This is a genomic window from Flavobacterium noncentrifugens (assembly GCF_900100375.1).
Lineage (GTDB): Bacteria > Bacteroidota > Bacteroidia > Flavobacteriales > Flavobacteriaceae > Flavobacterium > Flavobacterium noncentrifugens.
In genome coordinates this window covers 1-57,671 of record NZ_FNEZ01000005.1, presented here as the reverse complement: position 1 = coordinate 57,671, position 57,671 = coordinate 1, and the positions used below count along the sequence as shown (strand labels likewise).

The following is a 57,671-nucleotide window of genomic DNA, read 5'->3' as shown; positions in this document are numbered from 1 at the left end:
AAAAAGTAGTCAACACCGAATTTGAAGAATGCTACAAATATCTCGTCCATAATGTTGAAAAAGGCATTGCCCAGGGTTATTACCGCGAAGGCATTCATGTGGAACAATACAGCCGGATGTATTATATGCTGACGTTCGCTATCAATGAAAACATCAAGTCTGAAAAAGAAGCCCGTGATCTTGAACTTGCCGCTTTAGAATACCACACCCGCGCCATGTCTACCCCGAAAGGCTTATCTGAACTCGAAAAACAACTTTCAAATCCTAATATATAACCATCAATCAATGAAAAGAGTAACATTAATCACCCTGTTGTTATTGGCTTTCGCAGCCAAAGCACAGGAAGTCAAAACGCTGACACTCAAGGACGCGCTGACTTATGCACTGGAAAATAAATCCGATGCAAAGAAAGCCAAGCTTGATATCGAAAACAGCGAATACCAGATCACCGAAGTGCGTTCACGTGCTTTGCCGCAGATTTCCGCAAACGGAAACACGACTTACAATCCGATCCTACAGCTCAATGCGCTTCCGGGCGACTTTTTTGGCGCTCCGGGAACAACGATTTTAGCGCCGTTGGGACAAAAATGGACGTCATCTGCTGGTGTTTCGCTGACGCAGACGATTTTTGACCAGGCCGTTTTTATCGGATTGAAAGCAGCTAAAACGACGCGTGAGTTTTACCAGGTCAACGCGCAATTGACTGAAGAGCAAGTAATCGAGCGTGTGGCAAACAATTACTATCAGGTGTATGTAAAACGCCAGAATTTGAACGTACTTGACAGCAATTATGTGAATACCGAAAAAGTGCGCAACATCATCAAAGGGCAATTCGACAATGGCCTGGCGAAAAAAATCGACCTTGACCGGATTGTAGTGAAATTGTCGAACATCAACACGATGCGCCAACAAGCTTTGAATGATGTACAGTTGCAGGAAAATGCCTTGAAATTTTACATGGGAATGCCAATTGAAACGAAGATCGTAATCCCGCAAACAGAATTTGAAGTCACGCCGACAGCATTGGCTGAAAAGCCGAATACGTCTTTAAGGACCGAATATAAATTGCTGGAAACCCAGGAAAAACTGCTGACATATCAAAAAAAATCGATTGTAGCCGAATATTATCCGACACTTTCGATCAGCGGCAGCTACAATTATCTTGGACAAGGCCCGGAATTGCCATTGTTTGCAAAGCCGGAAGACGGCGTGTACTGGTCTGATTTCGCTACGATCGGATTGAGCTTGAAAATCCCGATTTTTACCGGATTCTCTACGAAATCACGTGTGCAGCAAGCCGACATCAAGATAAGATCGCTTAAGGAAGACATGACTGACACCAAATTGTCATTGGACTTGGCTTATGAAAATTCAAGAACGCAAATCGACAACAGCATCATTACGATCAAAAACCAGAAAGAAAATGTGCAGCTGGCCGAAGAAGTTTTAAGCAACACCCGAAACAATTACACACAAGGATTGGCTCCGCTGACCGATGTGCTTGATTCGGAAAATGCTTTAACTGAAGCACAAAACAATTATACTTCTGCCCTACTCGATTACAGATTGGCAGAGATCCAACTGGTAAAATCACAAGGCGCACTTAAAACACTCTTAAACTAAAACAACATGAAAAGAAATATCATCATCGCAGTCGTTATTTTAGCCGCTTTGGGCCTGATTGCTTACATCTTAACAAACAATAAAAAAGAAAACGAGGCAAAAACAGCCGTTGTAGCTGAGAAAAATGCTTCGGTTTCTGTGAAAATAGACACCGTAAAAACAGAACAGGTTTCACTGGATTTCGTATCAAACGGAAATTTTGAACCTACACAGGAATTGACTTTTTCAGCAGAAAAATCAGGGAAAGTGGTACAAGTCCTTGTAAAAGAAGGTGATTATGTAAAAGTGGGACAAGCGCTTGCCATCGTAAGAAGCGACGTCATTAATGTGAATGCGCAAACTGCAAATTCTTCTTACCAGAATGCTGCGGCAGATTATAGCCGATATGAAAATGCCTTTAAAACCGGCGGTGTTACAAAACAACAATTGGATCAGGCAAAACTCGCCATGGTAAATGCTAAAGCGCAATTGACCCAAGCGAATATCAATGTTGGCGATACCCGAATTAAAGCGCCAATCAGCGGATTCATCAATAAAAAGTACATCGAGCCAGGTTCGATTTTAACTGGCGCACCAGCAACTGAATTGTTTGATATCGTAAATGTTTCCAAACTAAAATTGAAAGTTACTGTAAACGAAAGCCAGGTCGCAAGTTTGAAATTAGGCAACACGATTAAAGTCACCGCAAGTGTTTATCCGGATAAAAGCTTTTCAGGAAAAATTACTTTTATCGCTTCCAAAGCAGATGAAACTTTGAATTTCCCGGTTGAAATCGAAATTGCAAACAACGCTTCAAACGACTTAAAAGCGGGTATGTACGGAACGGCCGAATTTGCTTCCAAACAACAAAACCAATCGCTTAAAATCGTTGCCAGAAATGCATTCGTAGGAAGTGTGAGCAGCAACCAGATTTTCGTACTTGAAAACGGAACAGCAAAACTTAAAAAAGTAACTGCCGGAAGAATCTTAGGTGATAAAGTTGAAATCCTTGACGGATTGGCAGATGGCGAAATTGTAATCGTAACAGGCCAGATCAACTTACAGGACGGAAGCAAAGTGGACGTTATTAAATAGGTTTACCAAAACCTTAAACTAAAAATATATGAAATTAGCAGAAATATCCATAAAACGTCCTTCGTTGGTAATCGTATTGTTTACGATCCTGACCCTTGGCGGACTGTATAGTTACAGCAATCTGGGTTACGAATTGATTCCGAAATTTGAAACAAACGTAATTACCATTGCAACGACCTATCCCGGCGCATCGCCAAGTGAGGTCGAAAATACAGTAACTAAAAAAATTGAAGATGCGATCGCCTCTTTGGAAAACATCAAAAAAATCGATTCGAAGTCCTACGAAAGTTTGTCCACGGTTTCGATTACATTGACTTCTACAGCCGATGTAAACATTTCGATGAATGATGCGCAGCGTAAAATCAACGCCATCATCAGCGATTTGCCAGACGATGCCGAAACGCCTTCACTAACCAAATTCTCGCTGAGCGATTTGCCAATTATGACCATTGGCGCCAACGGAAAAATGGACGAAATTGAATTTTACGATTTGATCGATAAAAAACTCGCCCCGATCCTTTCTCGGGTTTCCGGTGTGGCGCAGGTAAACATTATCGGCGGGCAGGAACGTGAAATCCAGGTGAATCTTGATGCGGTAAAAATGCAGGCTTACGGACTTTCGATTCCGCAAGTGCAGCAAAATATCCTGTCTTCGAATCTGGACTTCCCAACAGGAAACATCCAAACGCGGGAACAGAAAATCCTGATCCGTTTGGCGGGAAAATATAAAAATGTAGCAGAATTAAGAAACCTGATCGTGTCTTCCAAAAACGGAATCCAGGTGCGTTTGGGAGATATTGCCGATGTTCAGGATACACAGAAAATCACTGAAAAAGTAGCACGTGTCGATGAAAAAAGTGCGATCATCTTACAAATTATCAAGCAATCCGATGCGAACGCAGTTGCCGTAAGTGAAGAATTGGTAAAAACGATTGCCAAACTGAAATCTGATTACAAAGCCAATGGTTTGGAACTTGACATTGCGAAAGACAGTACAATTTTCACACTTGAAGCAGCAGATTCTGTAGTGCACGATTTATTGATCGCCGTACTTTTGGTGGCATTCGTGATGTTATTTTTCCTGCACAGTATCAGGAACTCCTTAATTGTAATGGTGTCGATCCCGTCGTCATTAATTGCAACGTTTATCGGAATTTATTTAATGGGCTATACCTTAAACTTAATGAGTTTATTGGGATTGTCGCTCGTTGTCGGGATTCTTGTGGATGATGCGATTGTGGTATTGGAAAATATTTACAGACACATGGAAATGGGCAAAAACCGTGTTCGCGCCGCTTATGACGGAACTGCAGAAATTGGCGGAACGGTCGTTTCGATTACGTTGGTAATTGTCGTTGTGTTTTTACCTATTGCCATGAGTACCGGATTGGTCTCTAACATTATCACGCAATTTTGCGTCACGGTAATCATCTCAACATTATTGTCGTTAGTCGCTTCATTTACCATTATTCCGTGGTTGTCTTCACGATACGGAAAACTGGAACACATTGAAGGCAAAAACCTTTTCGGAAGAATTATCCTTGGATTTGAAAGTTACCTGACCCGTTTCATCAACTGGATTTCCGGATTGTTGACCTGGTGTTTGGATCATTACATCAGAACGATTATAGTAGTAGTGGTTATATTTTTCGCATCCACTATCGGATTGGTCGGCGGCGGATTCATCGGTGGGGAATTCTTCGCAGCTTCTGACAGTGGGGAATTTTTGGTACAGATCGAAATGCCGAAAGACGCTTCATTGGAACAAACCAATTTCATGACGCAGAAAGCCGAAGAATTCCTAAAGAAAGAAGCTTACGTCCACAGCCAGATTACAACAGTCGGGCAAACCAGTGAAGGACTTGGCGCTTCTCAGGCAACTGCTTATAAATCTGAGATCGACGTAAAAATGGTCGAATTGGACAAACGCGACGAACCTGCAAATGTTTACGCTGCAAAAACCAAAAGAAAACTCGAAAAAATATTAGTCGGTGCCAAAGTAAAAACCGTTCCGGTTGGTATTTTGGGAACTGCCGAAGATGCGACATTAGGCCTTATCGTAACCGGCCCGAATGTAGAAAGCGCCATGGCGTTCGCGAAAGCAGCCGAAAAAGAACTGCGCACGATTCCCGGAGCAACAGAAATCGAATTGTCGGTTGAAGATGGAAATCCAGAAGTAAACGTAAAAGTAGACCGCGATAAAATGGCAGCGCTCGGCCTGAGCCTGCAAACCGTTGGGGTAACGATGCAAACTGCTTTTAGCGGAAATACCGACGGAAGATTCAGGGCCGGCGAATACGAATACGACATCAACATCAAATACAACGCGTTTGATAGAAAAAGTATCGCTGATGTAAGCAACCTGATCTTCATTAACGATGCAGGCCAGCAAATTAAACTGAACCAATTTGCAACGGTTACTGAAGGTTCCGGGCCAAGCGAACTCGAAAGAAGGGACAAATCGGCATCGGTCACTGTAAAAGGACAAAATGTGGGTGTTGCTTCGGGAACCATTGTCACGCAATGGCAGGAAAAGCTCGATAAATTAAAAAAACCGGTTGGTGTTAATTACATCTGGGGCGGCGATCAGGAAAACCAAAGTGAAGGTTTCGGAACGTTAGGAGTGGCTTTATTGGCAGCGATTATCCTGGTTTACCTTGTAATGGTTTCGCTGTATGATAGTTTCGTGCACCCGTTTGTGGTATTGTTTGCGATTCCGCTTTCATTTATCGGAGCGATGCTGGCTTTGGCTTTGACCAACAATACGCTGAATATCTTTACGATTCTCGGAATCATCATGCTCATCGGACTGGTTTGTAAAAATGCGATCATGCTTGTCGATTATACGAACCAAAGGCGCAAGGCCGGAGAAACGATCAGGACGGCATTGATCCAGGCCAATCACGCGAGGCTGCGTCCGATTTTGATGACGACCATCGCGATGGTTTTTGGTATGTTCCCAATTGCCTTGGCTTCCGGAGCCGGAGCAGAATGGAAAAACGGCTTGGCATGGGTCATCATCGGCGGATTGATTTCTTCTTTATTCCTGACCTTAATCGTAGTTCCGGTAATTTATGAGATCATGGAAAAAATCATCAGCAAATTCTCTAAAGGGGAAAAAGTGGATTATGAAGCAGAAATGGTCGCCGATTATGAGCACCGTGAATTAAGTGAAGACGGTTTTAATCCGAAACACGAAGTTTAAATAATAAAATATCTTGTAAAAAGCCCTTCTGTTTTAAATGGAAGGGCTTTTTTAATGTTATGGAAATTTAAGAACTGCTGCTTAAAAAGTTTTTTGCCACAATTTTTTACCGATAGATTTTTGAAAATTAGTGCAATTGCTTTGCCGGTTTGCTAATTGCTCGGATCGGATCTAACTTTTAAAACTCAAAGCATAAAAAAAGCCTCCAATTTTAAGGAAGCTTTTCTAATTTTATCAAATTGGTTCGAATTAATTTCTGTTCGCCAATGATTCCTGTTTCCAGTTTTTCACCGATTCCACAGCATTTGAAGAATAATTCACTTCTGTCAAATCAGCGTTGCTCCAAAACAACCATTTTCCGGTTTTGATGCCTTTGTTGTATTCGCCAACCGATTTTTTATTCCCGACAGCATCATACGCCACCCATTGTCCTTCAAGCTTGCCGTCTTTAAAAAATCCGGTTTGCTGCACTTGTCCGTTATCGAAATAATAAGTCGCTTTTACTAGTTCGCCAAAAGCTTCCAATTTAGGTTGTTGTATATTTTGTGCTGCAATCATTCCAGTAACCAGCAGTGTTCCAATGATCATAAACTTTTTCATAGTGTAGGTTTTTAATTGTTGGTAATAATTCCATAACAAATGTATACAACTATTTACATTAAACAAACTTTTACATAACAATTTGGTAACATTGCATGAAAACTTAACATTGGAACTATATTTATAGTTGACTGAAGATCAGCATTTGGGCGTTGCCTTCAGCCAGGCTGTCCGCTGACACGAGCGTTAGCGAACTGGCGATGCATCCTTAACGCAGACGATGAATTTAGCAGGAAAGGTTCAGTTGCTTTGTAAATATATAATTTATTAGTTCGTCTAGATACATTGCATCTAAATGAAAATGAGAACCATTAAGACATTAAGATTCATTAAGGTTGTCTCCATGGCTCTTCATCGCTTAATGGTTAAATCACAACAAGCATTTATTCCACCCACTTCCGCGTTAGCGATTGCAACGCAAATCCTTTTGAGGTTTTTCACTGAAAAAAGATTACTTCACTTAATGTTTATTTTCGTAGGTGTCAGTGAATTTCATTTGCAGCGGAAAGCGCGGCCGAAGATTTGAAATTAAAAGGAATTTGAGATTAAGAGGAAAATGTCCGGTGGACATTTGGTTTAACCAGCGGGCTTTAGGTAAAAAATTTTATAAGCGAATATTAAACTTTCTCTATACTCGAGATCTTCATCGTGATGCTGCGTTAGCGATAGAGGCAGGCACCGTGTGCAGCCGATAGCGCGGGCCGCAGGCAACGCCACAAAAATTAAAAAAACTAAACTTTTATTGACATTTATGAATTAAATTTGCGCTTCTAAAAACAAGGTAATGTACAGAAGTCACAATTGCGGCATTTGAAATTAAAAGGAGGAAGCCCAGTGGGCTTCAGGTACTTTTCTAGTGAAACAAAAAATAACGAATACCAATAAATTAATATGTACAGAAGTCACAATTGCGGCGAATTAACATCCGCAAACATCAATACAGAAGTTACGCTGGCCGGCTGGGTCCAGAAATCACGCGATAAAGGTTTTATGAACTGGGTCGATTTGCGCGACCGCTACGGCATTACGCAATTGGTTTTTGATGAAGGCCGTACCGACAAAGCTGTTTTTGAAAAAGCGAAAACCCTTGGGCGCGAATTCGTAATTCAGGTAAAAGGAACCGTGATTGAACGCGAAGCCAAGAATAGAAACATGGCGACCGGCGATATTGAGATTTTGGTTTCTGAACTGAATATTCTGAACGCAGCTTTAACGCCGCCTTTTACGATTGAAGACGAAACCGACGGCGGCGAAGACATTCGCATGAAATACCGCTACCTTGATATCCGGAGAAATCCAGTGAAAAACAACTTGCTTTTCCGTCATAAAGTGGCGATGGAAGTCAGAAAATATTTATCCGATCTGGATTTTTGCGAAGTCGAAACCCCTTATTTAATCAAGTCGACTCCGGAAGGCGCGCGCGATTTCGTCGTTCCGTCACGAATGAATGAAGGACAATTTTATGCGTTGCCACAATCTCCGCAGACTTTCAAACAACTATTGATGGTTGGCGGAATGGACAAATATTTCCAGATCGTGAAATGTTTCCGCGATGAGGATTTACGTGCCGACAGGCAACCAGAATTTACGCAGATCGATTGTGAAATGGCTTTTGTGGAACAGGAAGATATTTTAAATGTTTTTGAAGGTTTGACGCGTCATTTGCTGAAAGAAATCAAAGGCATTGAAGTCGATAAATTTCCAAGAATGACCTATGACCATGCAATGAAAACCTACGGAAATGACAAACCGGACATTCGTTTCGGGATGGAATTTGGCGAACTGAACGCAGTCGCGCAACACAAGGAATTTTCGGTTTTCAACTCAGCAGAATTGGTTGTTGCGATCGCAGCACCGAAATGCGGGGAATATACAAGGAAGGAAATCGACGCACTTATCGAATGGGTAAAACGCCCACAAATCGGCGCAAGCGGAATGGTTTACGTGAAATGCAACGAAGACGGTACATTCAAATCATCGGTAGATAAATTTTACGATCAGAACGATTTGGCAAAATGGGCTGAAGTCACCGGCGCGAAAGCTGGCGATATGATCTTTGTATTGTCTGGCCCAGCTGATAAAACGAGAACGCAGTTGAGCGCTTTGAGAATGGAATTGGCGACACGTTTAGGACTTAGAAACCCGGCGGAATTTGCACCTTTATGGGTTGTGGATTTCCCATTATTGGAATTGGATGAAGAATCTGGCAGATGGCACGCAATGCACCATCCGTTCACATCTCCGAAACCGGAAGATATGAAACTGCTCGAAACCGATCCCGGAAAAGTACGTGCCAACGCTTATGATATGGTGCTAAACGGAAATGAAATTGGCGGCGGATCAATCAGAATCCATGACAAAGCGACGCAGCAATTGATGTTTAAATATTTAGGATTTACCGAAGAAGAAGCAAAAAACCAGTTCGGATTTTTAATGGACGCATTCCAGTTTGGCGCGCCGCCGCACGGTGGGTTGGCATTTGGATTGGACCGATTGGTTGCGATTTTAGGCGGACAGGAAACGATCCGTGATTTTATTGCATTCCCTAAGAACAATTCGGGTCGCGATGTAATGATCGACGCGCCTTCAGTAATTGATGAAAAACAATTGGAAGAATTGCATATAAAATTAAGAAACTAGTGAAATCTATGATCAAATTGATAGCTGGATTGCTTTTAATGGTTTCCGGCACTGTAGCTGCGCAGGAAAAACCATCATTTGGAGTGAATGCCGGCGCGACTTATTCAAACATCAGGGGAAATGAATATGCAGATGAATTTAAATATGGTGCTGACTTTTTGGTTGGTGTTTCAGCTGAAATTCCTTTGAGCAATAAATGGTCGGTAATTGGGAACATCAATTACGAACGCAAATCTTTTCATAGGGATTTTGCAGTAATTTATCTGGATTTCCGTGATTTTAATGATCCTTCATTCCCGACTGGGAACGTTAAGATTAAAGAAACGTTCTCTTATTTAGCAGTTCCGGTAAACATCAAATATTACATCGGAAAACAAAAACGATTTTTCATCAACGGCGGCATTTACACTGCTTTTTTTCTTGGCAGCCAGTTAAAACATGATGGCGTAAAACAACCTGCTAATGATAAAGATATAACAGCGGTTGATTTTGGGGCAAATCTTGGCACCGGTGTTGTTGTTAAATTAAATCAAACAAATAGACTAAATATCGAATTACGCGATAATCTCGGATTATCAGACAATATCAGCTTTTCCAATATCGAAACCAGAACAAACAGCCTGAACCTGATTTTGAACTGGCAATTCACGTTATAAATCTCCGAAACAACTGGTAATCAATATTTTTTAGAAATTATTTAACAAAATTTAATTTCGTATTGTAAATAATATTACATTTGTCGCATTATAAATTAATTATTACAATTACAATGCGTACAGGTACAGTTAAATTTTTCAATGAGTCTAAAGGTTACGGATTCATTACAGACGAAGAAACAGGAAAAGACATTTTCGTTCATGCATCAGGAATCAGAGCGGAAGAACTTCGCGAAGGTGACAGAGTATCTTACGAAGAAGAAGAAGGAAGAAAAGGTAAAGTAGCAGCTCAGGTTGCAGTACTTGAAGACTAAAAATATATAGATTATTTTTGTTACCTATTGAATGTTTAAAAAACGTTCCGATTCATTTCGGGACGTTTTTTTTTGCACAAAAAATAGATTTCCATTTCAATCGTTGATAATTATTTAACAAAATTGGCTGTTTGTTAAAATCGGCTGTCGATTCTATTGCTATTTATAATCAATAAAAATTAGTAATTTACAACGTTGTAGCTGCTATGAAAACGTTTTTTTTAATTGCTATTTAATTATTGAAACTTATCTTTGTAGTTGAGTTTAAAGTAAATTTTCCTTAAATTATGCAATCAACACAAACCGATTATTTCCCGATTGTGATGCAGCTGCTTTTAGCGGTTGGATTTGTCGTTGGAACCATCATAGTATCCAGCTTTTTAGGCCCAAAAAGAAAATCTGCGAATAAAGACAAAAACTTCGAGTGCGGAATTGAATCGGTCGGGAATGCGCGTATGCCGTTTTCGGTAAAATATTTCCTTGTCGCAATTCTTTTTGTATTGTTTGACGTGGAAGTGATTTTTATGTATCCATGGGCAGTCAATTTCCGCGAAATGGGCGTTGAAGGTTTGCTTAAAATGGGAATTTTTATGATTTTGCTCTTGGTCGGATTCTTCTATGTGATGAAGAAAAAAGGCCTCGAGTGGGAGTAATGCAATTTAAGATTTACGAATTAAGATTTACGCATGCTGTAAAATCTTAATTCGTAAATCAAAAATCTTAAATCAAAATGAGCGATTCAAAAATAATAACAAACGCACCGGCTCCCGAAGGAATTCAGGGTGAAGGTTTTTTTGCCGGCAAATTAAGCGATGTTGTCGGAATGGCGCGTGCCAATTCGCTTTGGCCTTTGCCTTTTGCAACTTCCTGTTGCGGAATTGAATTTATGGCCACTATGGCTTCGCATTACGATGTCGCACGTTTCGGATCTGAACGGATGAGTTTCTCTCCGCGTCAGGCTGATATGTTGCTCGTTATGGGAACCATCGCTAAAAAAATGGCCCCGATCTTGCGCCAGGTTTACGAACAAATGGCCGAGCCAAGATGGGTAATTTCCGTTGGTGCCTGCGCTTGTTCAGGTGGGATTTTCGATACGTATTCTGTGCTTCAGGGCATCGATAAGATCATTCCGGTAGACGTTTACGTTCCGGGTTGCCCGCCAAGACCAGAGCAAATCCTCGACGGCATCATGCGTTTGCAGGATCTCGTAAGATCTGAATCAGTCAGAAGAAGAAGTTCGCCCGAATACACAGAATTATTGGCTTCTTATAATATCAAGTAATCAAATGGCTTTAGAAACCACTACCATACAACGCTCCCTGAACGATCATTTCGAATCGGCAGTAAGCGATTTTCAGCAAATTCACGACATACTGACTTTTGAAGTCGATTCAGAACAAATTGCGAAAGTGATGACGTTTTTAAGGGATGATGCGACTTTACGCTTCAATTTTCTTACTGATTTGTGCGGCATGCATTTCCCGGATGCCGATCCAAGCCGACAATTTTCGGTGGTGTATCACATGCACAACTGGGTTGATAATGTTAGAATCAGAATCAAATGTTTCTTACCTGCTGAAAATCCAACAATTGATACGGTTTCAAACATTTTCCTAAGCGCCAATTGGCAGGAACGCGAGACTTACGATTTCTACGGAATCATTTTCAAAGGCCATCCGCAATTGAAAAGAATTTTAAATATGGATGAAATGACATCGTTTCCGATGCGTAAGGAATTCCCGCTTGAAGACGGCGGAAGAACCGACAAAGACGACCGTTTCTTCGGACGAACAACAGACAATCGCTAATAATTCCTGAAATAAAAACCATGTCAGACTTATTATTACCACCGGAATTACGATACGCAGATATCATCGAAAAACGCAAAAATGAAGACGGAAGTGAGCTTTCGATCCTGAATTTAGGCCCAACACACCCGGCGACACACGGCATTTTCCAGAACATTCTACTGATGGACGGAGAACGCATCGTCGAAGGCGAAGGAACTGTGGGATACATTCACCGTGCTTTCGAAAAAATTGCAGAAAACAGGCCTTTTTACCAAATCACGCCATTGACCGACAGGATGAATTACTGCTCGTCGCCGATCAACAACATGGGCTGGTGGATGACTTTGGAAAAAGCACTCAATATAGAAGTCCCGAAAAGGGCGCAATACTTAAGGGTTATCGTCATGGAATTGGCGCGAATCGCCGACCACATCATCTGCAACTCGGTACTTGGAGTAGACACCGGCGCTTTAACCGGATTTTTGTACGTATTCCAATACCGCGAAAAAATCTACGAAATCTACGAGGAAATCTGTGGCGCTCGTTTGACGACGAACATGGGAAGAATCGGTGGATTTGAAAGAGATTGGAGTCCATTGGCATTCGAAAAACTGAACATTTTACTTGAAGAATTTCCACCAATCTGGCAGGAATTTGAAAATCTGCTCGCAAGAAACAGGATTTTCATGGACCGTACGATTGATGTAGGACCAATTTCAGCCGAAAAAGCGATCAGCTACGGATTTACAGGACCAAACCTGCGCGCCGCCGGAGTCGATTATGACATCCGCGTGATGCAGCCGTATTCTTCTTATGAGGATTTCGAATTTGATATTCCTGTTGGAAAATCAGGCGATACGTACGACCGTTTTTGCGTGCGCAACGCAGAAGTTTGGGAAAGTTTAAAAATCATCAAACAAGCTTTGGCAAAACTGCCTGAAGGTCCGTATCACGCGGATGTTCCTGATTATTATTTGCCGCCAAAAGACGAAGTCTACCACAACATGGAAGCTTTGATTTACCACTTTAAGATCGTAATGGGCGAAGTTCCGGTTCCGGTCACAGAGGTTTATCATCCAGTTGAAGGCGGAAACGGCGAACTCGGATTTTATTTGGTTACCAACGGAAGCCGTACGCCATACAGACTGCATTTCAGAAGGCCGTGTTTCATTTATTACCAGGCTTTCAACGAAATGGTCAAAGGGCAAATGTTGTCCGATGCCATCGCAACTTTATCAAGCCTCAACGTGATTGCAGGCGAATTAGACGCATAAATTATGGAACGTAAACAATACAAACAGGAAATAAACATCACGCCGCAATTGATGGAGCGCATCAACGAATTGCTGTCGCATTATCCTGCAGACAAAAAGAAATCGGCGTTGTTGCCGGTTTTGCACGATGTTCAGGATGCGCACGACAACTGGCTCAGCATCGAATTGATGGACAAAGTCGCTGAGATTTTAGAGATCAAACCGATCGAAGTCTACGAAGTGGTGTCGTTTTATACGATGTACAACCAACGCCCGATCGGGAAATACATGTTCGAATTCTGCCAGACTTCTTGTTGCGCGACGCGCGGCGTTGAAGATTTGATGGATTACACCTGCAACAAACTCGGTGTCAAACTCGGTGAAACCACTACTGACGGATTATTCGAAATTCGCGGTGTCGAATGTTTAGGCGCCTGCGGTTATGCGCCGATGATGCAATTGGGCGATACGTATCAGGAACACCTGACCAAAGAAAAAATCGACCAGATCATCGAAGACTGCAAAGACGGAAAAATTAACTTACACTACCAAACGAATGGGTAAGCAAATATTATTTGACAAAATCAAGGTTCCGGGCATCAAAACCTATGAAGTCTATCGTCGTGAAGGCGGGTATGCTTCTGTGGAGAAAGCCCTGAAAACCATGACGCCCGACGAAGTCGTGACCGAAGTCAAAAACTCACAGCTCAAAGGCCGTGGTGGCGCGGGTTTTCCAATGGGAATGAAATGGAGTTTCATCGATAAAAAATCAGGCAATCCAAGATATTTGGTTTGCAATGCCGACGAATCGGAACCGGGAACTTTCAAAGACCGTTTTTTAATGGAATACATTCCGCATCTTTTGATCGAAGGAATGATTACGGGAAGTTATGCTTTGGAAGCCAACCGTTCTTACATTTACATTCGGGGCGAATACATGTGGATTTACAAAATCCTTGAAAATGCCATCAAAGAAGCGTATGCTGCCGGATGGTTGGGTAAAAATATATTGGGAACGGGTTACGATTTGGATTTATACGTTCACGTTGGCGCCGGCGCTTACATTTGCGGCGAAGAAACCGCACTGATCGAATCGCTTGAAGGCAAACGCGGCAATCCGAGGATCAAGCCGCCGTTTCCCGCCATTTCAGGTTTGTGGGCAAATCCTACTGTGGTTAATAATGTCGAATCGATTTCGAATGTGCCTTGGATTGTAAACAATTCAGGTGCGGAATACGCGAAAATCGGAACCGAAAAATCTACCGGAACCAAATTGATTTCGGCTTCAGGCCACATTAAAAAACCCGGTGTTTACGAAATTGAACTCGGAATCACAGTATACGATTTTATCAATTCCGACGAATATTGCGGCGGCATGCTCGATGAGCATCCGATAAAAGCATTGGTTCCCGGAGGTTCATCCGTGCCCATCCTTCCCGCACATTTAATCTATAAAACCGCAAATGGTGACGACCGATTGATGTCCTACGAATCCATGTCCGATGGTGGATTTGCAACCGGTTCAATGATCGGTTCAGGCGGATTCATCGTGTACAACGATACGACTTGTATCGTTCGCAACACCTGGAATTTTGCGCGTTTTTACCACCACGAAAGCTGTGGCCAATGCTCGCCTTGTCGCGAAGGAACAGGCTGGTTGGAAAAAGTATTGCACAGAATTGAAACCGGCCACGGCCGTGAAGAAGATATCGATTTGCTTTGGGACATCCAGAGAAAAATCGAAGGAAATACGATTTGCCCACTCGGTGATGCCGCTGCCTGGCCCGTTGCCGCTGCGATCAGGCATTTCAGGGACGAATTTGAATACCACGTTCGTTTCCCGGAAAAAATCAAAAATAGGGATCATTATGTCGCTGAGCCGTTTGAGAAAGTAAAACATTTGGTTTCTGGCCAACTGACATAAATCAAAAAATAAAACCATTAAGAAATTAAGGTTCATTAAGCTTAATGCGACTTCATCCCTTAATGGTTCAAATAAAATGTTACAATAGATTCGTAACATTCAAACACAAATAAGTTATGAAAGTAACCATAGACGGTCAAAGTATAGAAGTAGAACCAGGAACCACGATCCTGCAGGCTGCGCGTATGATTGGCGGCGAATCCGTTCCGCCGGCGATGTGCTACTACTCCAAATTAAAAGGCAGCGGCGGAAAATGCCGTGCATGCCTTGTTGAAGTGGCCAAAGGAAGTGAAGCCGATCCGCGCCCGATGCCAAAATTAATGGCTTCGTGCGTAACTGGTGTCATGGACGGCATGGAAGTCAACAGCATCAAATCGGAACGCGTGACCGAAGCGAGAAAATCGGTAACCGAATTCCTATTAATCAACCACCCGCTTGATTGCCCGGTTTGTGACCAGGCCGGAGAATGCGATTTGCAGAATTTAAGTTTCAAACACGGGAAATCGCAAACGCGCTTTATCGAAGAAAAAAGAACGTTTGAACCCGAAGATATTGGCCCGAACATTCAATTGCACATGAACCGTTGCATTTTGTGCTACCGTTGCGTCATGGTTGCAGACCAATTGACCGACAACCGCGTGCATGGCGTGATGGATCGCGGCGACCATTCGAACATTTCAACCTGCCTTTCAAAAGCAATCGACAATGAGTTTTCAGGAAATATGATCGATGTGTGCCCAGTTGGCGCTTTGACAGATAAAACTTTCCGTTTTAAACAACGTGTTTGGTTCAACAAACCTTACAATGCACATAGAAATTGCACGAAATGTTGCGGAAAAACAACCGTTTGGATGTTCGGAAACGAGATCCAGCGTGTCACCGGAAGAAAAGACGAATTCCACGAAGTCGAAGAATTCATCTGCAACGAATGCCGTTTTGACCACAAAGATCCAACGCATTGGACTATTGAAGGCCCAAGAAAATTCGAGAAAGATTCGGTGATCAACCAGAACAATTATACACAAAAACTCGATACGGTTGTGATTGAAACAGAGACCGGGATCTTAAAAGGACGCGAGCAGGATCGTAAAAAAATCAGTATGCCATCTGTGCCTTTAAAACGAGAGGAAAAAGAAATTTTTAACGAAGGAAACGTTTAACAATGGACCATTCAATAATCATAGAAAAAGGCATTTTCATCTTTATCATTTTTGCGATCACGATGGTCATGGCAATGTATTCGACCTTGGCAGAACGTAAAGTTGCGGCCTGGCTTCAAGACAGGATTGGACCAAACAGGGCCGGAGCTGGCGGAATTTTACAGCCGCTTGCCGATGGTTTGAAATTGTTTTCAAAAGAAGAATTTTTACCCGATACGCCAAATAAATTTCTATTTGTCGTAGGTCCGGCGATTTCGATGAGCGTTGCTTTGATGACTTCGGCGGTGATTCCGTGGGGCGACAAACTGCATTTGTTTGGAAAAGACATTATTTTACAGGCGACTGATATTGACGTTTCGATCCTTTATGTGTTTGGCGTTTTGTCTGTGGGCGTTTACGGAATTATGATTGGAGGCTGGGCTTCGAATAATAAATTCTCATTGATGAGCGCGATGCGTGCGGCTTCACAGATGATTTCGTATGAAGTGGCAATGGGACTTGCATTAATTGCATTATTGATGATGAGCGGCACTTTGAGCCTGCGCGAAATTTCGTTACAGCAACACGGCATGCATTGGAATGTGTTTTACCAGCCGGTTGGGTTTATCATCTTTTTGATCTGCTCATTTGCCGAAACCAACAGGACGCCGTTTGATCTGGCCGAATGTGAAGCAGAGCTTATTGGCGGTTACCATACCGAATATTCATCGATGCGAATGGGATTCTATTTGTTTGCTGAATATGCGAGTATGTTTATTTCGTCTACAATTATTGCGGTGCTTTATTTCGGAGGGTACAATTATCCGGGTATGGCCTGGGCTATTGAAAACTGGGGTGTGAATCCTGCGAATGTATTGGGAATTGTCGTGCTGTTCATCAAAATCTGTTTTTTCATCTTTTTCTATATGTGGGTTCGATGGACGATTCCGAGATTTCGTTACGACCAGTTGATGCGATTGGGCTGGAAAATGTTGATTCCGCTTGCGATTGCAAATATTATCGTAACGGGAATTGTGATTTTGTGGGCAGACGGAAAGTTTTAATTCGGTTGCAATGTTTCAGAGTCGGGAGTTGAAAGAATGATAAAGTTCCGGTTTAGCCCCGATTGCAGCGGAAATCCTTTTTTATGACGTAAGGAAATAAAAAAGATTGCAATGGAAAGCGGGACGAATGTTGAATAATAGCAGGAACATCTGCTTCAAAAAATAAAAATAAATTTGCGTTTCGAATTATTCTGAAATCGCAAATCAAAATCAAATTACCATGTCAATACAAGCGATGTCGTTGTCGGGCAGGAAAAAAGAGGTTTCGAACAAAAAGATGACTTTTGTGGAAAGCCTGTACCTGTGGACGATTTTAAAGGGAATGATGATTACGATCAGCCATTTGTTTACGAGAAAAGTGACGATAAAATATCCGGAAGAAGTGCGCGAAAGAAGCGTTGTGTATCGTGGCCAGCATTCGCTGAAGCGCGACGAACAGGGACGTGAGAACTGTACCGCCTGCGGATTGTGTGCGTTGTCATGTCCGGCCGAAGCGATCACGATGACTGCTGCCGAGCGTTTGCCAAGCGAAAAACATTTGTACCGCGAGGAGAAATATGCGAAAGTCTATGAAATCAACATGCTGCGCTGCATTTTCTGCGGATTGTGTGAGGAAGCGTGTCCGAAAGACGCGGTTTACCTGACCGAATCTAAAGTTTTGGTGCCATCGATGTATGACCGCGAGGATTTTATCTTCGGGAAAGACAAACTGGTAATGCCTTTGACCCAGGCTATGAAAAATGCTCAATTAAATAACGCCAACTAATGTCAGTAGTTTTAATTATATTTTGTGTGTTGTCGGCTGTGACTTTGGGATCGGCCTTTTTGACGATTTTTACGAAAAACCCGATTCACAGTGCGATTTATCTGGTAATCTGTTTCTTTTCGATTGCGGGACATTATTTGTTGTTTAATGCGCAGTTCCTGGCGATTGTACACGTCATTGTGTATTCGGGCGCAATTATGATTTTGTTTTTATTTACAGTCATGCTGATGAATCTGAACAAAGAAGACGAAGTGCACAAACCGCGCATCCAGCGTTGGGCGGCAGCGATTTTCTTTGTGTTGATGTGTGTGGTTTTGATGCTGATTTTCCGCCAGTCGAAACCAATCGTTGGGCCTTATGATACAACCGGCGAAGATTACCAATCGATTAAAGTACTCGGAAAAGTATTGCTGAACGAATATATGGTGCCGTTTGAATTTGCTTCGGTATTGTTGCTCACCGCGATGATCGGAACGGTATTGTTGTCTAAAAAAGAAAAAAAATAATATGGATAATGTTTTAAACCAGATTGGGATTGAAAATTATATTTTCCTGTCGGTGATCCTTTTCAGCATTGGCGTTTTCGGGGTTTTGTACAGACGCAACGCGATCATCGTGTTCATGTCGATTGAAATCATGCTGAATGCCGTAAACTTGTTGTTCGTTGCTTTTTCAACGTACCATCAGGACGCGTCGGGACAGGTTTTCGTATTTTTCTCGATGGCCGTGGCTGCTGCCGAAGTGGCGGTTGGGCTTGCGATCTTGGTATCGATTTTCAGAAACTTAGGTTCGATCGATATCGATAATTTAAAAAACTTAAAAGGATAATCTTCAATGGATACCAATTTAGCTTTAGTCTTATTACTTGCTCCTTTTTTAGGATTTTTAATCAATGTGTTCTTTGGGAAAAGTCTTGGGAAATCGGTTTCCGGATTTATCGGAACCGGCGCTGTGGTGGTTTCTTTCGCCGTGACTTTAATGTTCTTTCTTCAGATCAACCAAAACGGAAAACCAATCCAGATTTCATTATTCGACTGGATTTCAATCAATAATTTCAAAATAGATTTCGGATTTTTATTAGACCAATTGTCGTTGCTATGGCTGATGTTCGTAACCGGAATCGGCTCGCTGATCCATTTGTATTCGATCAGTTACATGCATGACGACGAGAACATGCATAAGTTTTTCGCGTATTTAAATTTGTTTGTGTTTTTCATGATCACTTTGGTTATGGGAAGCAACTTACTCGTGATGTTCATCGGCTGGGAAGGCGTCGGGCTTTGCTCCTATTTACTGATCGGATTCTGGTACAAAAACCAGGATTACAATGACGCAGCGAAGAAAGCTTTTATCATGAACCGCATTGGGGATTTAGGTTTATTAATTGGAATTTTCATCATCGCAACTTTATTTTCAACATTGGATTTCGTTTCGTTAAAAGAAACGATTTTAGGCGGAACCAACAGTGCAAACACCTATTGGATTGCATTCGCTGCCTTGGCTTTGTTTATTGGCGCTTGCGGAAAATCAGCGCAAATTCCGCTTTACACCTGGCTTCCAGATGCGATGGCCGGCCCAACTCCTGTTTCGGCGTTGATCCACGCCGCGACAATGGTTACTGCCGGGATTTTCATGATTACAAGACTGAACTTTTTATTCGATTTGGCACCTTCCATCCAACATGTAATTGCCATAATTGGTGGAGCAACGGCACTTCTTGCTGCAACGATCGGATTGGTTCAAAACGATATTAAAAAGGTACTCGCCTATTCTACGGTTTCCCAACTCGGATTAATGTTTCTGGCTTTAGGGCTTGGCGCGTATGAAATTGCGATTTTCCATGTGATTACGCATGCATTCTTTAAAGCTTGTTTGTTCTTAGGATCCGGTTCAGTGATTCATGCATTGCACGGCGAGCAGGACATGCGAAAAATGGGCGGGCTCAGAAAAGCGATGCCGGTTACTTTTATTACGATGTTGATTTCAAGTCTGGCGATTTCTGGCGTGTTTCCATTGTCTGGATTCTGGTCGAAAGATGAGATTTTGATGACGGCTTTCCACCACAATTTACCGTTATACATTGTTGGTTCGATCGCTTCAATCATGACTGCCTTTTATATGTTCCGATTGATGTATCTGACATTCTTTAAAGATTTTCGCGGCACTGAAGAACAAAAACACCATTTGCACGAAAGCCCGGCCTTGATTACTTTTCCATTGATCGTTCTTGCGATTTTAGCCACGATCGGCGGATTGATCAGCTTGCCAGGAAACAGTTGGCTAAACCAATACCTCGCGCCGTTGTTTGCTGAAAAAGCGGGCGAAGCGCACCATTTGGGAACTACAGAATATACTTTAATGGCGATTGCATTAATTGGTGCTTTTATCGGAATTGGTTGGGCGTATGTGAAATACATCAAACAAAGCCAACTTCCGGAAGAAGACGCGCAAATCAGCGGTTTCTCAAAAGTGCTGTACAACAAATATTATGTTGACGAAATTTACGAAGCGATTTTCGTGAAACCAATCAACGCCTTATCCAGATTTTTCAGGGATTATATCGAAACGGCGCTTTCAAACTTTGTTTTCGGATTTGGAAAAGCAGCCACCGAAATGAGCTACCAAGGCAAAAAATTACAGAGCGGAAACGTTGGTTTTTACCTGTTTGCTTTTGTCATGGGACTTTGCGCAATGATCACCTATTTATTTTTAGCACAATAATTTTCACATAATGGATGTATCTTACTTATTGATTTTACTTTTAGTCGGCGCTTTCGCAACGTACTTTTCCGGTGACAAACTGGCCTCAAAAGTCGCTTTGGTCTTCGCGTTGGCTTCATTGGGAATGTCAGTTTATATCTTGAATTTATTCAACGCCGGGCAGAATATCGATTTCCTGTCGGCCTGGATCACACAACCAAAAGTAGCATTTGCACTTAAAGGCGACGGACTTTCACTTGCGATGGTGTTGCTGACTTCGGCTTTAATTCCGATCATCATTTATTCTTCATTCGGAAATGAATACAAAAATGCTAAAAGTTTTTATGCGCTGATTTTATTCATGGCGTTTGCAATGACAGGAACATTCCTTGCCGCAGACGGACTTTTATATTATATTTTCTGGGAACTCGCTTTGATCCCAATTTACTTCATCACACTCATCTGGGGCAATGGCGACGCCGAAGACCGTAAAAAAGCAGTAGTGAAATTCTTTATTTACACGTTTGCAGGATCGTTATTCATGCTCGTGGCTTTCATTTATATGTACCAACGTTCGAAAAGCTTCCTGATCGAAGATTTGTATGCGATGCGACTGACCGTAAAAGAACAAACCTGGATTTTCGGTGCTTTCTTTTTGGCGTATGCGATTAAAATCCCATTGATTCCGTTTCACACTTGGCAGGCAAAAGTGTACCAAAAAGCACCAGCTGTCGGAACGATGCTGCTTTCGGGGATTATGCTCAAAATGGGATTGTACAGCGTCATTCGCTGGCAGCTTCCTATCGGGCGTTTTGCTGCAATCGAACACAAAAATATTTTTATCGGACTCGGAATTGCAGGCGTAATCTACGGATCGATCGTTGCGCTTCGCCAGAACGACCTTAAAAAATTACTCGCTTATTCTTCTTTGGCACACGTTGGACTCATTGCAGCCGGAGCTTACACATTAACACTCGACGGTTTGCGCGGCGCGGTTTTACAAATGATCGCCCACGGATTTGTCGTAGTCGGATTGTTCTTAATTGCCGATATCATTTACCGCCGTTACCAAACCAGAACGATAGGCGAAATGGGCGGCATCAGGCAACAAGCTCCAAAATTCACCTCGTTGTTTATGATCTTGGTTTTGGCATCGGTCGCTTTGCCTTCGACATTTAACTTTGTGGGAGAATTTACGGTACTGTTCAGCTTGTCGCAAATCAATATGGGTTACGCGATTTTGGGCGGAACGACCATTATCCTTGGCGCTTATTACATGCTTAAAATGTTCCAGCAGGTCATGTTGGGTGAAACCAATAAAAAGGCTTTCGCCGATGTTACTTTCAACGAAGGGTTTTCATTGGTGGCCATCGTTGCCGTATTGTTTTTCTTCGGGTTGTATCCGAAACCAATCGTTGACCTGATTACGCCGAGCATCGAGCACATCCTTACATTTATCAACCGAACTAACTAGTCAAACAAAGATGATTACATTAATAGCTATTACGGGATTAGGTATTTTATGCCTTTTATTTGAAATCCTAAATCTTAGGAAAGCAATCGTTCCGTTTACAGTTTTGGGCTTGCTTGGTATTTTGGGATTGACCGCTTCACAGTTTGGTTTGGAAGAAAGTTATTACAACAATATGGTTGTCGTAAATAAATTTTCGGTGTCGTTTTCGTGTTTGTTTATCTTACTCACTGCATTTTTAGTAGCGTTGAGCCATAATTTTTACGCACGTCACGAAACGCAGATCTCCGATTTTATCGCGATCAAAATATTTTTATTGGCCGGAGCCGTTGCCATGGTTTCGTTCGGAAACTTAGCGATGTTCTTTTTAGGGATTGAAATCTTGTCTATTTCATTGTACATTCTAGCCGCCAGCAACCGTTTGAGCCTGCGAAGCAATGAAGCCGGAATGAAATATTTCCTGATGGGTTCGTTTGCCTCAGGTATAATCTTGTTCGGGATTTGCCTGATTTACGGCGCCATGGGAACTTTTGATGTAGCCGAAATCAGCGAATTGTCACGTTCTGCCGAATTGCCGGTTTGGTTTCCAATTGGAATCGTACTGGTAACCATCGGAATGTTCTTTAAAATCGCAGCCGTGCCATTCCATTTCTGGGCGCCCGACGTTTATGAAGGTTCGCCTGCATTGACAACGGCAACAATGAGCACACTTGCAAAAGTAACCGCCATGGCGACTTTATACAAATTGTTATTTGCAATGAATGCAGATGTTTCATACCAATTCCAAATTGTAATTGTTGTGGTTTCGATCGCGTCGATGACTGTTGGAAACATCATGGCTTTGAGGCAAACGAACGTCAAAAGAATGCTGGCTTTTTCAGGGATTTCACACGCCGGATTTATGCTGATGACGTTATTGTCACTGAGCACTTCTGCCGGAAGTTTGCTATATTACGCTTCTGCGTATGCCTTGGCCGGAATCGCCGCTTTTGCAGTCATTTTATATGTGTGCAGAGACCGTGACAATGAAGACATCGCAAACTTTCATGGACTTGGAAAAACGAATCCGTTGCTGGCAGCAATATTAACCGGCTCTTTATTATCAATGGCCGGAATTCCCATTTTCTCAGGATTTTTCGCAAAGCTGACTTTGTTCAGTCAGACGATTGAAGCCGGATATTTAGTTTTGGTAATTGTCGCAGTCGTGAATTCGATCATCAGTGTCGGCTACTATTTTAAACTGATTTTAGCGATGTATTCGAAAGAGCCAAACGAGCAGCGCACCGGAACGCCAGTGATTTATTATGCAGTTGCTGTCATTGCGATTGTACTGAATATTGTACTCGGATTGTTCCCGTCTTTGGTGATGGATTTGCTCGCTTAGAAATATATTCTTATTTGAAACCATCGGAAATCCCGGTGGTTTTTTTATTGGAGAATGTTCCGGTGAGGATGTTGCCCTAGCCCTGATGGAGCCGGTATCCTTTGTGAGGCACGAACAAAGATAAAGGCGAGAGCAGGATTAAGCTCCTGAAAATTTATCAACAGAATTTCCGAATTAACTTTTGTTCTGATTTTGCTGCTGTCGATTTCCTTAAATTTACGGCATGTATGCACTGGTCGACTGTAATAATTTTTATGCTTCATGCGAGCGGCTTTTTCGGCCGGAACTCGTAAACAAACCTATTGTGGTACTTTCAAACAATGACGGCTGCATCATTTCAAGAAGTGACGAAGCCAAGGAACTCGGTGTCAAAATGGCTGCGCCGGAGTTTAAAGTGCGCCAGGAATTAAAGGAAAAAGGCATTACGGTTTTTTCGTCGAATTATGCGCTCTATGGCGATTTGAGCGATCGCGTGATGCAAATCCTGCGACAGTTTACTCAGAATATTGAAGTCTACAGCATTGACGAAGCATTTATGGATTTTCAGGGCGTCACTATTCCAGATGATGATTTTCATGCGTATGGAATCGCAATCAAAAACCGCATTAGAAAATGGGTTAGCATTCCGGTTTGCGTAGGCGTCGCGCCAACGAAAGCTTTGTCGAAAGTGGCGAATAAAATTGCCCGGAAATTTCCTGAACAAACCATCGGCGTATATGTGATTGATTCGGATGAAAAACGGATTAAGGCTTTAAAGTGGACGAAAATTGGTGACATTTGGGGCATTGGTCACCGCATGAAAAAAAAGCTCGAAGCACGCGGACTCAAAACGGCTTTCGATTTTACCCAGCTGCAGCATGAAGCATTTATCAAAAGCCACATGGGCGTGACCGGATTGCGGCTGATCAAGGAATTGCAGGGCGAGCCAGTTTTGGAACTTGAAGAACTTACCGATAAAAAAAGCATTGCGACAACGAGAAGTTTTCCGAAAAGGCTGACCGAATTTGATCCGATTAGGGAACGTGTTGCAACATTTGCATCGGTTTGTGCCGAAAAACTGCGCATGCAAAAATTGTGCTGCCATACCATTACGGTTTTGTTGGGTACGATGGAAACGCAGGAAAAACACGAACGCAGGTATTTTCAGCAATCGGTCACTTTGCCGTTTGCAACCCATTCGACTTTGACGATTTCGGAAGCTTCGATTAAGTTGCTTGAAAAATTGTATGCAGAAAATAAAGGACTGCGTTTTCACAAAGCCGGTGTCATTGTGACGCAATTGATTCCGGAAAACCAGAAACAATTCAATTTGTTTGAAGATGAAAATCCGAAACATCTCGCACTGATGAAAGCGATCGATCATGTAAACCAGAAAATCGGTGGGCGAAAAATTCGTTTGGGTTCGCAGGATGAAAAAACCTGGAACATGACGCAGAATTTGCTTTCTCCAAGATATACGACCCAATTTGACCAAATCCTGACGATCCAATGTTAGATAAAACACCTAAAAAAACGCTCGAGTTTTTCAGGCCTGAAAACGAAAGCGGCCTGCTGATTCCGTATTTTGATCAGGGTGTTTCTGCCGGGTTTCCATCGCCTGCCTTGGATTTTATGGAGGAAAAAATCGACCTGAATAAAGCACTGAGTGAAAATCCGCTGGCTACGTTTTTTATTAAAGTCGAAGGCCATTCGATGATCGATGCCGGAATTAACGATAAGGACGTTTTGGTCGTGGATCGCAGCCTGGAACCAGAAAACAACAAAATCGCCATCTGTTTCATTGAAGGCGGATTTACGGTAAAGCGCATCAACGTTGAAAAAGGCGGACTTTGGCTGATGCCTGAAAATCCGAATTATGCTCCGATAAAAGTCACAGAAGAAAACCAGTTTATGATTTGGGGCATAGTGACTTACGTCATCAAAAAAATATAATCTTAAAACCCATTTGTCGGATTTTTACGTCATAAAACGGATAACCAATTGGTGTTGCTTTTTTATTTCTATATTTATAGAGAACTAAAATAACATGTATTATGATTAAAAAATTACTCTGTTTGATGCTGTTGTTTCCGCTTGCCGGAATGGCACAATCTAAAATCCAAAATGCCGAAATCAGGGCAAAAATGCACGATCAACTTGCCAACCCACAAGTGGCCGCTCCAACAATGGCCAAAAACATTTCTTTAGAGCCTTGTGCAGCTGTTGATGTTCCTTATCTGGAAGATTTTGAATCTGCTGCTGCGCCTGAAATGCCTGCTTGTACGACATTGGAAAATGCCGGAGCCGGAAATAATTTCAATACCATTACTGCTCCAGGCTTTGGTTTTACGACCATAACCATGCAATACAAATACCATTCTACCAATCCGGCAAATGCCTGGTTTTTCACTGCAGGCTTAAATCTTACCGCAGGCGTATCGTATAGCATTTCTTACAAATATGGAAGCAGGGGAAGTAATGCATTCATCGAGAAATTCAAAGTCTACATTGGCAACGAAGCGGCCTCAGTGAGCATGTCTGCAACGCCTTTGGCAGATCATCCGGATGTAAGGAACAATGTAACGGCAATAACCAATACCATTGCTTTTACACCAGAAACCACCGGAGTGTATTATGTAGGTTTTAATTGCTATTCAGCGACAGACCAATGGTTGCTTTTTATTGATGACATTGCGGTATCTGCTACTTTGGCAACAAATAATTTTGACAGAACGGATTTAAAATACTACCCGAACCCGGTAAATGAAACACTAAATCTCTCTTACAACGAACAGATTGACAGCGTTACCATTTATAATCTTACAGGCCAAACGGTGCTGCAGCAAAACGTAAAATCTGAAAATGCCCTGATCCATACCGATGATTTGGCAAAAGGAACTTATTTTGCAAAAATCATGATTGGAGATTCAGAAAAGACGGTCAAGTTTTTAAAGAATTAAAAGAAGTTTACCAGCCCTGCTTTGTGCGGGGCTTTTTTTTACTAAAAGGCGAAATTAGTCGAGCTCTTTTGTCATTGTTTTTTTTAGATCCTGCTTAAAGAATCGGGTGCCGCTGTCACTTAAATGGTCGTCGTCGAAATATAAAACATCTTTATTATGTGTTATTTTCATCTGATCCTTATTGTATAACCTGCTAAAAACATCAAATACCATAACATTAGAATATTTTTTTGCCAATTGCGCCACGAATTGATTGCCTTTTATCACTTTGTCCTGACTTAATGAAATGGTATGGAATCCGTTTTTGGGATCGATTTTGAGATATGAAACATATTGGGAAACATTCAGATTGTTGACAATGGAAATCCGTGGCGGCTGATTGATCACTAACATTTTGATATTTTTATCTTTTAGGTATACCATCAGGTTTTCAAATTCGCTCCTATTGTCATCTGAAAGTGCTTCCCAACGACACGATATGACCACCATTTTTATTTTCCATTTGTGAATGTTGCTTACTATCGATTTTGCGAAATCAATTCTTTCCTTTTTGGTAAAAAATTCATTACTGGCTTGATCGTCCAAATCATGGAGGTTAAAAAATGGCTTTGACGCATTTGTGGTGTAAACGGAACTTGAAATCTTCAATTCGCCGCATGCTTCTTCAAGCGTTTTTGCCCACATTGCCCCATGGGAATCGCCAAGCACTAAAATTTCAGGATTTTTATCATTTATCCTTTTTAAAATACCTTGTTTTTTAAAAGCGTCATTATCAGCCGATGACCTGTTAAGAACAGTGACATTATAAATTAAAGGATTGCCTTTTTTTAAAATCACTTGCGTTGGAGACACATCATACTGCTGAAGATAATAGGTTTGCTGGTTGTATAATGATGGATAATGAATGTTGAAGTACGGCGATTTGTAATAAGCAATAAGCGCCAGGCACAATCCGACACCCAACAAAACTAACTTTGGCGTGTTCCGGTAATTTCTTGTTTTGGTTTCAATCCATTTAAAAGACAGGACCGACAGCAGATATGTTGCGATGATGATGAATAAATAAATATACCATTCATTTACTCCTAAAAATCTAAACTCTAAGTTTTTGAATAATACAATGATCGGCCAGTGCCATAAATACAAGGAATAAGACAATTTTCCAATATGTACAAAAATGCTGCTGCTCAATAGTTTTCCGGTGATGTCATTGACACTGATAAAATAAATGATTAGCGCAGTGCCTACAACAGGAAGTACTACGATATAACTTATTGTTTTTTCTGCAAAAAAATAGCTGATGAAAATCAGTAACAATCCAATGATCGGAAAAACAGTATTATATATTTTATTCAGAGTGCTTTTCTTTGGCAGGCAAGCAATTACTCCGCCTGCGGAAAGCTCCCAAAATCTAAAAGGAAGCATGTAAAAGGTCAAATGCGTTTTGAATTTGACAAAGCAGACAAACAATCCGAGGCTTATTAATGTGATAAAAATAAGCGGCTTTAAGAAAGACTTAAAATACTTTTTAATAATGATAAGCAGCAACGGATAAAACAAGTAAAACTGTTCTTCTACCGATAAAGACCACGTATGCAGAAAAAACGACTTGTCAGCAGCCGGCCCCCAATAATCACCAAAGTTAAAGTAGGCATGGAAATTAAAATATGAAAATACCGCAGGAATAATATCCTTTAATATGTCATTGTATATGGGTTTAAACGTAAAAAAGGGTAAAACTAAAATGGTTATGATCACCACGGTCAAAAGCAACGGAACCAATCTTTTTACACGCCTGATCCAGAATTTCGACATTTTAAACGTGTCATTTTCCAGGTCTTTTACAATGATTCCGGTAATTAAATAACCAGAAATTACAAAAAAAACGTCGACCCCATAATATCCGCCGATTAAAAAATCTGAATTCAAATGAAACAATACCACTGCGACTACAGCGACAGCTCTTAATCCATCTATCTCCGGGCGATATTTAGTCATTTCGGGTGTGATTAAAACTTATACAATGGTACTAAATTTAACTCGGTTTCTTAAAAACAAAAAGCCCTTCTTTTAGTCAGCCCTTTTGTACCCGGAACCGGAATCGACCTAAAAAATTTGACTCCGGTCCCGTAAAAAAAGCCCTTCTTTTCGTCAGCCCTTTTGTACCCGGAACCGGAGTCACCTAAAAAGGTTTGACCCCGGTCCCGTAAAAAACAAAAAAGCCCTTCTTTTCAGAAGAGCTTTTGTACCCGGAACCGGAGTCGAACCGGTACGGTTTCCCACAGGTGTTTGAGACCAGCGCGTCTACCAATTCCGCCATCCGGGCATTTAGCAGACGAAGAATCGAAAACAATCGATCCATCGCAATAGAAAAGCAAACTTTAAAAGTGTTGCTTATCCTTTAACACGGTGCAAATGTAAAAAAATAAATTTCAAATTCTAAAAAAATACACGAAATTTTCCTTTCAGAGTTCGATTTTATTCCTAAATTTGCACCTCGTTAACGCGACACACAACTAACTAACTACATCCGAGGCATTTATATCACCGCGCTTTTAGGCAAAATTGATAGGATGGCAACGATAAAAACAACACATTGAAATGTCACACCAGGAACCGGAAGCAAAGATATTTGCGTGTTCGCAAAGTGTCTATTTAGCCGAGAAGATCGCCAAAGATTATGGCGTGCCACTCGGAAAAGTTACGTTCTCAAAATATAGTGATGGAGAATTCCAGCCTTCTTACGAAGAATCAATTAGAGGTTTGCGTGTGTTTATCATTTGTTCGACGTTTCCAAGCGCCGACAACCTGATGGAATTGTTACTGATGATCGACGCGGCAAAGCGTGCATCAGCAAGACACGTAACCGCTGTAATTCCGTATTTCGGATGGGCAAGGCAGGACAGGAAAGACAAACCACGTGTGCCGATTGGGGCCAAACTGGTAGCGAATTTATTAGACGCCGCCGGAGCAACCCGCATCATGACGATGGATTTGCACGCCGACCAGATTCAGGGTTTTTTCGAAAAACCGGTAGACCACCTTTTCGCATCGACAATATTCTTGCCGTATGTAAAAAGCCTCAACCTCGAAAACCTGACGATCGCATCGCCAGATATGGGCGGTTCAAAAAGAGCCTATGCCTACTCTAAATTTTTAGAGTCTGATGTGGTGATTTGCTACAAGCAGCGCAAGATCGCAAATGTGATCGACACGATGGAATTGATTGGCGAGGTAAAAGGCAGGAATGTGATTTTGGTGGATGACATGATCGACACCGGAGGCACGTTGGCAAAAGCCGCAGATTTAATGATTGAAAAAGGCGCATTAAGCGTTAGAGCCATATGTACGCACGCGATTTTATCAGGCGATGCTTACGAAAAGATTGAAAATTCACAGTTGAGTGAATTGATTGTTACCGATTCTATCCCGTTACAGAGAGAATCCAGAAAAATAAGGGTAGTGAGTTGTGCGCCGCTTTTCGCCGAAGTCATGGGCATGGTGCAGCACAACAATTCCATCAGCGGGAAGTTCCTGATGTAATGAAAATGCCCGCGTTAAGGATTGAAGCGGTTATCCTTTTGCAAAGCGCAGCGGAGCAAAAGATAAAAGCGGAAAGCCTGACCCGCAGGGAAACGCCCAAAGAAAGTCATTCGACATTTGTCATTTGACGTTCGACCAAACAAGTATTTTTTTATTAACTATATATTTTTACAATGAAATCGATTACGATTAAAGGATCAGAAAGAGAAAGCGTGGGCAAAGTTGCGACTAAAGCCGTACGTAATGCTGGAGCGGTTCCTTGCGTGTTATACGGAGGAGGTCAACCAGTGCATTTTTCAGCAGAAGAAAAAGAATTCAAAAGCTTGGTTTACACTCCAAACGCGCACACTGTTGTGATCGACCTTGGTGGTAAAACTTACGATGCAGTTTTGCAGGATATCCAGGTTCACCCGGTGTCTGACAAAATATTGCACATCGACTTTTTCCAATTGAAAGACGACAAAGAAATCACTATGGAAGTTCCTGTGAAAGTAGTTGGAACGTCTCCAGGTGTACTTTTAGGAGGTGTTTTGCGTTTAAACCAACGTCGTTTAAAAGTAAAAGCGTTGCCGAAAGACCTTCCGGATTTTATCGAGGCCGACATTACGCCAATGGAAATGGGAAACAAAATGTATGTAACGTCTTTAATTTCTGACAAATACAAATTGATGCACCCAGAAAACACCGTAGTAGCTCAGGTGAGAATCTCACGTGCGGCTATGAAAGCAGCTCAGGAAGCAGCAAAAGCAGCGAAAGCGCCTGTTAAAGGAAAGAAAAAATAATTTTTTTTCACAATATTTCAAAAGCGCCGGTTTTACGATCGGCGCTTTTTTTATGCGTCACTGCGACGAACGAACATCATTTGCGAGGAGGAACAACGAAGCAATCTGTCCAAATTTAATCCGAATTTTTCTAGGAGCTATTCCGGCTGTCCGCTGTATCTTTACTCCGCTGCGCTCCATAAAGGATGCCGCTGCCATCCGGGCTAGAGCCTTTCGCTCCAAAATAAAAATCTGCTATATTTGCAGCATGAACTGGTTCCATAAAATATTCAGATCCGAAACTTCGGAACCCAAAGAAATCATTGATCCTATGAAACCGGAGGTTCACGAACACCTAAAAAACAATATGAAAAATGTGAGTAATAAATATCTAATCGCCGGACTTGGAAACATCGGCGCCGAATATGTCAATACACGCCACAATATCGGCTTTAAAATCCTGGATTTTTTAGCCAAACAGGAATCTTTGTCTTTTGAAACCGTAAAGCTTGGCGCCATGGCCGAATACAAATTTAAAGGCCGCACGTTCTTTCTGCTGAAACCAAACACCTACATGAACCTCAGCGGAAAAGCCGTGCAATACTGGATGGATAAGGAAAATATTCCCCTCGAAAATTTATTAGTAATTACCGATGATTTGAATTTGCCGTTTGGAGCGATCCGCATCAAGCCAAAAGGCAGCGACGGCGGCCACAACGGACTCAAGAACATCAATCTCGTTTTGAATACGCAAAACTATACGCGCTTTCGTTTCGGCATCAGCGATGAATTCAAAAAAGGCCAGCAAGTAAATTATGTCCTTGCCGACTGGGATGACAATGAAAAAGCCAAACTTCCGGAAAGACTGGAACTGGCTTCAGAAATCATCCGGTCTTTTGGCACGGCCGGATTAGAAATTACCATGACTTCATTCAACGGGAAATAATGAAAAAACTACTGATCTGTACGGCAATTTTGTTTTTAGGCTGCGCTTCTAAAAAAACGGGCGTCAGTCAAAATCAAGTTGTGCTGCAACTTGAAAGCGAATGCCCGAAAGCCGGAACTTGCAGGATCGAAGTTTTCGAAAACAAAAAAATGCAGGTCAACCTTGATGAATTTGGGAGCGTGTATTACAAACTTGAAGATGATCTTCAGAAAAAAGTCATCAAATATAGCTATTCAAAAACAGTAAAAGGCGACATTCAGGATGCGGGCTATCGTGAGGAAATTGTTTTTGAACTTGACAATTTTGAAAATCAGGATTTTGAAAATGCAGATCTTCAAAAAACACAAATGCTCTTCGGAAGGTTTTGTTACTGCAAAGGACAAACGGGAAATTATAAAGTGGGCTCCGGAAAGCTTTCGATTCAGGATAAAAAAGCCAGTTTAAGTTTCACTGTTTCAGAAGTTCCCCAGCTTATCAAAACCATTACATTTGACATAAAATAAAAAGAGCCCGTAAATTACGGGCTCTTTCATTATAAGTGAATTAAATTATTTCACTGAAATCCTTTTGACAATTTTCTTGTCGCCATCGGTAACCGACACCAGGTAAACTCCTGAAGCCGCTTTGTCCAATTGCAGGTTTTGAGAGAACATTCCGGTATTGCTGTATGATTTATCAAAAATCTTTCTTCCGCTTAGGTCATGAACCAGGATGTTGATTTTTTGGTTTGATGCTGACTTGAATTGAACGGTAAAGTTTCCTGCATTCGGATTTGGATACAAGGCGAAATCCTTGAATTCAAAATTTTCTGCTGCAAGCAATCTTATTTCCTGTGTACATACCGTTACTGAAAAGGAATTGATCGTACCTGTCGTTCCGGCAACCATATCCCTGAAAGCAAATGTCCAGTTTCCTGTTGGGCTAGAACCGTTGAAAGCATTAAGCGCTGTTGCTACGGTTGGCGCGAAAGTTCCTTCTAACGGACTGCTGCAAACAATTGCTGAAGCCTGGCTGTCGAAAGTAACGTTCATATTTGAACTTCCGGAACATTGCTGGTTAAACAATACAACGTTTCCTCCTCCTGGTTTTTGCAATACAATATTCAGGTTTTGAATATTTGCATGTGTGGCATTTACAGTGGCATTCACGTCGGTAATAACCCCTGTTGTTGGCACATTAATTGTTTTTTGAGTGTAAGTTGTACTGTCTGGCAATGCAAAAGCTGCACCGGCATAAGCATAAGTCGTACAACTGTTAACAATTTCATAGCCAATCAGTACTTTTGCTGTGTTGATTGCAAAATATACATTTCCAACTGCTTCTACTTTAATACGGCAATTTTGTGATGCTGGTGTATCAGGAACAATGATCGTTTCGTTACCATCGTTTGCCGTATTTTCAGCAAGTGTGTATGGGAAAGTAAGCCCTCCGTCAATAGACAATTTAATATTTACAGCCGAAGTATTTATCCCGTTTGCATCTGTACCTGCAACATCCCACGTAACCACCTGATCTGAATTTTTCGCCCAGGTCACTGATGCCGCTTGTGAGGTCACTTTGAACGGACCTGTATTGGCATAAGTCAGTGTCATTGTTGACCTTTCCGTTTGCCCGCCTAATGGCATTCTGTTGTCTCTCACCACCAATGAAAAGATCATTGTTCTTGCAACGCTTGGTACTGCTTCCCATGTTGGCGTTAAATTATTTGCAAGAATATCAGAGAGTTTTGGAAAATATCTTGATGGCGATGTAGTTGGCGAATAAGACCTGAAACTTGGCCCTACCGTATTTGTCGCCAATGGCGGCTGCTCTGAAATCTGAAAATTATACTGTTCCCAGCAATAGGTCAGCGCATCGTCATTTACATCCGTTGCAGATCCTGTAAGGACAAATGCTGTTCCAAAAGGAATTGTATAATTACTTCCTGCACTTACTACCGGAGGAGTATTTCCATTGGCTAAAATAACACCACAATTTCCTCCTCCATTTACAAAAGACTGCATTTGTATGAGGCTTCTTGCATGGAAATAAGCATCTGAGTGCAGTTGCACGTTATCCGGGGCACAAATTCCTGCATAAGCCATAATTGTTGTTCCGCTTCCAGGTTCGAATGCCGAAGAGGTAACTCTGTTTCCACCGCCACAACTATCCTGGTCACTATTAAAGGTATGTGAACATCCCCATTGGTGTCCCATTTCGTGTGCTACATAGTCAATGTCGTACGGATCTCCAACCGGAGAATCAGTTCCTGTAATTCCTCTCGCTTTAGTCGCATTGCATGGCCCTTGCGGAGTAGCAACACCACCGGCACCAGTACTTACCGTATGCCCGATATCGTAATTTGCAGTACCGATTACATTATCAATAACCGTTTGGCTTTGGGCTAACAAAGGATATTCGGGTGCAGAATTTTGATTGTCAAATTCATCAGAAGTAATAAAAATAATATCTTCATTATTTGGGATAAGCACCATAGTCAAAGCCATATCTCTTTCATAAACACCATTAACCCTGGCCATGGTAACGGTCATTGCTGCCAATACCGCAGCTTTTTTCTGTGCCAATGTTCCCCCGGAAAGTCCGGCAGCATTCACGTGATAAGCGGCATATTCAATAGTACATGCCATTGCAAGACGGTAGGTTTTAAATAAACTGTTGTTGGCACGAAAAAGCGGCCCTTCAGTAACTTCACCGTTCAAATCAATGCCCGGTTCTTTTACGCCACAAGTATGTTTTTTAGTAGAAGTAAGCCCTTCGCGATCGTAGACGATATAATTTTTTAAATCTTTTGAATAGGGATCGATATAATTTGTTCCGTGAGCTGAAAGCGTCATCGTATGCAATCCAAAAAGTGTGGTTGTTATTCTGATAGAAGCTGTCGGATCATCGATTCCTGTTCCTACATAAGACTGGATTTCAGGATGTCTGGCTGCCAATTCAGGAGCCATTACCGAAGCTTCGTACATCTTGTAATTTTGCATTTTTCCTTCAGCATTTGGGAATGCAATGATTACATTTGAATTTGTCTGAAGCAATCTTGACGGCGCTGCTGCAAGTTTTGATTTCAGCAATTCCATGTTCAAAGCATAAATCTGATAAGCCGCCGGATGCGTATCCCTTGGCAGGATTTCAGAAGTAATTGCTTCAGGTCTTGAAACCTTACTCCACAATTGCTGGCCATACCCATTCCCCGAAAAAAGGAGTACAGCAGCTACAAAAAGTATTAATTTTTTCATTTTTAGATTTTTAAAATAGGAAGTAAAAGTAATATAAAATTTTAATTCAAGGGTTTACCCCATATTTTTTAACACATGTTGCTATTTATGACCTCAGTACGCGTTTTTGAAAAGGTCCCATTCAATATTTGATTATTGAAGTCTTTGCCTTAAATTCGCAATCTTAACTCGAATGCTTTGAAAATTTTTCAGTCCATCAGTGATTTTAATTCCGATAAGAAAACAATCGTTACCCTTGGTACTTTTGACGGTGTCCATATTGGGCATAAAAAAATCATCGAAAAATTGATCCAGAACGCGCAGGCAAGCGGCTGCGAAAGCCTGATCCTGACATTTTACCCGCATCCGCGAATGGTGCTTCAGGAAAAATCAGAGATTAAACTGCTCAATACCATGGCAGAAAAAATTCTTTTGCTGGAAAACACCGGACTCGAAAACCTCATCATTCATCCATTCGATGAAAATTTTTCAAGGCTTACCGCCGAAGAATTCGTTGCCGATGTTCTTGTAGCCAAATTCAACATCCAGAAAATAATCATCGGCCACGACCACCGTTTTGGCCGAAACCGCACGGCAGACATCAATGACCTGATCGTTTTTGGCGAACAGTACGGGTTTGAGGTCGAGCAGATATCAGCACAGGAAATCGACGAGGTTTCTGTGAGTTCGACCAAAATCCGGAATGCGCTGCACGAAGGAAACACCGCATTGGCGCGGCAGTATCTCGGTTATGATTATTTCCTTAGCGGAACGGTCGTAAAAGGAAAACAGCTCGGAAGGACCATTGGTTACCCAACAGCAAACATCAGCATCAAAGACGATTACAAATTGCTGCCGAAAATCGGGGTTTATGCCGTGAAAAGCACCATTGGCGGACAAACCGTTTTTGGGATGATGAACATTGGCAACAATCCAACAGTTGGCGGAACGGCACTTAGCGTTGAAGTCCACTTTTTTGATACAAATGCCGATTTATACGATCAGGAACTTGAAATTTTTGTGTTGCATTTCCTGCGCGACGAACAAAAATTTGCTTCCTTAGACCTGCTGAAGCAACAACTGGCCAATGACAAATTAAATGCGCTTGCATTTATAAACAAATGATTTTATGTTCCGAAAATGCTGCAAGCCCATTGACATTGCGCCCTTAGTCATTTTCCGGATTTTCTTTGGATTCCTGCTTTTTGCCGAAACCTTAGGAGCCATTTTTACTGGCTGGGTCAAAAATGTCATGATCGATCCCGAATTCACTTTTTCCCATATTGGGTTCGAATGGCTGCAGCCGCTTCCAGGCAGTGGCATGTATTTTTATTTCCTGGCCATGAGCCTGCTAGGGTTTGCAGTGATGCTGGGCTACCGATACCGCATCAGTCTTGGTCTTTTTACGATTTTATGGGCCGGTGTGTATTTAATGCAGAAAGAAGCTTACAACAATCATTATTACCTGTTGCTGCTTGTATGCATCATCATGCTTTTCCTTCCTGCGAACCGTTATGCTTCGCTCGACGTAAAGCGAAATTCAAAAATCCAGCTTGATGCAATGCCACAATGGTATTCGGGGATTATGGTTTTCCAGATTGCGATTGTTTACTTTTTTGCGGTCATTTCTAAATTGTATCTGCAATGGCTCGACGGCACTTTTATAAGGCTGCTGCTTGGCGGCGAGCACCATCCGGAATTTTTAAGAGGCTTGTTTGCACAGCATTGGTTTCATTTGTTTATTGCCTGGTCGGGCATTGCATTCGATTTGCTGATCGTGCCGCTTTTACTATGGAAACGAACCCGGACGGCCGCCTTTATCGCTGCGCTTTTATTTCATTTATTCAATGCATCGGTATTGCGTATTGGCATCTTCCCATTTTTTGCATTGAGCTTTGTAGTCTTTTTTTATCCGGCAGATCGCATCAGAACCATATTTCTCAGAAAAAAACCGGCAATACAGCCTGATGATTACCATTTTGAAAATCAAGTCAGATTGCTGTATTTTTTCATTCCTTATTTTATCGTACAGCTTTCGCTCCCGCTTCGCCATTACCTGATCAAGGGCGATGTGCTGTGGACAGAAGAAGGCCATCGGTTAAGTTGGCGGATGATGCTTCGCCAACGTTCGGGCAGTGCTGCCTATCGGGTCGTCGATAAAAAAACCAAGGAAGAATCGTATTACAATTATCAGAAACTGAATCCGAAACAGCGAAATTTCGTCACGACAAAGCCCGATGGCATTTGGCAGATGGCGCAGCATATCAAAAAAGAATATGCGCTTCAGGGAAAAGATGTTAGCGTCTTTGTGAATGCTTCAGTTTCGGTAAATGCCGGCCCGTCTCAGACCTTTATTGATCCGAATGTTGATCTTGCCAATGCAAAGTGGAATTTCTTCGATCACGACGAGTGGCTTTTGTTATATCAAAACGACAAATAATTATACTTTAACCATTTCTTCTGCCTTTTAGCCTATAAATTTTTATTAAAGCTGAATTTGTACTAGTGAAAACATAATTTTTTAGTAAATTTGGGTAAATCCATCATTATTAAGTCTAACCATTATCAGCTTTGCTGATAAAACAAAACCAATTTATTATGAAATTTTCCAGGGAACTCATAAACGGAATCATCATTTTTTTAGGCATCGGAATTTACTTCCTGATTCTTGATTTTATGGGGCTTTCGCACATTTTCATGCTTCGGATATTAAACATACTGATCGTTGCCTACGGTGTAAACCGCACCATCAGCATGAACCAGGCCGATGGCATCCGCGGATACAATAAAAATCTGCTTTCTGCCATTGTCACTTCAATGATCGGCGCTATTTTAAGCATTGCCTGTTTGTTGGCTTACATCCAGTTCAAAGGCGGCGAGCCGTATTTAAAAAATCTTGCCGACAGTTTTATTTTCGGAGGTGGCGAATTGTCGATCCAGCAGTATTGCATCGGATTGTTGTTTGAATCCACAGCAGCTTCACTAATCGTTTCGTTCTGCCTGATGCAGTACTGGAAGGATAAAGTCGAAGTCATTAACAAAGTAGATTAAATAAATCATCAAAAAAATTATGAGGTTTATGCAGTTTCAATGCTGTATAAACCTCATTTATATTTATTCCATATTGATGTGCGGATTCAAACTTTAACTCAGAAACTTTCTGTTTAAACTGGAATTACCTACTTTTGACAATCTTAAAATCGGAGCTATGAGTACAACAAAACACGACTGGACCAAAGACGAAATTATCGCCATATATAACAAACCAATGATGGATTTGCTTTTCGAAGCAGCGTCAATTCATCGCGAACACCACGATCCAAATGTCGTTCAGGTTTCTACCTTATTGTCAATCAAAACCGGCGGCTGCCCTGAAGACTGTGGCTATTGCCCACAGGCAGCACGTTACCATACAAAAGTGGAAGGCAATGATTTGATGTCGGTGAGCCAAGTAAAAGCACAGGCATTGCGTGCCAAATCAAGTGGATCTTCGCGTGTTTGCATGGGTGCGGCGTGGAGAAATGTAAAAGACGGACCAGAATTTGACCAGGTTCTGGAAATGGTTCGTACGATCAACAAACTCGATATGGAAGTGTGCTGTACACTCGGTATGATCACTGAAAACCAGGCGCAGCGTTTGGCTGAAGCCGGGTTGTATGCTTACAACCATAACCTTGATACCTCAGAAGAATATTATAAAGAAGTGATTTCTACCCGCGGATTTGAAGACCGTTTGAAAACGATTGAAAATGTACGCAAAACTAACGTAACGGTTTGCAGCGGCGGAATTATCGGAATGGGCGAAAGTATTGAAGACCGCGCAGGAATGCTCGTGGCTTTGGCGACTTTGAGTCCGCAGCCAGAGTCGGTGCCGATCAACGCGCTTGTTGCCGTTGAAGGAACTCCGATGGAAGAAGAAAAACCAATCGAGATCTGGGAAATGATCCGAATGGTTGCCACCACCAGAATCGTCATGCCTGAAACCCAGGTGCGCCTTTCAGCAGGAAGAATGAACATGAGCCGCGAAGGCCAGGCGATGTGCTTTTTTGCCGGTGCCAATTCGATTTTCGCAGGCGATAAACTGCTGACAACGCCAAATCCCGATGTGAATGAAGACATGAAAATGTTTGAAATGCTCGGGTTGAATCCGCAAAAAGCCTTTACGAAAGTATCGCAGCCAAAAACGGTTGAAGCCGAAGATTCTCAATTTCAGTCATTGGGTGAAAAACCAAAATGGTCGAGACCAGGACATGCGATTGAAAGAAACCTAGAAGCTTCAGGAAAAATCAATACGACAGTTTAAAAAAAATCCTCTTCAAAACGAAGAGGATTTTTTTATTTTAAAAGGAAAACTAAAATGCATGTTCTTTATGGACAATTGTCATTCTGATTGTTTTCTGAACCATTAAGAGTATTAAGGCACAATGTCGTAATTCCTTACTGCTTTTAATGGTTAAATTCTGGATTCGTGGCTGATTGCATTCGAATCATTGAAATTTAAAAATCAAGCACTATTCCAGGACAATACTATTTTTTAATCAGCTTGACCGATTGTGCGCCAATGTCGTGGTGCAGGCTCAGGAAATAAGCCCCCGCTTTATAAGGAAACGGGAAACTGTATTCTTTTTTACCTGGTACTGAAATCGTTTCTTTCTGCAGCATTTTCACCAACTTGCCCTGTGTATCAAAAATGCTGATGATCAAATGGTTTGCTTTTGGAAAATCGACTGTGAAATCCAAATTATTCCTTAGTGGATTTGGGTGTACTTTCACATCAAGATCGTGGACTTTTGGTTTCGCAGTTTCACTTATAGAAAGGTTTTCATCTGAAAATTTATAAATGTGGTTTCCTGAACAGTAAGCCAGGTTGTCGCCTAAAAACTGGATCCGGTTCAAGCTGATCCCGAGTCCGGTATCAATCCAGGTATTGCCTGAATCAAACGTTTCAAGAAATCCGGTATGGTGCCCGCCCATCCAGCCGTGGTTTTCGGTTAAAAATCCAACAGCCTGAATATCGCTGTCAGGAACTTCTTTAGAAACCCAATTCACTCCGCCATCTACTGATTTGATAAGTTTCCCATTTAATGGTGCAACTGATTCTACCGATCCGAACATAATTTGGGTGTTTGAAGCCAATCGCTGCAATTTCCAAACGTATTCGCCCACGATTCCGGTGCTGTATAATTTCGTCCATGAAGTGCCGCCGTTGGTCGTCTTTAACACTACGCCGCCAGTCAAATCGGAACCCGAAGCATAACCTGTATTTTCATCTACAAACAACACTTCAACCAATTTTTCGGCGTAAGCGCTCATGTCGATATATTGCCAGGTATTTCCGCTGTCAACAGATTTAATTACATAAGCCGGCCCAAAGTAAGCACCGCAGCCATAAATCGTGTGATCGCCTACTGCATCCAGTCCGCAAATTGCAGGAACATCTCCGGGAATATTCGTTACGGTTGTCCAGGTATTTCCGCCGTCTATGGTTTTATAAAAATTATGGGAAAGACTTCCTAAAAAGCCAATATTCTCATTCAGGAATTCGATATTCCTGTAATATTCTTCTGTTGAAACATTTTCCTGCTGCCAGTTTTGGCCGCCATCTGTCGTTTTGTATACTGCCGATCCCCAGCCATCTGCCGCCCATCCCAAATCAGGGTTTAAGAAGAAAATATCGTCATAGCGCGATTGGGATTGCGGAATGCTGGGAAGCTCATGCCAGGTGGCCTGAGAAAATGCAGGAAAAGCCAATGCCAAAAGCCATGCTGCACCAAGTAATTTTATCTTCATGATTGCGCGATTTAATTTTGCCTCAAATCTAAATATAATTTTGCTTTAAAACGATAATGTGCTGAATAAATGCAATTTCGATATTCAGGATTCGCTGCAACATGCTGTTGATTTTTATGTATTTTTACGTTCCAAACCGCATTACTCCATGTATCAAAAATCATCCGTTCCGAAAGCCTGGCTTTGCATGCTGCTATGCTGTTTGTTGTGGGGTTTTCAATCGGCAGCATTGGGTACTGAAAAGTGCGACGCGCTGATCCAGAACGGAATTGATGCGATGCGCCGCAACGAATATGTGCATTCACTTGAATTGCTCACGCAGGCGCGCGTACTTGCAGAGAAAAACCATTGGTACAAACAGCAATTCCTGGCCATCAATAATATTGGCGCCAATTATTATTCGATGCTTGAATATGGTGAAGCCCTGAATTTTTACCTCGAAGCGTATACGATTGCAATCAAAGAACTGGAACCAAAATACGAAATGACGGTGCTCAACAACATCGCTATTTTATATTCGAAGGAAAAAAAGTATGACAAAGCGATTGAATATTTTACGAAAGCCTACAACATTGCCAAAGAAAATAAGGAAGAGGTAAAAATTGGATTGTATGCAATGAACCTCGGAAATGTGTCGAATGAAATGGACAATCCAAAGCTGGCACGTACTTACTTTAATGAAGCTTTGCCGCTTTTAAAAAATGAGCCGCAGTTTCTCGTTCTTGCTAAAATAGGGATTGCCGAATGCGACCGCCAGCAAAATCATCCGGAACTGGCGCGAAAAACTGCCGAAGAGCTGCTCAAGACAACGAAAGACCTTCAGTTCAACGATGTTGGCACTTCCATTTTAATGATCATCGCAAGATCGTATGCTGCTGAAAACAATACTGAAATGGCAATTGCCAATGCCAATAAAGTCCTTATAGCCAATCCAAACTTAGAAACCAAAATAGCCGTTTTTGAATTGCTTTCGGATCAATATTCGAAAAACAAAGCTTTTGGCCCAGCCTTAAATTTCAGGGATTCCATTCTTAAAGCAACCGTTGCGCTCAATGAAATCAAAAACGGGAAACTTTTTGAGAATAGCAAAGTAAAATTTGAAATCCAGAATTACCGAAACGAAATCGCACTCAACGAAACCAAAATGTCCAACGAGCGCAGGATTTTTTATTCGGTGCTCGCGATTATTATTATCGTGGTCTTTTTTGTAGTATGGACGTTCAGGAATTTATCCATCAAACACAAACAGAACAAACTCATTGCAGAACGCAGCGAGCAAATTCTTGCCCTGGAACTTGAAAAAGAAAAAAGCGACAACCTGCTGCTCGAAAAACAATTCATTGAGAAAGAAACCAACGCACTGCTCGAACAGGAGCGCCTCAAAAATGAGCTCGAACTCAAAAACCGCAAATTGTCGGCGAAAGCGCTTTACCTCTCCGGAAGGAACCAGATGATCGAAGAAGTATTGTCGGAACTTACTGCGTTGCCGCAGCTTTCGAAAGATGTGCCATTGGTCAGCCACATTACGGCCTTAAAAAACCATTTGAAAACCGATGACGAATGGAACAATTTCATCACCCACTTTGAAGAAGTCAACCAGACTTTCTTAAATACGCTCAAAGCGAAACATCCGGGACTGACTGCAAACGACATCCGTTTCATTTCCTATATTTACATGAATTTGAGTACCAAAGAAATTGCTTCGATGCTCAACGTTACCGCCGAAGCCTGCCGCAAAAGAAAGGAACGCATCTCAGCAAAAATGGATTTGCCGCCTGACGTAAATTTCTACGATTACCTCACTTCTTTATAGCAATCACGCTTTGTCTGTAAGGATGTCACGCTTTGTCCGCCTTTAATTTTTGATTTAACCGTGTTTTTTCTGAACATTTATGGAAACTAAAAAACCTAAATAACAATGAAAAAAATTACAATCATGGCCTTCATGCTGATATCGGGATTTTACCTCCAGGCGCAAACCAGCTTTGAAGCTTCAAAAGATTTTGGCAAACTGATGAACGTGACGTATGACGCGAACATCCAAAATAAATTATACGCAGCAACACAAGGCAATCACATTGTAGTTTCTACAGATAATGGGCAAAGCTGGTCTGTTTTGTATTCGCATCCCGAAAGTTTTTTTATCGACGATTTAAAACTGACCCCAGATCACAACAGCCTGTCTTTCTCAACGCGCACAACACTTTACATTTACAGCCTTGCGACCAATACGATTACCGCTTCGGTTCCTGTACCCCAGAACAATGTGGAAGGTGCAGGCGCAAGTTATTACAGCTCTTACAGTTTATTTGATTCGACCGGAACAGTAATGGTGGCTGACACCGGTTTTCCTTTTGGATTTTCAAGCCAGGGAAAAACATTTTACACCCAGGATGGCGGTGCAAACTGGAGCGAGATTTACTATACCGTTGACAACGACAATGTTTTTGTAAACAACGTCGCTATCAGCCCGACAGACAACAAGAAAATACTTCTTGCCAGGGGAAATGGCGATACCGGAGTTGACGGCGGCTTGTGGATTTCATTAAATTCCGGAGGCAGCTGGACGCAAACACTTGAAGGCGTAACGCTTGACCCGATTTCGTTTAATCCAGGAAACAGCAATGATATTTTTGTGGGTTCATCGATCGGTTTCGGAATCCATCCCGAAAATATATTTCGTTCGGCTGACGGCGGCGCAACATGGCAGGCGCAAAATATTGTTTGGACAGATGAAACTTTAAACAACATCACTTCTATACAGTTCAATCCGGCGAACCCGCAGGAAATCATAGCGCTTGAAGAAAATGAGATCGTACGAACGACCAACAATGGCGAAACCTGGAGCAATATCGTTTATCCTGTCGGAATTGCGATGGACTATTACTACGGGATCGAGGCTTCTTTTAATCCGTTTGACAGCAATCAAATTGCGGTTACAACCGATTTTTATCCGCAGCATTTCAATAAAACAACGAATGCGCTGACGCAGATCAAGGCACCGTTTTACAACATCATCAGCACTTCTGTCGGGAAATATGCATCGGGCACTGAACTTTATTATGGCGCTCAGGGCGGACGTTTCCATAAAAACATCGCTTCGGGAACGACCAACATTTACGATACCGAAGACCCAAATTCATTCAATCCAAAAAAGAATTATATCATTGCCGATCCAGTGGTTGCCGGAAGGGTTTTTACCTATGCTTCGATGGGATTCTTTGGCGGTGCGCTTAATGTGAGTACCGATTATGGTGCGACGAAAACGAATATTTTACAGGCTTTTTCAGATGACATCCAGGAACTGGCCGTTGATCCAAACAACAATAAAATCATTTATGTTTCGATGCGTTCTGGCGAAGGCGGAAGCGTGACCAAAATCGATTTTACCGATCTGGAAAACATCGTTACGACTGATATTGCTACACCTGAAGTGAATGAGTTTGGCGAAGGCGTTGTAACCGGGATTGTAGTTGCGGGAGCCGATTCAAATACGATTTACATTACCAAAAAAACAGGCTTTTACAAGTCTGTTGATGGCGGAACAACCTGGACCTTGTCAAATGACGGACTTGAGGATATTGATGCTGCTACCGATCTGATCTGGGATATGGCGAAAAGCCCGTTGAATGCAAACCAATTTACTTTGTGCAGCAATCGCGGCGTTTTCAATTCGGTTGATTCAGGCGCACATTGGACTTCGGTATTGCCTGGCGTTGATGTGAGAAGAGTGAAACATTCGCCTTTGAACCCGAACGTCATTGTAGCTACTGTTTTTGCAAATGCAAACGAAACTGCATCGATACAATATACGACAGACGGCGGTGAAACCTGGACTGCGATTGCTGCTCCGGAACTCATGTATGTAAACGCTTACGGAATGGATTATGATTTTGACGGCGATGCCATTTATGCCTACATTGGAACAAGCGATCTTGGCGTTGTAAAATATGAAATTCACGATGACGCGCTTGGCGTTAAAAGTGCAACGGCTTCTTCGGCAATTGGTTTGTATCCAAATCCCGCTGTCGCAAATGTAAATGTGATAACGAATGACACCATTGAAACGGTAAGCATTTATTCTTTATCCGGACAGAAAGTAATGGAAAGCCAGTCGAAATCTTTTAATGTCTCAGGGTTAAGCAACGGAATTTATGTCGTAAAAGTAAAAACGGCCAACGGACGCAATTACGTTCAGAAATTGGTAAAGAAATAATTTAAAAACAGACTATAAAAAAAGCTGCTCTTTTAACGGAGCAGCTTTTTTTTGCTTAAGCAAGTATTTAAAAGATGATTTTTCGGGTTGCAATTTGTCCGTTTTCAAGAACGATTTTTACAATTAATGCCTGGTTTTTTTGAACCGACGGGCTTATGGAGATTATTTTCTTTCCGACTTTACTGGTTTCAAATACCGAACGGCCTAATAAATCATAGACCTTGATACTGTTAATATTTTCCAATTGTGAAGAAACACTGATGACACGATCTTTAACAGCAACGACCAATAAACTATCAATGGTTGTAAAATCTGCATTTGCAAGGGTTTCATTTCTAAACAGCAATTCAAATCTTGTGTCGAAAGTGCCACCTTCGGTTGTAAAGCTGTATGCCGATTGTTTCAGGTCGTGTATTATTCCGAGCGCTTTGTCTTCAAGATAAATGTTTTGAGATTCCATAAATCCGTCTGTACTATCAATGCTGATTTCGAATGTACCGCTAACCGTTGAATTGTAACCCAGGCTTATTTTCTCATGGTCGTCAAAAGGCAAAGCCCTTCCCTGGATGGCGAGTTTGGCATCGTTAACGGTCGAATAAAAATTCACATACGTATTGCCGCCAATTGCCTCTCCATCATAACCCCTGTCAATGTCGTTTGTGGCATCCTGGATATATCCGACAAGGATTTCCTTAAAGGCACCTTCATTGTTTTTAAGGCTCAGCCACACGCGGTTTTTTTCGCTTTGTTCGATCCTGCTGGCAATCGTTTCTGCTGATAATTCGGCCTGGGTTTTAAAAAATGCGTTGTTTCCAATATTTACGCGCATGCTGTTGCTGAAAGTCACCTGGGAATTGTTAAGCAATCCTTTGATGAAAAACGACTGTCCCGATGCGATGTTCGCAGTAGGCGCTGTGATCGTAGTTCCTGAATTGATCGCCGGCCTGGTTGCTACCGAGCCTGAATAATTGTAAACCGCATAATCATCTGAAGTATAGGCCAGGTTTGTGATTTGTGTGTTGTGCGTCCACAAATAAATCGTCCCTTCTACGACATTCACGTTTGCCGGATTCGACAGAAATGAAATCGTATTGATTGCCGATGGATATGGATTTCCGATAAGGTTCATATTGCTTCCGCCAATTTTTATCGGAGTCTGTATAAAACCATTGTTTGGAACGCCATTAAATTCGAAATTGTAAATTGTAGGAACCGGTGTTGCAGAAGCTGGCGCACGCATAATATATCCAACCGCAGGCAACATTGCATCTGTTCCGTCTGCATGGATGACCCAAGCACCTGCAACGGGATCGTAGCTGTAAAATTTGTCAAATCTCGTTTCTGGCGAAAACACGTTCATAATCTGCCCTGCAACCGGGGAAGACCAATAGGTAAAATCGAAAGCACGCATTGGTGTACTGTTTCGCTTCACTTTTACCGATCCTTTGTTGATTGCGGAATCGTTGTGCTGTACCAGACTTCCGTTGTTGTCAATCGTGAGCGTTCCGTTATTATCAAGCTCACTGCCTAAGTTAAAGTAGTTTCCGTCAGCAATGGTAACGCTTCCGCCAGCCTTGATTTCGCATTGACAGGCTGTAATGTTTCCTCCATTCAAAGAAGTATTGTAAGGGCCTTGTATGATTGCTTTTGTAGTTGCTGTTGGCGCACCCGGAGTCCAGGTTAATCCGTTCCAAATCGCCGAAACGACTTGTCTTCCAAACAAGGTTACATTGTCAACGGCCCATATTTCATTGGCATTGTCGTTTACCAATGTAATCCTGACTTCCAGATTCGCAGCTTTGGGCAAGCCTGTAAGTGAAATGGTGCTGAATCCCGAAGTCGTGGCATAACCTGCGGTTGCCGTTGCCTGTGTCGCAACGAGATTGCCATCATAAACAGTTGCGGCAACTCCGGTACCTGATGCAAATGACCACTTGCTGGCAGAATTTCCCAAAACCTGGATCTCATCAGACCATGGTGCGGCACTGTTTGTTCTCACTGCAACCGTTACCTTATCGGCAGCATCAGAACCTTCGGCAGCTGTAACTCCGAAAGAAGCAAGTTTAACATTGAGTTCTATATCACTATAAGCATTCGTATTGATTCCATTCATGATAAGCACTCCGGTACCATTGGTTACCTGAAGGCTTTTTGCCGTACCTAAAAACATTGGCGAACTGCCGGCATCGCCTGTTTGCCCGAACGCAGTACCGCCAGAGACAGCTGCGCCCGTGTAATTGTAGAGCCAGTTAGGGATTGCGGCGGCAGTTTCAAAGTTCTGGATGGCGATGGTTTCCACAACTCCGTAAGCGCATGGAACATAATCAACACCAAATCCACTGATGGCAAACCTGAAGGGATTTGCAGTAGCATCATTGGTTACGAGATTTACCGTTGCATTTCTTAATCCAACCGCTGAAGGATCAAAACGGATCGTGAATGTTGTTGTTGCGCCTATAGCCACTGAAGCAGCCGGTGTGGCGGTAATCGAGAAATCTGAAGCCTGTGCTCCTGTTAATGTCAGCGCGCCAAGCGTCAGGGCTACGTTCCCACTGTTTTTTACTGTAAAAGTCCTGTCAATCGTACCTGAGGTCACATTGACATAGTCGAAAAAAGTATGGTTTGCCAATGAAGTGGTGATTGTGCCATTCGCAACTGGCTGTGCATTTCCTGTAATCTCAATTTTTGAAGCAACCCCGGTTCCCTGAACCAGAAATACAAACGGGCTTTCAATTGGAGAACCCGAAACATCGGGGTCATTGTTTGCTATAGAAATCAATGCAGACCTTAGTCCTGTAGCGGTTGGGGAAAACTTTATTGAAAAATCCATGACTTCACCAGGGTAGATGACACTGTCATAAGGAGCCAATTGTATGGTGAAATCTGACGGATTCGCTCCCGTTATCGTGATGTACGGACTTGGGCCGGTTAAAATTAGCGGTGCATTGTATGGACAGTCATTTCTGATCTTAAACCCTTTGACTTCTGTTTGTACCCCTACAATTAAACTGCTAAACTGCGTATTGTTGTTAAGTGCCGGCACCATACTTCCACCGGTTACAATTGAAAAACCATTGGAAGGAGCCGCACCACCATTTCCATTTACGCGGATGTCCGGAATCGGTACCACGCCATATCCCTGAATGTCGAAGAAATACGGATTTTCGTTGCTGTCGTTATTATTGATATTTAGCCTTGCTTGCCTAAGTCCGGCAGCACTTGGATCAAAACTCACGTTAACGGCGACACTTCCTCCGGGAGCAATGTTTCCCGTTGGCGGGACACCTATAATCGTAAAATCTGAAGCCTGCGGACCGGTGATTGTGATTCCGGAAATATTTAACGGCGCACCTCCTAAATTATAGATATAGTAAGAAATGATGTGGTTAGAACTCAGCGTAGAAAGCGGCGATCCAATTGGCGCAAAGTCAGTTCCTTTAGCGACTGTTGGCGTGACATCTCCGGTGAGCAGGTTGTTTCCATAACACTGCACGTTGATTTCTGGAGCGGGCGGGCCGTAAACAGCCGAAACCTCAATGTCGTCCAGCCCCAATTCATCACGGTCACCCGAAACAGTTACATCGGCGAAAGCCCACCGAATGTAGTACGAAGTGCCCGGCTCAATCGTAACACCGTTAAGCGTGAGGGTTCTCGATGGCGGATTTAATGACACATTTACCCACTGAAAAGCATCGGCAACATCCGGAGAAGTGTAGTCGAGCGTAGGTTCATCCACAAAAGTGACATTGTCATCAGAGTGTGCGAATTTTACTGAAGTGGAGCTGTTTTCATCATTCTGAACAAAAAGATTGTAGGACAAATTGAGCTGTGTAATATTCGTTGTTCCGTTGTTTTTGATTTTTAACGTAACTGATCCCGGAGCCATATCACTGGGTCCTGTCTGGATCAAAAGCATCGGGTTTGTAGCCGTTCCCGGATAAGTTGTCAATGCATACATCCCAGGCGTGATCACACCTCCGGATACAGACCCACGCCCAAAATCATCAACGGTTTGCGTATCTCCAAAAAGCAAAGTCCCAAAGCTCCATCCTTTTACTTCCCACGCGTTTGAGTTTAACCTTCCTGCTGTAGTAGGGGCTGGCGCAAATCCCGCACCTGAATAGACCGTACTTGGATTTGATCCAACAGTGGTTTGCATAGCCGCAGAAAAGTCAACTTTTGCAGTTGGGGCGGCATTTGTGACAATAAGTTGGGCGAAGCCATTGGTAAAAATACCAAAGAAGAGTACTCCGAAAAGTAATTTTAATTTCATAAACAAAGTAGGGTTTGTAAGGATCGGGATATGTGGTTATCTCACCGACTGGCAAACATACAAATAAAAGATTTACAGCAAGTTAGCATATATAACAAATCGACTATCAGTAAAAATAATCGACGAAATACATCATTATAGAAACTTAAAAAAGCCCTAATAACCAGGGCTTTTCATTTAACTATTTTATTTTCAGGCAGCTTAGTACATAATCTTCTTGGTTACCTGCCTTCCGTTTTCTAAAATCACTTTTACAATTAAGGCCTGCTGGCTATTTATAATGTGGTCTGCAGCAAATTCATATTGGCTAATGATGCCACTATCATAAACTTTCCTGCCTAAAATATCAAAAACAGCAATTTGCTTTATTGGCACTGCAACCGCATGAACGGTGACTTTTTGCTTGGCGGATACGATGGAAACTTCACTTTCGGCATCTCCAATTGCTTCGTTCCCTAAAGACTGGTTTTTATATTTCAGGACAAAACGGTCGTTAAATGTACCGCTTTCGGTTGTAAATAAATAAGGCGATTGCTTTAAATCATGCACCACATTCACAAGCCTGTCTTCGATATACACATTGTCAACATCTTCAAAAACACCTTCTTTGTTGTCTATTGAAATTTCGAATGGCCCTGTTGCAATTGTAGAATACCCAAGTGCTACTGCATCCTGAAGATTAAAAGACGGTCTTCCCTGGATTTTATATTTTTCGCCTTCCGAAAGCGAATAAAAATTGATGTAATTCCCACCATTATTGAACAAGCCATCATATCCCCTGTCGTAACCGATCGTTCCATCAGGAATGTATCCAATCAACTGCTGGCTGAACATACCGGCCGGATTCTGCAGATTAAGCCAGATCCTGTCTTTCACTTCATGGCTTCCATTGGCTTTGTAAAACTGGGTATTGTCATATCCTTTGCTTCGAAGCGAATTGTTAAATGTAACCGTACTGCTTGGCGTTGGTCCATCATATTTAATAAAAAATCCTTGTCCCGAAGCAATGCTTCCAGCCGGAACAGCTGTCGATCCTGATGTTGGATCACCCGGTACAACAATTGGCCCGCGTGTTCCCGTACCGCCTAATTTTGTATATACGGCGTAATCATCTGAAGAATAACCCGCATATCCGCTCCAGGCATAAGCCGTAGAAATGTTATCGACATGCGTCCAGAAATACAAAGTTCCCGATGTGTTGGTATTTAAATCAATAAAATTATCTGCTGAAATTGCCGATGCATACGGATTCCCTACAAGATTATAATCGTCACTGTCAGCTACATTATCTCCCGTTAAAGTCACCGGAACCGTTACAACTCCATTGTTCAAAATACCGTCAAAATGCGCGCTTGTGGTTCTTGGAAAAGCGCCCGCAGCAGAGCTTCCCCTAACGATATATCCTCTACCGGGAGTTAGTACCGCCGATGCCGATTCATTGATCCACGGACTTGGCGGTGCATTGTCATGTCCAAGCCCCAAAAGGTCACTGTAATTTACGGTCAGGAAGCTGTAGGTATGGTCGTAACGGAAATTGCTGAAAGCAGTGGAATTCACAGCTGCTGTTATCGGCGAAGACCAATAGGTAAAATCATAAGCTTCATAAGGCGTGGTATCGCGGGTCACTTTTGTAAGCCCGTTTATTGTAGCGGCATCATCAACCTGGATGAGGCTTCCGTTATTTTGGATGTCTATGGTTCCGGCGTTTGTGATGTCATTTTGGATTTCTACATATTTTCCTGATGTAATGGTTAGTACCGCAGGAGATTTTATTTCGCACGAGCAGGCTTCGATGTTTGCTGTTGCAGTAGAATAACTTGTGTTGAATATGGCCCTCATCGTACTTGTTGGCGCAGATGGACTCCATGACCCTGACCAGGTCGCTGTAGGGATATCTTTAATTGCATACGCATTTGACGCCGTGTAACAAGTCGCCAGGTTTTCACGAATTTGGCAATAATATTGATAGTCGTATAATCCAGCAATTCCAGTAATTGTTAAATTTTGTGTTGCCGATCCGCTGTAAGTGCCATTGTCCGTTATTGCGACAAACGATGAGGCACCAGGCGCAGCAACATACCATTTATACTCCAATCCTGGCAGACCTGAAAAACCTTCCGTTCCTGTAACAGACAGTGTTATGTTTTTTGTAGCGCACACTATAGTTGCTGAAGGATGAGAGTTAACCGTTGGTGCTGATCTGAATACCTCGTAATGTCCAATATCTGTATAATCATTATTGGCACAAACATTTCCGGCAAAATCAATAATGTTCCAGTCCGCATTACTGTAAATTGTACTTGGAGCTGATACCGTATTTTTTCTTTTAAAACTTGCGCCATTGGTTCCAAGCGATCCGCTAACCCAGCTTCCGCTCCCAAAAACACCCCAAACATCTATAGCAGTACTTCCTACAGACGAAAACAATGCAATATGGTCATTTTTAGCAGTTTCGAAATTGATACCCGCATTTACATAAGAAACATCATTCGCATAAGAACCATCTCCTCCGGGAACGCTACATATATCCGATCCCCTGAATGCTATAACATATGTTGCCCCATTTGCAATACTTGCGCCCGTCGGAAAAGTATAGGTAGAACTATAAGCATTTCCATTAAAAGCAAATTTTAAAATATAACTTGATAAGGTTTTTAATGATCCCGTATTATTATATAATTCTACATAGGTTAATGCTCCATAATTGGAATCTGTCACTTCGCTGATAAACAAATCGCTCTGCAAAGCACTACCGGAACAACTTGTCACATCAGATTTAGTAACGTCGTAATGAATAGGTGTACCTGCACATGCTGCAGCATTCGTGACAATAAGATTCCCGCTAGACGCTCCAGTTGGAATAGTTACTACTAGTTTAGTTGCAGAATTGGAAACTACAGTTGCTGCAATCCCATTAAATGTTGCAGTAGCACCATTCAAACCCGAAGCTGCATTTATAGTAACTTCTGTTCCCACCGGCCCTGCAGTTGGAGTAACAGAAGTAACGGTAACAGCCGTACATAAAGGTACCGTAGTCCAATTTACTTTTACATCATCAATGGCCAATCCATGATTTGAACCAGAAGAAACATCTGTTTTTTCCCATTTGATCATAATGTAACTATTGTTTGGCAATGTAAATGTTGGAAGTGTAACTGCTGCGATAACAGTTCTGTTGGCAGCCAAATTTCCATCTAGCGCCCCAGCTGTAGTGTTTTTCGGACTTGCAAAATTTAACGCTGACACAGCCGTCCATCCTGTGGTTACCCCTGGGGTCAGATCTGTAATTGGGGTTGTAGAGATTTTATAATAGAAGAATAAACTTTGCCCAACTGTATTGGCAGCACGCCATTGTTCTCCAGTATATGCTACTGAAAAATTAGTAATAGGATTGCCTGAAGTATTCTGCAATTGCATGCCGTAATCCCAATAAGGAGTTGCATCCACAGTCAAACCACCTAACGCACGATCATTGGCACCTGTTGTTCCATAGCTATACAAATTAGCTGCGGTATTACCGCCATTATCTAAGAAATAAGAAAAAGTTGCAGTAGGACTCTTTTTTGCATACCAACTCTTAATACTACTATCATTTGTCCATGGTCTGGCTACATTTAAAGTATCAAAAGATTGTGTGTAACTTGCAGTTGTAGTCATATTAACAGCCTGCGACCACCCGGCCACAGCAAAAAACAAGCACAATATTATTAATTTAATTTTCATCTAATTGGAGTTAGAATTTAGTGGTATTTAAAAGCGAACCTACAAAATTACCCTTAATTTACGTATTATCAATGCTTTTAGATTACGAAATTATTAACATCAGCCCGTTCATGCGCGCCTTTTAAGAATTGTTTGGGATAATTGAACCCTTTTGAACTGTTTGTTTTTAGATTTGTAAGAAATTTAATTGCGGTTTATTTCTCAAAGCCTGTTTAATCTAAAGCAGTTAATCAATAAAAGCAAAAAAGGCCTGCAACAAGCAAACCTTTTATTTATAACTTAAGCCTAGGAATTATCCTATTTCAATACCATTTTTTTCGAGTATCGCCAACAGATAAATGCTTTCATTAGGATCGTATTTTTCAATCCCGCTTTGATACCACTTTTCAATGATGCTGATCTGGAATGCCGTATAATCATCTGCATCAATATCCATTCCGAGCATGCCCGCCATCAGGAAATCTTCCAACACTTTTGTGGTTACAATCAGTTCAGGAATGCCGTCAGAAATCTTCCCGTTCATCGCTTCATAATCCATCCTGCCCGATTGGAATCCCGACTGGAATGCCTCGGTGTAAAGCTTATCGTTAAACTGAAGGTATGGGTTAAGCCCGCTCGAATACCCCGCGAAATAGTCCTGTCTGTATACTGGGTTGAATATATTTTTCATTTGCTCCGATTTAATTATAGATCAAACATATACACAATTTTTGAAGAATAATCTAAAAATCGTTTAAAGGATAAAAAACTCTTTAAAACACAACCGCAATGGAGTTTATCGATAAAATATACCTGTAAAACAGCAGGTTATCAACACCTTATTTGCGTCGCGCATCCTGAATTTATAACCCAAAAGGCAATTTATCAACAATTTTAAAATATGGCTGCAAACGATAATTCTAAAATCAGCATTTAAAGAAAATTCTATCTTTGCAACATGTCAAAAGATACGCCCACGCCACTTGAAATCCGAAGCAAACTCGAGCATTACTGCGCCTATCAGGACCGTTGCCACAACGAAGTCAATGCAAAACTTAAATCTTTTGGCCTTTCAGGAAACGAAGCCGGCGAAATCATCGCGCACCTCATTGCACACAATTTCCTGAACGAAGAACGCTTCGCTTGCAGCTTTGCACGCGGAAAGCACCGCATTAAACATTGGGGTAAAATCCGTATCATAAACGAACTGCGTTTCCGACACATTTCGCAATACAATATAAATACCGCCTTAAAAGAAATCACACCCGAAGAATATTTCGACACTTTCGACAATCTTTCAACGCGTCTTTGGGAAAGCCTTCGGGCTGAAAAAGGACTCAGGAAAAATAAAAAATTCTGCGACTATCTTTTACGGAAAGGTTTTGAAAGCCAGTTGGTATTTGAACGGCTGAAAGAGTTGGACAAGTAAATTGTTGCATTGTTATCGAATTGAAGTATGTTTGAGAAGCGCTGTCCATTTGGATTGAACCGCGGATTGCTGCACTTTTCTTCGGGTTTCGTTCGGAAAAACGCCCATTTTCCGAACGAAACCCGGAGAAACCCCGAAGCAACTGCGAATAAATGCAAAGCAGAAGGGTCTACATGTACTTCTTTAATTCTAATATAGATGATTTTATGTTTTTCGTAACAAAAAAAAAGAGACTCGAAAGCCTCTTTATGGAATTAGAATATTTTTTTATAAATGTTTTCGCATTTGATATTGGCAAATATGGAAAAGAATTATTCAAAATTATTTGTCGATTAACTTTTCCAGCCTTGTCATCATCTCATCTTTTTCTTTCAGCATTCGTTCGTATAATGCGATCTTTTCTTCATGCAATTGGACTATTTTTTCGATTGGACTGACATTGAATGTTGGAGTATGGCCTGTATTTAAGAAAGCGCCATTATCAAAAGTATTCGAAATAATATTTACCGCCTGCTCCTCATCAAAATTCTGGAACGCTTCCACCGGAATCCTCAACGCCGCTGAAATTTGTCGCAACAAATCTGATTCAATAATATCTTTTTGCTCCAGCAACGAAATTTTCTTCTGGTTCCAGTCTTCCCCGAGGTCAAAAGCCAATGACTCCTGTTTGATGCCCAGCATTTCTCTAAAGCGTTTTACGTTTCTTCCCTGATGTATTTTTTGTTCCATGGTTGGTATCCATTTTTGTAGGGCTCGAAAGTAAGCCTTTATGGTTAAAATGCGTATGGGGTAAAGTTAAAAAATCTTGGTTAAAATATTTGGTTTGGAGGAGATAATTTCATTTTCTTATTCGCTGTTGGGCGGCATTGAAGGTGCTTCTTGATTCTTCCCCGCTATGGCGAAGTTGTGATCACCCACAGAACAACAACCACAAAAGTCGCCAAAAAAAGCCGCCTCATTGCAAGAGCAGCGAAGCAATCTCATGTGGCAATCTGTAAAAGTGGCTGTGGGCTGCTTCGCCGCTCTCGCAATGACGGTAGCTTGAAATGGCAGTTTTTGAGATCCGGTTCGTTTAAGTCCATTTAGAAAAACAAAAACAGCAAACAAAAAAAGCATCCCGAAGGATGCTTTTTCAAATAAAATATTGTTTGTGCTTACAAACCTGTAATGATAAACTCAGAGCGTCTGTTGGCCTGGTGTTCCTCTTCGGTACATTGCACGCCATCGGCACATTTGTTCACCAGTTTGGTTTCCCCGTAACCTTTTCCGGTCAATCTTACTTTATCCACACCGTTGGCTACTAACCAGTCGATTGTTGAAGCTGCCCTGCGGTCAGATAGTTTCTGGTTGTATTTCTTGGTCTGTCTTGAATCGGTATGCGAGCGCACGTCGATTTTCATCATTGGGTACTGTTTCATCACGTCAAGGATTTTCTCGAGTTCCAATGCTGCATCACTTCTGATGTCCCATTTGTCCAGATCAAAGTAAATGATCTTGATCCCGAAGGCTTTCGCCAAATCGTCGCCTACAGTTACCGGTTTCACTTTTTTCTCGAGTTGGATCGGAAGGTCGGTTTTACCTGTTTCTTTAGAGATCGTCACTTTCTGCTCTTTGGTCTCATAGGTCTCTTTCTCGCCCCTTACATAATAGATCTTGCCACATTCCACAGTTCCAAAATCGTATTTTCCTTCCGCATCAGAGGTCACTTCTTTGATCTTGTTGAACTTGTCATCCATCAGTGTCACTTTGGCCCCAGCCAATATTTCGCCGGTTTCCAAATCAGTCACCACACCTGCAAGCACCTGCTCGCAGATCAGTTTCCGGGTTTCGGTGAATTTGTAGATATCGTCATAACCCTGTCCGCCAGTTCTGTTTGAAGACAAAAAGCCCTTGCGTGTTTTGGTATCGATCAGGTAAGCAAAATCATCCTGTGGCGAGTTTGCCGGTGTCCCGATGTTTTGCGGTTCTCCATAAGATCCGTCGGCATTGACCTTTGACATGAAGATGTCAAGCCCGCCAAGTCCGGGATGCCCGTCGGTGGCAAAATACAATTCATTCTCATCGGTAATCGTAGGGAAGGTTTCTTTTCCTTCGGTATTGATGCCTGTTCCCAGGTTTACCGGAGTTCCGAAGCTTCCATCGTCATTAATGGTTACTTTCCAGATATCCGATTGTCCGTGCGTGCCGGGCATGTCCGATGCAAAATACATCGTTTTGCCGTCTGCGCTAAGGGTTGGATGCGCCGTACTGTAAGAATCGCTGTTGAAAGGCACTTCAGTAGCGTCAGACCAGTTCGTGCTGTCCTTTAAAGTGGCTTTGTAGATCTTTAAAAGCGTGATCTTGTTGGCATCTTTTCCTTTTTTTCCGTCGTTATAGTTATTTCTGGTGAAATAAACCGTTTTGCCGTCTTTAGAGAAAACCGGGGTCGCCTCATGGAATTTCGAGTTGATCGACTTGGCGAATTTCACAGGGTTTGAGAGCGAATCGTCTTTCCCGATCTCGGCAGCATACATATTCGTAAAATACTGGTTGGTCCATTTGTGCTTTTTCTGAGCAAAGCTTCCCGTATCGCGTGAAGAGGTGAATACGAGTTTCTTTCCGAAGAACGAGCTTCCGTAATCAGAATACTTCGAGTTGATCCCGGCATCCCCGATGGTGTAACGGCCAGAATTGGCTTTGATCACATCCATGTAGTTTTGCTTGTCCTTGAAGATCTGCCCGCGCAAATCGGCGCTGGCTTTCTGGTTGAACTGCACCATCATCTGATCGGCTTTGGCGTAATCGCCTGCTGATTTTAAGGTTTGTGCATAACGGTAATAATATTCCGGTGCAATGTCCCCGCCCATGGCAAAGAGTTCGCCATACCATTTATTGGCTTTCTCGAGCTCGGCATTAAAATAATAAGCGTTTCCGAGTTTCTGGAACATGTCTGCCGATTTGTAGCCTTTGGCCGCGACGCGCTCATAGGTCTGGGTCGCATCGATGTAGGCGTATTTGGCATACTGCTTGTCGGCCTTTTTGATGCCGCCGCTCTGGGAATAACCGTTAAAGGCCATCGCTCCCAGGATTGTTATGTAAAGTAATACTTTATTTTTCATGATGTCCGGGTTTTAGAAGAATCGGGGTGATATGATTTTGTTGAAGTTGCTGAAGAGCTCATAACGAAGGAAAACCTCGTGTGATCCTTTGCTATAGTTGTTCAAATCGGTCGTGTCGTAATCATACGCATAGCCGATAAACAGCCCGTCGGTGAT

The 57,671-nt window shown here is 42.1% G+C and carries 45 protein-coding genes and 1 tRNA gene (1 of these 46 running past the window's edge); 35 read left to right on the top strand and 11 right to left on the bottom strand.

Going from position 1 to position 57,671, the window contains the following annotated elements; genetic code table 11:
• The 4 genes in view from BLS32_RS13895 to BLS32_RS13880 are tightly spaced (at most 28 nt apart) and all read left to right on the top strand, a layout consistent with a single transcriptional unit that may run on beyond the window.
• A protein-coding gene (locus BLS32_RS13895) for a TetR/AcrR family transcriptional regulator (protein ID WP_091397112.1) crosses the window boundary here: on the top strand, positions 1-275 show its end. The gene continues 322 nt to the left of window position 1, outside the view; only the last 275 of its 597 coding nucleotides appear in the window; its start codon lies beyond the left edge, outside the window; its stop codon occupies positions 273-275.
• Between the two features lie 10 nt (positions 276-285).
• Positions 286-1,623, top strand: coding sequence for a TolC family protein (locus tag BLS32_RS13890; RefSeq protein ID WP_091397109.1), 1,338 nt, complete (start codon positions 286-288; stop codon positions 1,621-1,623).
• Positions 1,624-1,629: 6 nt separating this feature from the next.
• Positions 1,630-2,697 carry an efflux RND transporter periplasmic adaptor subunit gene (locus tag BLS32_RS13885; protein ID WP_091397106.1) on the top strand — a complete coding sequence of 356 codons (1,068 nt, stop codon included), beginning with the start codon at positions 1,630-1,632 and terminating at the stop codon, positions 2,695-2,697.
• A 28-nt stretch (positions 2,698-2,725) separates the two neighbouring features.
• Complete coding sequence (locus tag BLS32_RS13880; RefSeq protein ID WP_091397105.1) at positions 2,726-5,902, top strand: efflux RND transporter permease subunit; 3,177 nt, start codon at positions 2,726-2,728, stop codon at positions 5,900-5,902.
• Positions 5,903-6,151: 249 nt separating this feature from the next.
• Here the strand turns inward: BLS32_RS13880 and BLS32_RS13875 are convergent, their stop codons facing one another.
• Positions 6,152-6,502, bottom strand: a complete 351-nt coding sequence (locus tag BLS32_RS13875) for a toxin-antitoxin system YwqK family antitoxin (RefSeq protein WP_091397102.1) — start codon at positions 6,500-6,502, stop codon at positions 6,152-6,154.
• Positions 6,503-7,393: 891 nt separating this feature from the next.
• Between BLS32_RS13875 and aspS the strand changes: the two genes are divergently transcribed.
• The 20 genes from aspS to BLS32_RS13770 all read left to right on the top strand — a co-directional run bounded on the left by aspS (position 7,394) and on the right by BLS32_RS13770 (position 26,542).
• On the top strand, positions 7,394-9,142 hold the full coding sequence (gene aspS, locus BLS32_RS13865; protein WP_091397095.1) for an aspartate--tRNA ligase: 1,749 nt from the start codon (positions 7,394-7,396) through the stop codon (positions 9,140-9,142).
• 8 nt (positions 9,143-9,150) lie between these two features.
• Complete coding sequence (locus tag BLS32_RS13860) at positions 9,151-9,798, top strand: porin family protein (protein ID WP_091397092.1); 648 nt, start codon at positions 9,151-9,153, stop codon at positions 9,796-9,798.
• A 113-nt stretch (positions 9,799-9,911) separates the two neighbouring features.
• Positions 9,912-10,112: a cold-shock protein gene (locus BLS32_RS13855; RefSeq protein WP_027310289.1), complete on the top strand. Its 201-nt coding sequence runs from the start codon at positions 9,912-9,914 to the stop codon at positions 10,110-10,112.
• Between the two features lie 287 nt (positions 10,113-10,399).
• Positions 10,400-10,765: an NADH-quinone oxidoreductase subunit A gene (locus BLS32_RS13850; protein WP_091397089.1), complete on the top strand. Its 366-nt coding sequence runs from the start codon at positions 10,400-10,402 to the stop codon at positions 10,763-10,765.
• Positions 10,766-10,842: 77 nt separating this feature from the next.
• The gene (locus tag BLS32_RS13845) at positions 10,843-11,394 is read left to right on the top strand and encodes an NADH-quinone oxidoreductase subunit B (RefSeq protein WP_091397086.1); all 552 of its coding nucleotides are present in this window, start codon (positions 10,843-10,845) and stop codon (positions 11,392-11,394) included.
• Positions 11,395-11,398: 4 nt separating this feature from the next.
• Entirely contained in the window at positions 11,399-11,920 is a 522-nt protein-coding gene (locus tag BLS32_RS13840; protein WP_091397084.1) for an NADH-quinone oxidoreductase subunit C, read from the top strand.
• 20 nt (positions 11,921-11,940) lie between these two features.
• On the top strand, positions 11,941-13,176 hold the full coding sequence (locus BLS32_RS13835; RefSeq protein WP_091397081.1) for an NADH-quinone oxidoreductase subunit D: 1,236 nt from the start codon (positions 11,941-11,943) through the stop codon (positions 13,174-13,176).
• A gap of 3 nt (positions 13,177-13,179) precedes the next feature.
• On the top strand, positions 13,180-13,719 hold the full coding sequence (locus tag BLS32_RS13830; protein WP_091397079.1) for an NADH-quinone oxidoreductase subunit NuoE family protein: 540 nt from the start codon (positions 13,180-13,182) through the stop codon (positions 13,717-13,719).
• On the top strand, positions 13,712-15,079 hold the full coding sequence (gene nuoF, locus BLS32_RS13825; protein WP_091397077.1) for an NADH-quinone oxidoreductase subunit NuoF: 1,368 nt from the start codon (positions 13,712-13,714) through the stop codon (positions 15,077-15,079). Before BLS32_RS13830 ends, nuoF begins: the two co-directional genes overlap by 8 nt.
• Positions 15,080-15,195: 116 nt before the next feature.
• Complete coding sequence (locus tag BLS32_RS13820; RefSeq protein WP_091397074.1) at positions 15,196-16,239, top strand: NADH-quinone oxidoreductase subunit G; 1,044 nt, start codon at positions 15,196-15,198, stop codon at positions 16,237-16,239.
• Positions 16,240-16,241: 2 nt separating this feature from the next.
• Positions 16,242-17,282 (top strand): NADH-quinone oxidoreductase subunit NuoH, encoded by a 1,041-nt coding sequence (gene nuoH, locus BLS32_RS13815; RefSeq protein ID WP_091397072.1) that lies wholly within the window; start codon positions 16,242-16,244, stop codon positions 17,280-17,282.
• A gap of 220 nt (positions 17,283-17,502) precedes the next feature.
• Complete coding sequence (locus tag BLS32_RS13810) at positions 17,503-18,048, top strand: NuoI/complex I 23 kDa subunit family protein (protein WP_170227567.1); 546 nt, start codon at positions 17,503-17,505, stop codon at positions 18,046-18,048.
• A complete protein-coding gene (locus tag BLS32_RS13805) occupies positions 18,048-18,554 on the top strand; it encodes an NADH-quinone oxidoreductase subunit J family protein (protein ID WP_091397068.1) in 507 nt (168 codons plus the stop codon). The genes BLS32_RS13810 and BLS32_RS13805 overlap by 1 nt, the downstream gene beginning before the upstream one ends.
• 1 nt (position 18,555) lies before the next feature.
• Positions 18,556-18,876, top strand: coding sequence for an NADH-quinone oxidoreductase subunit NuoK (nuoK, locus tag BLS32_RS13800; protein WP_091397066.1), 321 nt, complete (start codon positions 18,556-18,558; stop codon positions 18,874-18,876).
• 6 nt (positions 18,877-18,882) lie between these two features.
• Positions 18,883-20,769, top strand: a complete 1,887-nt coding sequence (nuoL, locus tag BLS32_RS13795; protein WP_091397063.1) for an NADH-quinone oxidoreductase subunit L — start codon at positions 18,883-18,885, stop codon at positions 20,767-20,769.
• A 10-nt stretch (positions 20,770-20,779) separates the two neighbouring features.
• Positions 20,780-22,222, top strand: coding sequence for a complex I subunit 4 family protein (locus tag BLS32_RS13790; RefSeq protein ID WP_091397060.1), 1,443 nt, complete (start codon positions 20,780-20,782; stop codon positions 22,220-22,222).
• Positions 22,223-22,232: 10 nt separating this feature from the next.
• Positions 22,233-23,603, top strand: a complete 1,371-nt coding sequence (locus tag BLS32_RS13785; protein WP_091397059.1) for an NADH-quinone oxidoreductase subunit N — start codon at positions 22,233-22,235, stop codon at positions 23,601-23,603.
• Positions 23,604-23,826: 223 nt separating this feature from the next.
• Positions 23,827-25,098: a Y-family DNA polymerase gene (locus BLS32_RS13780; RefSeq protein WP_091397056.1), complete on the top strand. Its 1,272-nt coding sequence runs from the start codon at positions 23,827-23,829 to the stop codon at positions 25,096-25,098.
• Positions 25,092-25,535, top strand: coding sequence for a LexA family protein (locus BLS32_RS13775; protein WP_091397053.1), 444 nt, complete (start codon positions 25,092-25,094; stop codon positions 25,533-25,535). Before BLS32_RS13780 ends, BLS32_RS13775 begins: the two co-directional genes overlap by 7 nt.
• Positions 25,536-25,636: 101 nt before the next feature.
• Complete coding sequence (locus tag BLS32_RS13770; protein ID WP_091397050.1) at positions 25,637-26,542, top strand: T9SS type A sorting domain-containing protein; 906 nt, start codon at positions 25,637-25,639, stop codon at positions 26,540-26,542.
• Positions 26,543-26,596: 54 nt separating this feature from the next.
• On the opposite strand, the gene BLS32_RS13765 is transcribed toward BLS32_RS13770, so the two are convergent.
• Both BLS32_RS13765 and BLS32_RS13760 read right to left on the bottom strand, forming a co-directional pair.
• Positions 26,597-28,540, bottom strand: a complete 1,944-nt coding sequence (locus BLS32_RS13765; RefSeq protein WP_091397046.1) for an acyltransferase family protein — start codon at positions 28,538-28,540, stop codon at positions 26,597-26,599.
• Positions 28,541-28,788: 248 nt separating this feature from the next.
• Positions 28,789-28,868 (bottom strand) — tRNA-Leu (locus BLS32_RS13760).
• A gap of 275 nt (positions 28,869-29,143) precedes the next feature.
• On the opposite strand from BLS32_RS13760, the gene BLS32_RS13755 reads away from it, so the two are divergent.
• From BLS32_RS13755 to BLS32_RS13740, 4 genes are all read left to right on the top strand, one after another.
• Positions 29,144-30,085, top strand: a complete 942-nt coding sequence (locus tag BLS32_RS13755) for a ribose-phosphate pyrophosphokinase (RefSeq protein WP_091397043.1) — start codon at positions 29,144-29,146, stop codon at positions 30,083-30,085.
• Positions 30,086-30,258: 173 nt separating this feature from the next.
• A complete protein-coding gene (locus tag BLS32_RS13750) occupies positions 30,259-30,867 on the top strand; it encodes a 50S ribosomal protein L25/general stress protein Ctc (protein ID WP_091397040.1) in 609 nt (202 codons plus the stop codon).
• Between the two features lie 247 nt (positions 30,868-31,114).
• Complete coding sequence (pth, locus tag BLS32_RS13745) at positions 31,115-31,792, top strand: aminoacyl-tRNA hydrolase (RefSeq protein ID WP_091397037.1); 678 nt, start codon at positions 31,115-31,117, stop codon at positions 31,790-31,792.
• On the top strand, positions 31,792-32,295 hold the full coding sequence (locus BLS32_RS13740) for a hypothetical protein (protein WP_091397034.1): 504 nt from the start codon (positions 31,792-31,794) through the stop codon (positions 32,293-32,295). Before pth ends, BLS32_RS13740 begins: the two co-directional genes overlap by 1 nt.
• A 45-nt stretch (positions 32,296-32,340) precedes the next feature.
• On the opposite strand, the gene BLS32_RS13735 is transcribed toward BLS32_RS13740, so the two are convergent.
• Positions 32,341-35,028 carry a zinc-dependent metalloprotease family protein gene (locus tag BLS32_RS13735; RefSeq protein WP_091397032.1) on the bottom strand — a complete coding sequence of 896 codons (2,688 nt, stop codon included), beginning with the start codon at positions 35,026-35,028 and terminating at the stop codon, positions 32,341-32,343.
• Positions 35,029-35,205: 177 nt separating this feature from the next.
• Here BLS32_RS13735 and BLS32_RS13730 point away from each other — a divergent pair, with 177 nt between their 5' ends.
• The 4 genes from BLS32_RS13730 to bioB all read left to right on the top strand — a co-directional run bounded on the left by BLS32_RS13730 (position 35,206) and on the right by bioB (position 39,310).
• Positions 35,206-36,132, top strand: coding sequence for a bifunctional riboflavin kinase/FAD synthetase (locus BLS32_RS13730; protein ID WP_091397029.1), 927 nt, complete (start codon positions 35,206-35,208; stop codon positions 36,130-36,132).
• A gap of 4 nt (positions 36,133-36,136) precedes the next feature.
• A complete protein-coding gene (locus BLS32_RS13725) occupies positions 36,137-37,447 on the top strand; it encodes an HTTM domain-containing protein (RefSeq protein ID WP_091397027.1) in 1,311 nt (436 codons plus the stop codon).
• A 158-nt stretch (positions 37,448-37,605) separates the two neighbouring features.
• Positions 37,606-38,058 (top strand): hypothetical protein, encoded by a 453-nt coding sequence (locus BLS32_RS13720; RefSeq protein WP_091397025.1) that lies wholly within the window; start codon positions 37,606-37,608, stop codon positions 38,056-38,058.
• Positions 38,059-38,215: 157 nt separating this feature from the next.
• Positions 38,216-39,310 carry a biotin synthase BioB gene (gene bioB, locus BLS32_RS13715; RefSeq protein ID WP_091397021.1) on the top strand — a complete coding sequence of 365 codons (1,095 nt, stop codon included), beginning with the start codon at positions 38,216-38,218 and terminating at the stop codon, positions 39,308-39,310.
• A 224-nt stretch (positions 39,311-39,534) separates the two neighbouring features.
• Here the strand turns inward: bioB and BLS32_RS13710 are convergent, their stop codons facing one another.
• Positions 39,535-40,797, bottom strand: coding sequence for a YCF48-related protein (locus BLS32_RS13710; RefSeq protein WP_091397018.1), 1,263 nt, complete (start codon positions 40,795-40,797; stop codon positions 39,535-39,537).
• 148 nt (positions 40,798-40,945) lie between these two features.
• On the opposite strand from BLS32_RS13710, the gene BLS32_RS13705 reads away from it, so the two are divergent.
• Together BLS32_RS13705 and BLS32_RS13700 are read left to right on the top strand one after the other, a co-directional pair.
• Entirely contained in the window at positions 40,946-42,610 is a 1,665-nt protein-coding gene (locus BLS32_RS13705; RefSeq protein WP_139171780.1) for a tetratricopeptide repeat protein, read from the top strand.
• Between the two features lie 105 nt (positions 42,611-42,715).
• Entirely contained in the window at positions 42,716-45,013 is a 2,298-nt protein-coding gene (locus BLS32_RS13700; RefSeq protein ID WP_091397012.1) for a T9SS type A sorting domain-containing protein, read from the top strand.
• A gap of 67 nt (positions 45,014-45,080) precedes the next feature.
• On the opposite strand, the gene BLS32_RS13695 is transcribed toward BLS32_RS13700, so the two are convergent.
• From BLS32_RS13695 to BLS32_RS13685, 3 genes are all read right to left on the bottom strand, one after another.
• Positions 45,081-49,286 (bottom strand): choice-of-anchor D domain-containing protein, encoded by a 4,206-nt coding sequence (locus tag BLS32_RS13695; protein ID WP_091397008.1) that lies wholly within the window; start codon positions 49,284-49,286, stop codon positions 45,081-45,083.
• 201 nt (positions 49,287-49,487) lie between these two features.
• Positions 49,488-53,009, bottom strand: a complete 3,522-nt coding sequence (locus BLS32_RS13690) for a T9SS sorting signal type C domain-containing protein (RefSeq protein ID WP_091397005.1) — start codon at positions 53,007-53,009, stop codon at positions 49,488-49,490.
• Between the two features lie 292 nt (positions 53,010-53,301).
• Positions 53,302-53,679: a hypothetical protein gene (locus BLS32_RS13685; protein WP_091397002.1), complete on the bottom strand. Its 378-nt coding sequence runs from the start codon at positions 53,677-53,679 to the stop codon at positions 53,302-53,304.
• Positions 53,680-53,946: 267 nt separating this feature from the next.
• On the opposite strand from BLS32_RS13685, the gene BLS32_RS13680 reads away from it, so the two are divergent.
• Entirely contained in the window at positions 53,947-54,417 is a 471-nt protein-coding gene (locus BLS32_RS13680; protein WP_091396999.1) for a regulatory protein RecX, read from the top strand.
• Positions 54,418-54,738: 321 nt separating this feature from the next.
• On the opposite strand, the gene BLS32_RS13675 is transcribed toward BLS32_RS13680, so the two are convergent.
• The 3 genes from BLS32_RS13675 to BLS32_RS13660 all read right to left on the bottom strand — a co-directional run.
• Entirely contained in the window at positions 54,739-55,146 is a 408-nt protein-coding gene (locus BLS32_RS13675) for a helix-turn-helix domain-containing protein (RefSeq protein ID WP_091396996.1), read from the bottom strand.
• Between the two features lie 425 nt (positions 55,147-55,571).
• Positions 55,572-57,515: an OmpA family protein gene (locus tag BLS32_RS13665; RefSeq protein ID WP_091396988.1), complete on the bottom strand. Its 1,944-nt coding sequence runs from the start codon at positions 57,513-57,515 to the stop codon at positions 55,572-55,574.
• Between the two features lie 12 nt (positions 57,516-57,527).
• Positions 57,528-57,671, bottom strand: a 144-nt coding sequence (locus tag BLS32_RS13660; protein WP_139171779.1) for a type IX secretion system membrane protein PorP/SprF, incomplete at its 5' end; no start/stop codon positions are given.

Coding starts and splice junctions, on each gene's coding strand:
- BLS32_RS13720 (WP_091397025.1), top strand. CDS start 37,606: ATGAAATTTTCCAGGGAACTCATAAACGGAATCATCATTTTTTTAGGC.
- BLS32_RS13750 (WP_091397040.1), top strand. CDS start 30,259: ATGAAATCGATTACGATTAAAGGATCAGAAAGAGAAAGCGTGGGCAAA.
- BLS32_RS13840 (WP_091397084.1), top strand. CDS start 11,399: ATGGCTTTAGAAACCACTACCATACAACGCTCCCTGAACGATCATTTC.
- nuoF (WP_091397077.1), top strand. CDS start 13,712: ATGGGTAAGCAAATATTATTTGACAAAATCAAGGTTCCGGGCATCAAA.
- BLS32_RS13735 (WP_091397032.1), bottom strand. CDS start 35,028: ATGAAAAAATTAATACTTTTTGTAGCTGCTGTACTCCTTTTTTCGGGG.
- BLS32_RS13725 (WP_091397027.1), top strand. CDS start 36,137: ATGTTCCGAAAATGCTGCAAGCCCATTGACATTGCGCCCTTAGTCATT.
- nuoH (WP_091397072.1), top strand. CDS start 16,242: ATGGACCATTCAATAATCATAGAAAAAGGCATTTTCATCTTTATCATT.
- BLS32_RS13805 (WP_091397068.1), top strand. CDS start 18,048: ATGTCAGTAGTTTTAATTATATTTTGTGTGTTGTCGGCTGTGACTTTG.
- BLS32_RS13835 (WP_091397081.1), top strand. CDS start 11,941: ATGTCAGACTTATTATTACCACCGGAATTACGATACGCAGATATCATC.
- nuoL (WP_091397063.1), top strand. CDS start 18,883: ATGGATACCAATTTAGCTTTAGTCTTATTACTTGCTCCTTTTTTAGGA.
- BLS32_RS13890 (WP_091397109.1), top strand. CDS start 286: ATGAAAAGAGTAACATTAATCACCCTGTTGTTATTGGCTTTCGCAGCC.
- BLS32_RS13770 (WP_091397050.1), top strand. CDS start 25,637: ATGATTAAAAAATTACTCTGTTTGATGCTGTTGTTTCCGCTTGCCGGA.
- BLS32_RS13685 (WP_091397002.1), bottom strand. CDS start 53,679: ATGAAAAATATATTCAACCCAGTATACAGACAGGACTATTTCGCGGGG.
- BLS32_RS13680 (WP_091396999.1), top strand. CDS start 53,947: ATGTCAAAAGATACGCCCACGCCACTTGAAATCCGAAGCAAACTCGAG.
- BLS32_RS13775 (WP_091397053.1), top strand. CDS start 25,092: ATGTTAGATAAAACACCTAAAAAAACGCTCGAGTTTTTCAGGCCTGAA.
- BLS32_RS13690 (WP_091397005.1), bottom strand. CDS start 53,009: ATGAAAATTAAATTAATAATATTGTGCTTGTTTTTTGCTGTGGCCGGG.
- BLS32_RS13790 (WP_091397060.1), top strand. CDS start 20,780: ATGGATGTATCTTACTTATTGATTTTACTTTTAGTCGGCGCTTTCGCA.
- BLS32_RS13820 (WP_091397074.1), top strand. CDS start 15,196: ATGAAAGTAACCATAGACGGTCAAAGTATAGAAGTAGAACCAGGAACC.
- BLS32_RS13705 (WP_139171780.1), top strand. CDS start 40,946: ATGTATCAAAAATCATCCGTTCCGAAAGCCTGGCTTTGCATGCTGCTA.
- BLS32_RS13850 (WP_091397089.1), top strand. CDS start 10,400: ATGCAATCAACACAAACCGATTATTTCCCGATTGTGATGCAGCTGCTT.
- BLS32_RS13700 (WP_091397012.1), top strand. CDS start 42,716: ATGAAAAAAATTACAATCATGGCCTTCATGCTGATATCGGGATTTTAC.
- BLS32_RS13675 (WP_091396996.1), bottom strand. CDS start 55,146: ATGGAACAAAAAATACATCAGGGAAGAAACGTAAAACGCTTTAGAGAA.
- BLS32_RS13855 (WP_027310289.1), top strand. CDS start 9,912: ATGCGTACAGGTACAGTTAAATTTTTCAATGAGTCTAAAGGTTACGGA.
- BLS32_RS13695 (WP_091397008.1), bottom strand. CDS start 49,286: ATGAAATTAAAATTACTTTTCGGAGTACTCTTCTTTGGTATTTTTACC.
- nuoK (WP_091397066.1), top strand. CDS start 18,556: ATGGATAATGTTTTAAACCAGATTGGGATTGAAAATTATATTTTCCTG.
- BLS32_RS13665 (WP_091396988.1), bottom strand. CDS start 57,515: ATGAAAAATAAAGTATTACTTTACATAACAATCCTGGGAGCGATGGCC.
- BLS32_RS13830 (WP_091397079.1), top strand. CDS start 13,180: ATGGAACGTAAACAATACAAACAGGAAATAAACATCACGCCGCAATTG.
- BLS32_RS13785 (WP_091397059.1), top strand. CDS start 22,233: ATGATTACATTAATAGCTATTACGGGATTAGGTATTTTATGCCTTTTA.
- BLS32_RS13885 (WP_091397106.1), top strand. CDS start 1,630: ATGAAAAGAAATATCATCATCGCAGTCGTTATTTTAGCCGCTTTGGGC.
- BLS32_RS13810 (WP_170227567.1), top strand. CDS start 17,503: ATGTCAATACAAGCGATGTCGTTGTCGGGCAGGAAAAAAGAGGTTTCG.
- bioB (WP_091397021.1), top strand. CDS start 38,216: ATGAGTACAACAAAACACGACTGGACCAAAGACGAAATTATCGCCATA.
- BLS32_RS13740 (WP_091397034.1), top strand. CDS start 31,792: ATGAAAAAACTACTGATCTGTACGGCAATTTTGTTTTTAGGCTGCGCT.
- BLS32_RS13710 (WP_091397018.1), bottom strand. CDS start 40,797: ATGAAGATAAAATTACTTGGTGCAGCATGGCTTTTGGCATTGGCTTTT.
- aspS (WP_091397095.1), top strand. CDS start 7,394: ATGTACAGAAGTCACAATTGCGGCGAATTAACATCCGCAAACATCAAT.
- BLS32_RS13780 (WP_091397056.1), top strand. CDS start 23,827: ATGTATGCACTGGTCGACTGTAATAATTTTTATGCTTCATGCGAGCGG.
- BLS32_RS13875 (WP_091397102.1), bottom strand. CDS start 6,502: ATGAAAAAGTTTATGATCATTGGAACACTGCTGGTTACTGGAATGATT.
- BLS32_RS13755 (WP_091397043.1), top strand. CDS start 29,144: ATGTCACACCAGGAACCGGAAGCAAAGATATTTGCGTGTTCGCAAAGT.
- pth (WP_091397037.1), top strand. CDS start 31,115: ATGAACTGGTTCCATAAAATATTCAGATCCGAAACTTCGGAACCCAAA.
- BLS32_RS13845 (WP_091397086.1), top strand. CDS start 10,843: ATGAGCGATTCAAAAATAATAACAAACGCACCGGCTCCCGAAGGAATT.
- BLS32_RS13880 (WP_091397105.1), top strand. CDS start 2,726: ATGAAATTAGCAGAAATATCCATAAAACGTCCTTCGTTGGTAATCGTA.
- BLS32_RS13765 (WP_091397046.1), bottom strand. CDS start 28,540: ATGACTAAATATCGCCCGGAGATAGATGGATTAAGAGCTGTCGCTGTA.
- BLS32_RS13860 (WP_091397092.1), top strand. CDS start 9,151: ATGATCAAATTGATAGCTGGATTGCTTTTAATGGTTTCCGGCACTGTA.